54 protein-coding genes (1 of these 54 only partly in view) are annotated in these 55758 nt (G+C 60.4%); 24 read left to right on the forward strand and 30 right to left on the reverse strand.

Going from position 1 to position 55758, the window contains the following annotated elements; genetic code table 11:
• Positions 1-460: 460 nt before the first annotated feature.
• Together AC07XZ_RS26560 and AC07XZ_RS26565 are read left to right on the forward strand one after the other, a co-directional pair.
• Positions 461-904, forward strand: coding sequence for a hypothetical protein (locus tag AC07XZ_RS26560; protein ID WP_102688303.1), 444 nt, complete (start codon positions 461-463; stop codon positions 902-904).
• Between the two features lie 706 nt (positions 905-1610).
• Positions 1611-1919 (forward strand): hypothetical protein, encoded by a 309-nt coding sequence (locus AC07XZ_RS26565; RefSeq protein ID WP_102719560.1) that lies wholly within the window; start codon positions 1611-1613, stop codon positions 1917-1919.
• A gap of 102 nt (positions 1920-2021) precedes the next feature.
• Here the strand turns inward: AC07XZ_RS26565 and AC07XZ_RS26570 are convergent, their stop codons facing one another.
• Both AC07XZ_RS26570 and AC07XZ_RS26575 read right to left on the reverse strand, forming a co-directional pair.
• Positions 2022-3065: an LLM class flavin-dependent oxidoreductase gene (locus tag AC07XZ_RS26570; RefSeq protein WP_102688306.1), complete on the reverse strand. Its 1044-nt coding sequence runs from the start codon at positions 3063-3065 to the stop codon at positions 2022-2024.
• Between the two features lie 68 nt (positions 3066-3133).
• Positions 3134-3619: a flavin reductase family protein gene (locus AC07XZ_RS26575; RefSeq protein WP_007950450.1), complete on the reverse strand. Its 486-nt coding sequence runs from the start codon at positions 3617-3619 to the stop codon at positions 3134-3136.
• Between the two features lie 324 nt (positions 3620-3943).
• On the opposite strand from AC07XZ_RS26575, the gene AC07XZ_RS26580 reads away from it, so the two are divergent.
• The gene (locus tag AC07XZ_RS26580; RefSeq protein ID WP_102688307.1) at positions 3944-5350 is read left to right on the forward strand and encodes a purine-cytosine permease family protein; all 1407 of its coding nucleotides are present in this window, start codon (positions 3944-3946) and stop codon (positions 5348-5350) included.
• Between the two features lie 252 nt (positions 5351-5602).
• Entirely contained in the window at positions 5603-6703 is a 1101-nt protein-coding gene (locus AC07XZ_RS26585; RefSeq protein WP_102688308.1) for a polyamine ABC transporter substrate-binding protein, read from the forward strand.
• Between the two features lie 41 nt (positions 6704-6744).
• Here the strand turns inward: AC07XZ_RS26585 and AC07XZ_RS26590 are convergent, their stop codons facing one another.
• Positions 6745-7722 carry a TerC family protein gene (locus AC07XZ_RS26590; protein WP_085746219.1) on the reverse strand — a complete coding sequence of 326 codons (978 nt, stop codon included), beginning with the start codon at positions 7720-7722 and terminating at the stop codon, positions 6745-6747.
• Between the two features lie 192 nt (positions 7723-7914).
• Here AC07XZ_RS26590 and AC07XZ_RS26595 point away from each other — a divergent pair, with 192 nt between their 5' ends.
• Positions 7915-8865, forward strand: coding sequence for a Dyp-type peroxidase (locus AC07XZ_RS26595; RefSeq protein WP_219733706.1), 951 nt, complete (start codon positions 7915-7917; stop codon positions 8863-8865).
• A 37-nt stretch (positions 8866-8902) separates the two neighbouring features.
• Here AC07XZ_RS26595 and AC07XZ_RS26600 read toward each other — a convergent pair whose 3' ends face one another.
• Complete coding sequence (locus AC07XZ_RS26600; RefSeq protein ID WP_102688309.1) at positions 8903-10615, reverse strand: amidase; 1713 nt, start codon at positions 10613-10615, stop codon at positions 8903-8905.
• Positions 10616-10753: 138 nt separating this feature from the next.
• The gene (locus AC07XZ_RS26605) at positions 10754-11542 is read right to left on the reverse strand and encodes an AraC family transcriptional regulator (RefSeq protein ID WP_102688310.1); all 789 of its coding nucleotides are present in this window, start codon (positions 11540-11542) and stop codon (positions 10754-10756) included.
• 84 nt (positions 11543-11626) lie between these two features.
• On the opposite strand from AC07XZ_RS26605, the gene AC07XZ_RS26610 reads away from it, so the two are divergent.
• Positions 11627-12625, forward strand: coding sequence for a bile acid:sodium symporter family protein (locus AC07XZ_RS26610; protein WP_085603035.1), 999 nt, complete (start codon positions 11627-11629; stop codon positions 12623-12625).
• Between the two features lie 3 nt (positions 12626-12628).
• On the opposite strand, the gene AC07XZ_RS26615 is transcribed toward AC07XZ_RS26610, so the two are convergent.
• Positions 12629-13549 (reverse strand): LysR family transcriptional regulator, encoded by a 921-nt coding sequence (locus AC07XZ_RS26615; RefSeq protein ID WP_102688311.1) that lies wholly within the window; start codon positions 13547-13549, stop codon positions 12629-12631.
• A 130-nt stretch (positions 13550-13679) separates the two neighbouring features.
• Here AC07XZ_RS26615 and AC07XZ_RS26620 point away from each other — a divergent pair, with 130 nt between their 5' ends.
• Positions 13680-13955, forward strand: coding sequence for a DUF2798 domain-containing protein (locus AC07XZ_RS26620; RefSeq protein ID WP_102688312.1), 276 nt, complete (start codon positions 13680-13682; stop codon positions 13953-13955).
• Positions 13956-13967: 12 nt separating this feature from the next.
• On the opposite strand, the gene AC07XZ_RS26625 is transcribed toward AC07XZ_RS26620, so the two are convergent.
• Positions 13968-14573: a LuxR C-terminal-related transcriptional regulator gene (locus AC07XZ_RS26625; protein ID WP_102688313.1), complete on the reverse strand. Its 606-nt coding sequence runs from the start codon at positions 14571-14573 to the stop codon at positions 13968-13970.
• Between the two features lie 113 nt (positions 14574-14686).
• Here AC07XZ_RS26625 and AC07XZ_RS26630 point away from each other — a divergent pair, with 113 nt between their 5' ends.
• Entirely contained in the window at positions 14687-16324 is a 1638-nt protein-coding gene (locus tag AC07XZ_RS26630) for an ATP-binding response regulator (RefSeq protein ID WP_085746224.1), read from the forward strand.
• On the opposite strand, the gene yecR is transcribed toward AC07XZ_RS26630, so the two are convergent.
• The 6 genes from yecR to AC07XZ_RS26660 form a co-directional block, all read right to left on the reverse strand.
• Positions 16296-16604, reverse strand: coding sequence for a YecR family lipoprotein (gene yecR / locus AC07XZ_RS26635; RefSeq protein WP_007950440.1), 309 nt, complete (start codon positions 16602-16604; stop codon positions 16296-16298). The genes AC07XZ_RS26630 and yecR overlap by 29 nt on opposite strands.
• 60 nt (positions 16605-16664) lie before the next feature.
• Positions 16665-16979, reverse strand: coding sequence for a hypothetical protein (locus AC07XZ_RS26640; RefSeq protein WP_102688314.1), 315 nt, complete (start codon positions 16977-16979; stop codon positions 16665-16667).
• A 464-nt stretch (positions 16980-17443) separates the two neighbouring features.
• Positions 17444-17698: a hypothetical protein gene (locus AC07XZ_RS26645; protein ID WP_158247735.1), complete on the reverse strand. Its 255-nt coding sequence runs from the start codon at positions 17696-17698 to the stop codon at positions 17444-17446.
• Positions 17699-18394: 696 nt separating this feature from the next.
• Positions 18395-19573: a cystathionine gamma-synthase gene (locus tag AC07XZ_RS26650; RefSeq protein ID WP_085746225.1), complete on the reverse strand. Its 1179-nt coding sequence runs from the start codon at positions 19571-19573 to the stop codon at positions 18395-18397.
• On the reverse strand, positions 19570-20946 hold the full coding sequence (locus tag AC07XZ_RS26655) for a pyridoxal-phosphate dependent enzyme (protein WP_039766899.1): 1377 nt from the start codon (positions 20944-20946) through the stop codon (positions 19570-19572). The genes AC07XZ_RS26650 and AC07XZ_RS26655 overlap by 4 nt, the downstream gene beginning before the upstream one ends.
• 259 nt (positions 20947-21205) lie before the next feature.
• On the reverse strand, positions 21206-22141 hold the full coding sequence (locus AC07XZ_RS26660; protein ID WP_085746226.1) for a Ppx/GppA family phosphatase: 936 nt from the start codon (positions 22139-22141) through the stop codon (positions 21206-21208).
• Positions 22142-22436: 295 nt separating this feature from the next.
• Here AC07XZ_RS26660 and AC07XZ_RS26665 point away from each other — a divergent pair, with 295 nt between their 5' ends.
• Both AC07XZ_RS26665 and map read left to right on the forward strand, forming a co-directional pair.
• A complete protein-coding gene (locus tag AC07XZ_RS26665) occupies positions 22437-22697 on the forward strand; it encodes a ParD-like family protein (protein WP_102688315.1) in 261 nt (86 codons plus the stop codon).
• Positions 22694-23485, forward strand: a complete 792-nt coding sequence (gene map / locus AC07XZ_RS26670; protein WP_102688316.1) for a type I methionyl aminopeptidase — start codon at positions 22694-22696, stop codon at positions 23483-23485. Before AC07XZ_RS26665 ends, map begins: the two co-directional genes overlap by 4 nt.
• A gap of 212 nt (positions 23486-23697) precedes the next feature.
• Here the strand turns inward: map and AC07XZ_RS26675 are convergent, their stop codons facing one another.
• The 5 genes from AC07XZ_RS26675 to ribBA form a co-directional block, all read right to left on the reverse strand.
• The gene (locus AC07XZ_RS26675) at positions 23698-24852 is read right to left on the reverse strand and encodes an ABC transporter ATP-binding protein (RefSeq protein WP_102688317.1); all 1155 of its coding nucleotides are present in this window, start codon (positions 24850-24852) and stop codon (positions 23698-23700) included.
• A 16-nt stretch (positions 24853-24868) separates the two neighbouring features.
• Positions 24869-25678, reverse strand: a complete 810-nt coding sequence (locus tag AC07XZ_RS26680) for an ABC transporter permease (protein WP_007957396.1) — start codon at positions 25676-25678, stop codon at positions 24869-24871.
• Positions 25679-25684: 6 nt separating this feature from the next.
• The gene (locus AC07XZ_RS26685; RefSeq protein ID WP_173892829.1) at positions 25685-26629 is read right to left on the reverse strand and encodes an ABC transporter permease; all 945 of its coding nucleotides are present in this window, start codon (positions 26627-26629) and stop codon (positions 25685-25687) included.
• Positions 26626-27651 carry an ABC transporter substrate-binding protein gene (locus AC07XZ_RS26690; RefSeq protein ID WP_102688319.1) on the reverse strand — a complete coding sequence of 342 codons (1026 nt, stop codon included), beginning with the start codon at positions 27649-27651 and terminating at the stop codon, positions 26626-26628. Before AC07XZ_RS26690 ends, AC07XZ_RS26685 begins: the two co-directional genes overlap by 4 nt.
• Positions 27652-27817: 166 nt before the next feature.
• Positions 27818-28927: a bifunctional 3,4-dihydroxy-2-butanone-4-phosphate synthase/GTP cyclohydrolase II gene (ribBA, locus tag AC07XZ_RS26695; protein ID WP_085746230.1), complete on the reverse strand. Its 1110-nt coding sequence runs from the start codon at positions 28925-28927 to the stop codon at positions 27818-27820.
• Between the two features lie 65 nt (positions 28928-28992).
• Here ribBA and AC07XZ_RS26700 point away from each other — a divergent pair, with 65 nt between their 5' ends.
• Together AC07XZ_RS26700 and AC07XZ_RS26705 are read left to right on the forward strand one after the other, a co-directional pair.
• Positions 28993-29286 (forward strand): DUF1330 domain-containing protein, encoded by a 294-nt coding sequence (locus AC07XZ_RS26700; RefSeq protein ID WP_085746231.1) that lies wholly within the window; start codon positions 28993-28995, stop codon positions 29284-29286.
• 137 nt (positions 29287-29423) lie between these two features.
• The gene (locus AC07XZ_RS26705; RefSeq protein WP_240867055.1) at positions 29424-29906 is read left to right on the forward strand and encodes a hypothetical protein; all 483 of its coding nucleotides are present in this window, start codon (positions 29424-29426) and stop codon (positions 29904-29906) included.
• Positions 29907-29963: 57 nt separating this feature from the next.
• On the opposite strand, the gene AC07XZ_RS26710 is transcribed toward AC07XZ_RS26705, so the two are convergent.
• Genes AC07XZ_RS26710 through AC07XZ_RS26740 form a run of 7 tightly spaced genes read right to left on the reverse strand, consistent with a single transcriptional unit; the run spans position 29964 to position 35174 of the window.
• The gene (locus AC07XZ_RS26710) at positions 29964-30527 is read right to left on the reverse strand and encodes an NUDIX hydrolase (RefSeq protein WP_011334615.1); all 564 of its coding nucleotides are present in this window, start codon (positions 30525-30527) and stop codon (positions 29964-29966) included.
• Between the two features lies 1 nt (position 30528).
• On the reverse strand, positions 30529-31281 hold the full coding sequence (locus tag AC07XZ_RS26715; protein ID WP_085603063.1) for a GntR family transcriptional regulator: 753 nt from the start codon (positions 31279-31281) through the stop codon (positions 30529-30531).
• 58 nt (positions 31282-31339) lie between these two features.
• A complete protein-coding gene (locus AC07XZ_RS26720; protein ID WP_085746232.1) occupies positions 31340-31729 on the reverse strand; it encodes a carboxymuconolactone decarboxylase family protein in 390 nt (129 codons plus the stop codon).
• Positions 31730-31741: 12 nt separating this feature from the next.
• The gene (locus AC07XZ_RS26725) at positions 31742-32227 is read right to left on the reverse strand and encodes a flavin reductase family protein (protein ID WP_085746233.1); all 486 of its coding nucleotides are present in this window, start codon (positions 32225-32227) and stop codon (positions 31742-31744) included.
• A 12-nt stretch (positions 32228-32239) separates the two neighbouring features.
• The gene (locus AC07XZ_RS26730) at positions 32240-33721 is read right to left on the reverse strand and encodes an aldehyde dehydrogenase (RefSeq protein WP_102688320.1); all 1482 of its coding nucleotides are present in this window, start codon (positions 33719-33721) and stop codon (positions 32240-32242) included.
• On the reverse strand, positions 33718-34551 hold the full coding sequence (locus AC07XZ_RS26735; RefSeq protein ID WP_085746234.1) for an alpha/beta fold hydrolase: 834 nt from the start codon (positions 34549-34551) through the stop codon (positions 33718-33720). The genes AC07XZ_RS26730 and AC07XZ_RS26735 overlap by 4 nt, the downstream gene beginning before the upstream one ends.
• Before the next feature lie 32 nt (positions 34552-34583).
• Entirely contained in the window at positions 34584-35174 is a 591-nt protein-coding gene (locus AC07XZ_RS26740) for an amino acid synthesis family protein (RefSeq protein ID WP_007957412.1), read from the reverse strand.
• Between the two features lie 222 nt (positions 35175-35396).
• Between AC07XZ_RS26740 and AC07XZ_RS26745 the strand changes: the two genes are divergently transcribed.
• The 3 genes from AC07XZ_RS26745 (at position 35397) to AC07XZ_RS26755 (ending at position 40061) form a co-directional block, all read left to right on the forward strand.
• A complete protein-coding gene (locus AC07XZ_RS26745) occupies positions 35397-36365 on the forward strand; it encodes a hypothetical protein (protein WP_085746235.1) in 969 nt (322 codons plus the stop codon).
• A gap of 254 nt (positions 36366-36619) precedes the next feature.
• Entirely contained in the window at positions 36620-37648 is a 1029-nt protein-coding gene (locus AC07XZ_RS26750) for a WD40/YVTN/BNR-like repeat-containing protein (RefSeq protein WP_085746236.1), read from the forward strand.
• Between the two features lie 28 nt (positions 37649-37676).
• Positions 37677-40061 (forward strand): efflux RND transporter permease subunit, encoded by a 2385-nt coding sequence (locus AC07XZ_RS26755; RefSeq protein WP_007957414.1) that lies wholly within the window; start codon positions 37677-37679, stop codon positions 40059-40061.
• 265 nt (positions 40062-40326) lie between these two features.
• Here AC07XZ_RS26755 and AC07XZ_RS26760 read toward each other — a convergent pair whose 3' ends face one another.
• Positions 40327-41046: a FadR/GntR family transcriptional regulator gene (locus AC07XZ_RS26760; RefSeq protein ID WP_011334609.1), complete on the reverse strand. Its 720-nt coding sequence runs from the start codon at positions 41044-41046 to the stop codon at positions 40327-40329.
• Between the two features lie 208 nt (positions 41047-41254).
• On the reverse strand, positions 41255-42991 hold the full coding sequence (locus tag AC07XZ_RS26765; protein ID WP_011334608.1) for an IlvD/Edd family dehydratase: 1737 nt from the start codon (positions 42989-42991) through the stop codon (positions 41255-41257).
• Between the two features lie 193 nt (positions 42992-43184).
• Between AC07XZ_RS26765 and AC07XZ_RS26770 the strand changes: the two genes are divergently transcribed.
• The 8 genes from AC07XZ_RS26770 (at position 43185) to AC07XZ_RS26805 (ending at position 49868) form a co-directional block, all read left to right on the forward strand.
• Complete coding sequence (locus AC07XZ_RS26770) at positions 43185-44507, forward strand: MFS transporter (RefSeq protein WP_102688321.1); 1323 nt, start codon at positions 43185-43187, stop codon at positions 44505-44507.
• 34 nt (positions 44508-44541) lie between these two features.
• Positions 44542-45534: an AraD1 family protein gene (araD1, locus tag AC07XZ_RS26775; protein WP_102688322.1), complete on the forward strand. Its 993-nt coding sequence runs from the start codon at positions 44542-44544 to the stop codon at positions 45532-45534.
• A gap of 9 nt (positions 45535-45543) precedes the next feature.
• Positions 45544-47124 (forward strand): aldehyde dehydrogenase (NADP(+)), encoded by a 1581-nt coding sequence (locus tag AC07XZ_RS26780; protein WP_102688323.1) that lies wholly within the window; start codon positions 45544-45546, stop codon positions 47122-47124.
• A gap of 205 nt (positions 47125-47329) precedes the next feature.
• On the forward strand, positions 47330-47638 hold the full coding sequence (locus AC07XZ_RS26785) for a DUF5629 family protein (protein ID WP_085746274.1): 309 nt from the start codon (positions 47330-47332) through the stop codon (positions 47636-47638).
• Positions 47635-48810 carry a lactonase family protein gene (locus tag AC07XZ_RS26790; RefSeq protein ID WP_102688324.1) on the forward strand — a complete coding sequence of 392 codons (1176 nt, stop codon included), beginning with the start codon at positions 47635-47637 and terminating at the stop codon, positions 48808-48810. The genes AC07XZ_RS26785 and AC07XZ_RS26790 overlap by 4 nt, the downstream gene beginning before the upstream one ends.
• Before the next feature lie 156 nt (positions 48811-48966).
• Complete coding sequence (locus AC07XZ_RS26795) at positions 48967-49146, forward strand: hypothetical protein (protein WP_011334602.1); 180 nt, start codon at positions 48967-48969, stop codon at positions 49144-49146.
• A gap of 255 nt (positions 49147-49401) precedes the next feature.
• On the forward strand, positions 49402-49614 hold the full coding sequence (locus AC07XZ_RS26800; protein ID WP_085746241.1) for a hypothetical protein: 213 nt from the start codon (positions 49402-49404) through the stop codon (positions 49612-49614).
• A complete protein-coding gene (locus AC07XZ_RS26805; protein WP_085603086.1) occupies positions 49611-49868 on the forward strand; it encodes a hypothetical protein in 258 nt (85 codons plus the stop codon). Before AC07XZ_RS26800 ends, AC07XZ_RS26805 begins: the two co-directional genes overlap by 4 nt.
• A 5-nt stretch (positions 49869-49873) precedes the next feature.
• Here the strand turns inward: AC07XZ_RS26805 and AC07XZ_RS26810 are convergent, their stop codons facing one another.
• From AC07XZ_RS26810 to AC07XZ_RS26820, 3 genes are read right to left on the reverse strand one after another with little or no spacing between them, the layout of a single operon-like run.
• Positions 49874-50458, reverse strand: a complete 585-nt coding sequence (locus AC07XZ_RS26810) for a glutathione S-transferase (RefSeq protein WP_102688325.1) — start codon at positions 50456-50458, stop codon at positions 49874-49876.
• Positions 50455-54096 carry an AAA family ATPase gene (locus AC07XZ_RS26815; protein ID WP_102688326.1) on the reverse strand — a complete coding sequence of 1214 codons (3642 nt, stop codon included), beginning with the start codon at positions 54094-54096 and terminating at the stop codon, positions 50455-50457. The genes AC07XZ_RS26810 and AC07XZ_RS26815 overlap by 4 nt, the downstream gene beginning before the upstream one ends.
• A complete protein-coding gene (locus AC07XZ_RS26820) occupies positions 54093-55337 on the reverse strand; it encodes an exonuclease SbcCD subunit D C-terminal domain-containing protein (RefSeq protein ID WP_102688327.1) in 1245 nt (414 codons plus the stop codon). The genes AC07XZ_RS26815 and AC07XZ_RS26820 overlap by 4 nt, the downstream gene beginning before the upstream one ends.
• A 415-nt stretch (positions 55338-55752) precedes the next feature.
• Here AC07XZ_RS26820 and AC07XZ_RS26825 point away from each other — a divergent pair, with 415 nt between their 5' ends.
• On the forward strand, positions 55753-55758 hold the start of the coding sequence (locus AC07XZ_RS26825) for a two-partner secretion domain-containing protein (RefSeq protein WP_102688328.1). 11685 nt of this gene lie beyond the right edge of the window; only the first 6 of its 11691 coding nucleotides appear in the window; its start codon is at positions 55753-55755; the stop codon falls past the right edge of the window.

Below are 55758 nucleotides of genomic sequence, written 5' to 3' on the forward strand. Positions count from 1 at the left end.
AGTTGGAGAGCAAACCCTGCAGTTGAAAACTGCAGGGCGCGGTGGCTTTTAACCTTGACTTGAGACCGGCTAATGGGTGTCCCCTTTTGTTTTGTCCCCTTTTGTTTTTGTCGATAATTGATCATCCAGATGTGCATCGTTGGAGAATTTATGATGCTCTGGAGTTTTTTATGACTTTCGATTCGGAGTTTGTCGTGTCTTTATTGAAAGTAAAAATATGTCTATTGATGATTTTAGCCCTCTGAGTCAAAGCTAATGGCGGTCTAGGTCAATAAAGGGCAGAAAAGAGGGCAGAAAGTTGTCAGAACTATTTAATCAAATAAATCTGACCGCTTTTCGCTATGTATACGATCCGCGCCTGTCTTCAAATCCGATTCCAAAATGTGATTGGGAACAGCACATCAAGGGGATGAATCCTGAGGGTGTTAAGATTTCAGATAATTTAAAAGGTCTTTGAGTTATGAAGATTGAAAATGATGAAGGTCGCCTTTTGAATGTTATTGCTGATATCGGTGATTTGGAGTGGCGTAAGTATCGGCAGCGTTATCCGGATGTGATGGTGGGTAGTAAGATGCAGAGGGAGGACCATTCTGCTTTTCTTCCATTCATTGCTTTCAGATTCAGAGATATCAGAGAGAGTGATATTGAAAAGTTGCGGAGTACGGTGGAGGACTACAAGGGAAAGATATCGTGGTCGCTTGTTGGTAATGCACGCGAAGGTTTGCCTGGAACTAACTGGATGATAGCCCCCACCAGGCTCTGGGAAGTAAGTGATTTTGCTTCAAAATCAAATCTGACTGCTGCCGTCTATTTGTCGATTCATGAGCCTGCACTGGGTCCGGCCGCGTACGAGGATTTGGTCGGTCTCACTGAATATGTTCGTTCGGCGTTTGAGTTGTCTTAATAAAAACAAAAGAGGAAGAAATCAAAAGAGTGCTGATTTATTTGATTTAATAAACCTGTCCTCTTTTTATGTTAATACGTGGCGCCACTAAAGCAGTATGTTTTCTCGATAATTGATCATCCAGAGGTGCATCGTTGGAAAGTTTATGATGCTTTGGAATTCTTTATGGCTTCCGATTCGGGTTTTGTCGTGTCTTTATTGAAAAGTAAAAACATGTCAATTGATGATTTTAGACCCCTGAGCCAAAGCTGATGGCGGTCTAGCTTGGGAGGGAGTATTCTATTTAATAAATATGCTACTCTTGTTCTGAAAACATTTTGTTTCATGCTTTTAGCATTTGATGGGAATGCATATGTCACCCTCGGAAACTGCAAAATTTTTAATGGAAATTTTGGAGGGAAAACTGCCAAGCACGGTATTAAATAGGGTGCTAGAGGCTGATCCCGGTATGGATAAGTATGAATTAGCTAATGTTTTCCTGACGAGATTTGATCGCTTGGACAGTAAGGTTCTGCCTGCGATATGGCATTGGAAAAGCGTCAGATCAATTAGAGGAATGTCTGACAAACAATTTGATGTGACCGTGCTTGCTCTGATGAGGTCCGCGGGTTATAGGGTTTGAAAGGAAAGATGAAAAGAGGCGGTTCTTTTCTTCATCATTATTGGGAACGAGACCCCAGGCACGATCCTGCTAATGGAGCGGTTGATGTGTAAACCCCCAAATTCCGTATTTGCAGCGCTTTTCAAATATCGCCACGGTGTAGGTGTTGCCTTGTTGGCGGCGGCACTCATAAATGGTTATTTTCAGTTCAATGGCAGTTGGGGACGTTTTTTCACTGTGCTCGCGGTTCAGCTGTGGTTTGCGCAGGGGGTCTATTGCTACTTCTGCGGTGCGAGCATTTCCATTGCCCCGGGTGGGTTGGGAAGAGATGCAGATCCCGAGTGGCGTGCTGCGTTGGCAGCCTTTGCCTTCTTTCTATACGCCGTATTTTTCTTTCTGGATTACCAGTATTAGCGACTGATCCGGCAGAGTCATCGTTGTCTCCATCCCTGAGCTGAACCGCATACGAAAACGCCCCGAACATCTCGGGGCGTTTTTGTATGCCGGGCGGCAGGTCTATCTGAACGCCGGCACCACATGCTTGATAAACAACTCCAGCGACTTCTTCTTCTCCGCATGCGGCAAACTGTTGTCGCACCAGAAACTGAACTCATCCACTCCAAGTTCCTGGTAGTACTTGATCCGCGGAATTATCTCTTCCGGCGTGCCGATCATGGCGGTCTTGTGCAGGCTCTCCAGTTCAAACTCCGGCCGCCCGGCAAACTTCTCTTCCGGACTTGGTGCCAGGAAGCCGTTCACCGGCACTTCCTTGTTGCCGAACCACGCATCGAACGTGCGATAGAAACGTGAGATGGCTTTCGCGCCAACCTTCCAGCCTTCCGGGTCATCCACTGAATGCACGTGGGTATGACGCAGCACCATCAATTGCGGACGCGGTACATCCGGATTGTTGTCCAGCGCAGTCTGGAACTTGTTCTTCAGGTCTAGGACTTCTTCGTCGCCCTTCATCAACGGCGTGACCATGACGTTGCAGCCGTTGGCCACGGCGAAGTTGTGCGAGTCCGGGTCGCGGGCGGCGATCCACATCGGCGGGTTTGGCTTCTGGATCGGTTTCGGCACGCTGGTGGAGGTGGGGAATTTCCAGATCTCGCCGTTGTGGGCGTAGTCGCCTTGCCACAGCGCGCGCACCACCGGGACCATTTCCCGCAGCGCTTGACCACCGCTTGAGGCGGGCATGCCGCCGGCCATGCGATCGAATTCCACCTGATAGGCGCCACGCGCCAGGCCCACTTCCATCCGGCCATTGCTGATCACGTCGAGCAAGGCGCATTCACCGGCGACCCGCAGCGGGTGCCAGAACGGCGCGATGATGGTGCCGGCGCCCAGGTGAATGGTGGTGGTCTTGGCCGCGAGGTAGGCCAGCAGCGGCATCGGGCTCGGCGAGATGGTGTATTCCATCGCGTGGTGTTCGCCGATCCACACGGTGCTGAAACCGCCGGCCTCGGCCATCAACGTCAGTTCGGTCAGGTCTTCGAACAGTTGACGGTGGCTGACGCTTTCGTCCCAGCGCTCCATGTGTACGAACAGGGAAAATTTCATGACACTACCTCGAATCTCTTGGGAGTCGGCCGGTCGCTTGCCGGCCTGTTTAAGTGCAATCGTGCGGGTCAGGCGAAGGCGGGCAGGGCGCCCATCTTGCCGTGGCAATACACCAGCGGGCCGGCGTCTTGCTGAGGGACGATGAGGTTTTTCACCGCGCCGACCATGATCGCGTGGTCGCCGCCTTCGTATTCGCGCCACAGCTCACATTCGATGATAGCTGTCGCGTTGGCCAGGATCGGGTTGCCCAGTTCGCTCAGCGTCCATTCGATGCCCTGCGCCTTGTCCTTGCCTTTGCGGGCGAACGCGTAGGCTTCGCTTTGCTGACCGCCGGACAGGACGTGAATGGCAAAGCGTTTGTTCTTGATCAGGACAGGGTAGGAATCGGAACTGTAGTTGGGGCAGAACAGCACCAGGGCCGGGTCCATCGACAGCGAGCTGAAGGCGCTGGCGGTCAGACCGACGATCTGGCCGTCGTCATCCAGCGTGGTGATGACGGTAACGCCGGACGGGAACGAGCCCATGACTTGTTTGTAGACGGCAGCATCGATCATTGGTCAATCCTCGAGTGCGGTGAAGCGTGTTTTTATGTGTTTATGGGTCTGATGGTATACCGTAATACATCGATTGCAAGCGCTTTTTTGGTGAAACGATAAACGTGGTTCATCCGTCGGAAACTCAGCATTTACGGGGCTTTGCTGTAGCCGTGAACGCTGGGTATCAGGGAGGATGCCGGATCAGATGCCGTCGCAAACAGCGGATCAGTCTTGTGAAAATGTTGGAATACCATAATATGGTCTGCATCTGAGGGGCGGCCACGAAGCACCCCGGTTTGGCTTCATACAACGATAAGAACAGACCCAATCGAGTTCATTTATATGTCCCAGATGTCCCGGCAAGATCCGTTGATCGAGAATCACACGGTCGACTACGTCCCACTCGCGGAACGCCACGGGAAGGCCCGCGACCTGTTCACCCTTTGGTTCAGCACCAACATTGCGCCACTGCCCATCGTCACCGGCGCCATGGTGGTCCAGGTGTTTCATCTCGACCTGTTCTGGGGGCTGCTGGCGATTGCGCTGGGGCACATGATCGGCGGGGTGGTGATCGCCCTGGCGTCGGCGCAAGGCCCGCGCATGGGCATTCCGCAAATGGTCCAGAGCCGTGGCCAGTTCGGGCGTTACGGTGCGCTGTTGATCGTGTTCTTCGCGGCGATCATCTATATCGGCTTCTTCATTTCCAACATCGTGCTGGCCGGCAAATCCATCGTCGGTATTGCGCCGTCGGTGCCGGCGCCGTTGAGCATTCTGATCGGCGCCCTCAGCGCCACGGCCATTGGCGTGATTGGCTACAACTTCATCCACACGCTCAACCGCATCGGCACTTGGGTGATGGGCAGTGCGCTGCTGGCCGGGTTCATCTACATCTTTGCCCATGAGTTGCCGGCGGACTTCTTTACCCGTGGCAGCTTCAATCTCTCGGGATGGCTGGCGACGGTATCGCTGGGGATCATCTGGCAGATCAGCTTTTCGCCGTACGTCTCGGACTATTCCCGTTACCTGCCAGCGGACATCGGGATAGGCAGACCATTTATCGCGACTTATCTGGGCGCCACGCTGGGCACGATTCTGTCGTTCACCTTCGGCACGGTGGCGGTGTTGGCGACCCCGGAAGGCACCGAGGCGATGGCGGCGGTCAAGCAGTCCACCGGTTGGCTGGGGCCAATTCTGATGGTGCTGTTCCTGCTCAACATCATCAGCCATAACGCGCTGAATCTGTATGGCGCGGTACTGTCGATCATCACCTCGATCCAGACCTTCGCCAGCCAGTGGACGCCGAGCATCAAGGTGCGGGTGATCCTGTCGAGCGTGGTGCTGGCGGGATGCTGCGTTGTAGCGCTGGGCGCGTCGGCGGATTTCATTTCCGAATTCATCGGATTAATTCTGGCGTTGCTGCTGGTGCTGGTGCCGTGGGCGTCGATCAACCTGATCGACTTCTACCTGATCAAGCGCGGCAGCTATGACATCGCCTCGATCTTCCGCGCTGATGGCGGCATTTATGGGCGCTTCAACCTGCACGCGATCATTGCCTACTTCATCGGCATCATCGTGCAGCTGCCATTCGCCAACACGTCGCTGTACGTCGGGCCGTACGCCAATCTGGTGGACGGTGCTGACCTGTCGTGGCTGGTCGGCCTGATCGTGACATGCCCGCTGTATTACTGCCTGGCGACCCGTGGACAGACCCAGCAGAGCAGGGCGGCGCGGTTGGGTTTTACCGACTGATCCTTCGCAGGCTGCTCAAACAATGCCCGGCACTTCGTCGGGCATTGTTGTTTCCGCATCCCGGCGGTCATGCAAATTGGCCGTTTCGATCCCCTTTTGGCCAACGGGCTACTGTGCCGCGTCTACGCTGTCAGCAAGAATCGAAGCCACAACAAAATGCTGCACCTTCCTTGCCCTTGGCTGATTTGCAAGCCGCTGCCGTGTACAGAACATAAAAACCATCGACTCACGCTGCATTCGGGGAAACACAACATGGTCACGATGAAACGCATTCTGGGCGCTACTGTTTGCGGGCTGACGCTGCTGGTCAGCGCCGTACAGGCCGAACAGCGCGAACTGCGGGTGTACAACTGGGCGGATTACATCCTGCCGTCGGTGCCCAAGGATTTCGCCGCCAAAAGCAACATCAAAGTGACCTGGGACACCTTCGACACCAACGAATCCCTCGAAGCCAAACTGCTGACCGGCAACTCCGGCTATGACCTGGTGGTGCCGTCGAACCAGTTCCTCGATACCCAGATCAAGGCCGGCGTGTTCCAGAAACTCGACAAGTCCAAGTTGCCGAACTGGAGTCACCAGGACCCGGCGCTGCTCAAGCTGCTCGACGCCAACGACCCCGGCAACCAGTACGGCGTGCCCTACATGGTCGGCACGGTGCTGATCGGTTTCAACCCGGCCAAGGTCAAGGCGGCGCTCGGCGAGAATGCGCCAGTAGACAGTTGGGATCTGGTGTTTAAACCGGAGAACATGGAGAAGCTGAAATCATGTGGCGTGGCGATGCTCGATTCGCCATCGGAAATCCTGCCGCTGGCCCTGCATTACCTGGGCCTGGACCCGAACAGCCAGAACCCGGCCGACTATGAGAAAGCTAAGGACCTGATGCTCAAGGTTCGCCCTTACGTCACCTACTTCAACTCGGCCAAGTACATGACCGACATCGCCAACGGCGACATCTGCGTGGCCATCGGTTACTCCGGCAGCTTCTACCAGTTCGGCAACCGCGCCAAAGAGGCGGGCAACGGCGTGGTGGTCGACTGGCGCCTGCCGAAGGAAGGCGCGCCGATCTGGTTCGACACCTTCGCCATTCCGAAGAGCGCGAAGAACGTCGAAGAGGCCCACGAGTTCCTCAACACCCTGCTCGATCCGAAGGTCATCGCTTCGATCAGCGACTTCCTCGGCTACCCGAATGCCAACAAGGATTCGCTGCCGCTGATCAACAAGGAAATCACCGGCAATCCGAACCTGACACCGACCAGCGAAGCGCTGAAGAAACTTTACGTGGTGCAGCCGTTGCCGCAGAAACTGGAGCGGGTGCGGACCCGGGTGTGGACCAGTATCAAGTCGGATAAATAAGCTCAAAGCCGAGGGAGCGAATCCGTTCGCTCCCTCGGCCGTTATTTCGCCTGACTTTCTTCAGGCGACTTGTCCTTCGTCAGGATCAGACTCAGCACCACCGACGCCAGAATTAGCCCGCCAACAATCGCCAGCGACCACTCCACCGGCATGTGAAACCACGGCATCACCGTCATTTTCCCGCCGATGAACACCAGCACCAGCGCCAGCCCATACTTGAGCAGATGAAAACGGTCGGCCATGTCCGCCAGCAAAAAGTACAGTGCCCGCAGCCCCATGATTGCGAAGATGTTCGAGGTGAAAATGATGAAAGGATCGGTGGTCACCGCGAAAATCGCCGGGATGCTGTCGACCGCGAACATCAGGTCGCTGGCCTCGATCAGCACCAATACCAGAAACATCGGCGTGGCCCAGCGCACACCGTTCTGCAGCACGAAAAAACGCTCGCCGTGAAAGCCGTTGGTGATCCGCAGATGCCCGCGCACCCAGCGCAGGAGCGGGTTGTTATCGAGGTCCGGTTGCTGCTCGGCGAACACCAGCATCTTGATCCCGGTGATGATCAGGAACACGCCGAACACATACAGCAGCCAGGTGAACTGCGATACCAGCCATACGCCGGCAAAGATCATCGCTGCGCGCATCACGATCGCCCCGAGCACGCCGTACAGCAGCACCCGGCGCTGCAACTCCGGCGGCACGGCGAAGTAGCTGAAGATCATCACGAAGACGAACATGTTGTCGATCGAAAGCGACTGCTCGATCAGGTAACCGGTGAGGAATTCCAGGGTCTTGACCTTGGCGATTTCGGGCCCGAATTCGCCGTTGAGATACCACCAGAGCAACCCGGCGAAGGCCATCGCCAGCATGCACCAGGCGATCACCCAGGATGAGGCTTCCCGTACCGAAACCCGATGCGCCTTGCGCCCACCGAAGACGAACAGGTCGACGGCCAGCATGGCGAGGACAAAAACGATGAAGGCGACCCACATCCAGGGTTCGCCGATGTTGATGGGGTGCATGCCGTTCTCCCTGTCTTTATGTTTTTCGGGGTAGACGGGGCCATGCTAGTAGGAGCCTTCCGGCAAAGAAAAATCGTTTATTTCGTGGGTATTGTTCGTGAATAACGAAGTGTCGGTCGACACGGGCAGAGCGCGGGTAATACTTCATTCAGCACTTCTTTGCTAACCTCGCTGTCGAGTCAGTCCACCACTTTGGGAGCTACGATCATCGACACGCCAGATCCTCAAGCCGTCTGCAGCCCGATCACCAGCGCTGCCATATTCATCGTGGCGACCCTAAACGCCGAGGCCGAAGCCGCCGAAAAAGTCCGCGGCTGGTGCGCCGATATCGCAGGGCTGACGCGCTCGGTTGGCAAGCGCGTTCCTTCGGGCAACCTATCCTGCGTCTGTGGTTTTTCGTCCAGCGCCTGGGATCGCCTGTTCGGCAGTCCGCGCCCGGCGTCCTTGCATGACTTTCGCGAGTTCGGTGTGGAAGGGCGCCGCGCTGTTTCCACTCCTGGCGATCTGTTGCTGCACATTCGTGCCGATCAGATGGATCTGTGTTTCGAGCTGGCGACGCAGTTGCTGTCGGCGCTGGATGGCGCCGTGACGGTGACCGACGAGGTGCAGGGTTTCCGCTATTTCGACATGCGCAGCATCATCGGTTTTGTCGACGGCACGGAAAATCCGGTCGGCCGAAAGGCCGAGCATTTCACCCTCGTGGGCGATGAAGATCAGGTGTTTAGTGGTGGCAGTTACGTGCTGGTGCAGAAGTATCTGCACAACATGAAGGCATGGAATGAGTTGCCGGTCGAAGCTCAGGAACGGGTGATCGGGCGCACCAAACTGTCCGATATCGAACTGGATGATTCGGTCAAACCGAGCAATTCCCACAGCGCGCTGACGACCATCACCAAGGACGGCGAAGAGGTGAAAATCCTGCGCGACAATATGCCGTTCGGCCGGCCCGGTGCGGGGGAGTTCGGCACTTATTTCATTGGCTACGCGCGTTCGCCGGAGCCGCTGGAACAGATGCTGGAGAACATGTTTGTCGGCAAGCCGCCGGGCAACTACGACCGGTTGCTGGACTTCAGCACGGCGGTCACCGGCAGTCTGTTTTTCGTGCCTTCGGCGGATTTGCTGGAAGAGTTGGCAGAGCGATAAAAAAACGGCGGGATCAATCGATCCCGCCGTTTTGCATTTACTTGCCTGCCGCCAGCGCTGGCGTGCGTGGTGGCACCAGACGCCTGGAACCGGTCGCCTCAAACGCCGCTGCCAGACGCAGCAACGTCGAGTCGTCATAGGCGCGACCGGCAAACGTCAATCCCACCGGCATGCCGATGTCGGCCATCACGCCCATCGGCACGGTGACGGTCGGCACGCCGAGGTGGCGGATTGCGAGGTTGCCGTTGGCGACCCAGATGCCGTTGCTCCAGGCGATGTCCGCCGAAGCCGGGTTGACGTCAGCGTCGGCCGGACCCACGTCGGCGTTGGTTGGGAACAGCACAGCGTCGAGGCCGAGTTTATCCATCCAGTCTTCGAGGTCGAGCTTGCGGGTCTTCTCCAGACCGCGCAGGCCGTCCGGCAACGTCGGGATCTGATCCCACGGCGTGATGCCGCGTTCGGCCATGCGCACGTATTCGTCCATGCCGGCAGCGAGGTCGCCTTCACGGTTGGGCAGGGTGCCCGGGTCGTGCGGGAAGATTTTCGGCCCGTCGACGTCTGCCAGACGGTTGAGTTTCGGGTCGCCGTTGGCGCGCAGGAAATCATCGAAGGCCCAGGCCGACAGGTCCCACAGTTCGTGGTGCATGAACTCTTTGGAGACGATGCCGCGATTGAACACGGTCGGCGCACCCGGACGATCGCCTTCGCAGTTGGAGACCAGCGGGAAATCCACTTCAATCACTTCGGCGCCGGCGGCTTCGAGGGCCTGACGCGCCTGTTTCCACAAATCGATCACCGAAGCGCGGGTGTTGATGCGTTGCCCGGTCGGGCCGCCGATGCCCGGCTCGTCGCTGGTGCCGGCCTCCGGGTCGGCGTTGATGTACATGCGCGGCACGCCCAGGCGTTTGCCGGCCAGTGCATCACTTTTCACGGCGAGTTCAAGGTAGGAAGCAGGGCGCACCGAGGCGACGCTCGGGATCGGCACCCAGGGTTGCAGGCGCCACAGGTCGCCACGGGTGTCGGTGTCTTCGGCGACGACTACGTCGAGCACTTCCAGCAGGTCGGCCATGGTGCGGGCGTACGGCACCACCACGTCCATGGTCGGCGTCAGCGGCCAGTTGCCGCGTACCGAAATTACCCCGCGCGACGGGGTGTAGGCGCACAGGCCGTTGTTCGAGGCAGGGCCGCGACCGCTCGACCAGGTTTCTTCCGCCAGACCAAATGCCGAGAAGCTTGCAGCGGTGGCAGTGCCGGCACCGTTCGACGAGCCGGAAGCAAACGGCGCGGTCAGGTAGTCAGCGTTGTACGGGCTTTCGGCGCGGCCATAGACGCCACGCTGCATCCCGCCATTGGCCATCGGCGGCATGTTGGTCTTGCCCAGGCAGATCGCACCGCCCGCCCGCAGGCGCTCGATGGTGAACGCGTCGCGCTGGGCAACGAGATCGGCGAAGGCCGGGCTGCCGGACGCGGCGGTTAGGCCTTTGACCAGATAGCTGTCCTTGGCGGTGTAAGGGATGCCGTCCAGCGGGCCGAGGGTTTCGCCCTTGGCGCGACGGGCATCGGAAGCTTGCGCTTCTTTCAGTGCTTCAGGGTTGCGCACGATCACTGCGTTCAGGGCAGTGGCGGTGTCCGGGCCGTCAAAGGCGTCGATGCGCGCCAGGTAGGCCTGGACCAGTTCAACCGCGGTGGTCTGGCCGGATTCGAGCGCCGCGCGCAATTGGGCAATGGAAACTTCAGTGACTTCGATCATGCTGTTACCGCCGACAGGTTCGCTAAAGGGTGGTTGATCATTGTTATCGTCGAAAGATGTCAAAGATTCTTGATGGGCGAAACTCTACCCTGAAATTTGCTCAATGGCATGCATAAAGTCGATAAATATCGGTTAATTTCATCGGAAAAACTCTCCCGGTGTTTCACCGAACTGTTGGCGAAACGCCGCGATAAACGCCGAGGTCGAGTCATAACCACAGGCCAAAGCCACGTCGGTGACGCGTTCGCCGCGTTCCAGCGGTGTCAGCGCACCCAACAGACGCAGGCGCTGGCGCCAGGTGCGGAAGGTCAAACCGGTGTCGCGCAGGAACAGCCGAGTCAGCGTTTTCTCGGTTACGCCGAATTTTTCGCTCCAGTGCGCCAGGGTGGTCTGCTGTTCCGGATGTTGCTCCAGGCTCTGATAGATCTGGCGCAAGCGACTGTCCTGCGGCAGTGGCAGCATCAGATCGATGGGCGGCGCCTCGGCCAGTTGATCGAGGATCACCTGAGCCAGGCGCCCGTGCGGGCCGCTCTGGTCATATTCGACAGGTATCTGACTGAAGGCCCGGATCAGCTCACGCAAAAGATCACTGACGCCGAGCACATGACACCGCTCCGGTGCCCAACTGGCGACGCTGCAATCGATGTACAGGCTGCGCATTTCCGTGTGCGGCGAACTGAATACCCGATGCGGCATGCCCGCCGGAATCCACACCGCACGCTCCGGCGGCGCAACGAAACGACCGACGGCGGTCTGCACTTCGAGCACGCCCTGGATCGCGTAGGACAACTGCACCCACGGATGACTGTGACGGCGGGTCAGCGCGCGATTGGGCAGAGATTCGGTACGTCCGTACAGCGGACGCGGCAGGCTGGGCAGCCCGGGAATGCTGCGTCTGACGCTCTTGTCGTGTCCTTTTGGCGGCATCTGTGGGTTCTTCGGCGTTAGTCGGTAATTTCCAGTCACGTTAGAGTCGCTGCCACGTACTGGCAACCCCCGGATGAACAAACCATGACGCGCCCACGATTTTTGCCCGACAACTTCACCCTGACCCTGATCGGCGTGGTGCTGCTGGCCAGCTTCCTGCCCGCCAGCGGCCAGGTCGCGACCGGTTTCGGCTGGCTGACCAACATCGCCATCGCGCTGCTGTTTTTCCTGCACGGCGCCAAGCTGTCTCGCGAATCGATCATCGCTGGCGCCGGCCACTGGCGCCTGCATTTGCTGGTGTTCGGCCTGACTTTTGTCCTGTTCCCGCTACTGGGGCTGGCGCTCAAACCGCTGTTGTCGCCGCTGATCGGTGATCAGCTGTACATGGGCATGCTGTACCTGTGTGCGCTGCCGGCCACGGTGCAATCGGCGATTGCCTTCACGTCGCTGGCACGGGGCAATATTCCGGCGGCGATCTGCAGCGCGGCGGCGTCCAGCCTGTTCGGGATTTTCCTCACGCCGCTGCTGGTGACGCTGCTGCTGAACGTCCACGGCGACGGCGGCTCGACCCTCGACGCAATCGTGAAAATCAGTGTGCAACTGCTGCTGCCGTTCATTGCCGGTCAGATCGCCCGTCGCTGGATCGGCGCCTGGGTCGGTCGCAACAAGAACTGGCTGAAGTTCGTCGATCAGGGCTCGATTCTGCTGGTGGTCTACGGTGCGTTCAGCGAAGCGGTGAACGAGGGCATCTGGCACCAGATTCCGGTGATCGAACTGCTGGGGCTGGTCGTGGCGTGCTGCGTCCTGCTGGCGCTTGTGCTGCTGGCGTCCACAGTGCTGGGCAAACTGTTCGGTTTCAATCTGGAAGACCGCATCACCATTCTGTTCTGCGGCTCGAAAAAGAGCCTGGCCACCGGTGTGCCGATGGCGCAGGTGTTGTTCGCCGGCAGCACGATTGGCGTGCTGATTCTGCCGCTGATGCTGTTCCATCAGATTCAACTGATGGTCTGCGCAGTGCTGGCGCAGCGCTATGCGAAACGCCAGGAATCGGTGCCTGAACTGATGGCGCAGGTTGATCCTTGATCCTCATCGAGCGGGCCAGCGGGTATGCAGGAACTCCTGCAAAAATTCGGTGAAGGCCTTGACCTTGGAAGTCATGGCGGCGCGCTCCTGCACACAGGCATAGATCTCGAGCGGCGCGGCGCTGGCAAAGGTCGAGCCGCCCGGTTCGAATAAAGAGACCAGTTGACCACTCTCCAGATAGGGCGCGGCAACGAATTCCGCCAGTCGGGTGATCCCGGCACCATGAGCAGCCATTTGCGCCAGGGCGTCGATATCGTCGCTGATGGCGGTCGCATTGATCCCAGCCTCAAAGCGCTGACCCTGCTCAATGAACCACCAGCGCAGTAACCGTCCGTCCAGCGGATAGCGAAACGCCAGGCAGGCGTGTTGCTGAAGATCCGCCGGAGTCGACGGGCGACCGGCCTTTTGCAGATAGTCAGGGCTGGCGCAAATCACGAACGGTACCGTCGCAACCTTGCGCGCGATGATGCCGTCTTCCAGTTGCGGCTCAATGCGCAGACTCAAGTCGATACCTTCGTGGAGGTGATTGATTTTGCGGTCGGACGTCGAGAGCTCAAGCGTCAACTGCGGGTAGCGTTCGGCGAAACCGGCAATGACCGGGGCCAATACATGGCGCCCGAACCCGGCGGTGGAGGCGATACTCAAGTGTCCCTGGAGTTGCGTCTGCGCGTGGCTGATGGCGCTCTGCGCGGACTCCAGATCGAGCGCGATACGTTTTACTTTCTCGAAATACACCGAACCGCTCTCCGTCAACGCCATGCTGCGGGTGGTGCGTTGCAGCAGGCGTGTGTCGAGGTGATTCTCAAGACGACCAAGGGTCTGACTGACGGCGGCGGCACTCACCCCGAGGGTTTTGGCGGCCCCGACAATCGATCCCGCCTCAACGACTTTGATAAAACAATCGATTGCACCCAAGAGGTTCATGCGTGGATCCCGGCGAGGACGAATTAATAAGATTTTGTTTATAAAGTGCTCACGGCGATCAGTCTAGTTACGGCTTGGCAGACTTGTTAGGGTGCTCGGCGCCTATCCACTTCGGTCAACAAGGACTGACATGAATCAGAGACTATCCCCAAGAACCAAGGCGTTCAGCCCGCGCAAGCTGTCTGCCCGTTCCATGCCGTACGTATTTGCGTTGTACATGGCGACAATCATGGCGTTTCTGATGTCGCTGGTGATCACCGCCTCCAATTTCGGAATTGATGCCGATTACCTTAGCAATGCGCTGCACGCCTACAAACTGGCGATGCCTGTGGCATTTCTGTGCATTCTCGTGGTCCGGCCGATTGTGGTGAAACTGGTCGCACTGACCGTCCACCCGCACGCCTGATTTGGAGGCATGCTACAAAGCCCCGGAGTATTTCACCGCCGCCGCTGCCCGCGACGGCACGTTGAGCACCCGCAGCAACGACGACACATGAATCCGCACCGTGAACGGCGAAATATCCAGTTCACGGGCGATTTCCTTGTTGGTCTTGCCTTGGGCGATCAGCCGCAGCACCTCTTGCTGACGCGGGGTGAGGGCGGTGCCGGTGTCCAGCGGCAGCAGGCCGGACGGGGCGAATTTCACCAGTACCTCACCTTCACGAATCGCCCGGATCGCCTGACCCATCTCATCGGGTGCGATGTTCTTGCCGATAAAACCATCGATGCCGGCGGCCATGACGTCGCCGATCAGCGCTTCGTCATCGACCATCGACACCACGATCAGGGTGGTTCGCGGCAAACGCCGGCGCAGTTCCGCGAGCTGGCTGACACACGTCAGGCCGGGAAAACGCAGGTCGAGGATCAAGGTGTCGGGCTCATCACCGGCCGGCAGCAGGGCGAGCACGGCGTCGAGGTCGCCGGCCTCTTCGATCAGGGCTTCGGGCAGCAGACGCTGGACGGTGCGCAGCAACGCTTCGCGAAACAACGGGTGATCGTCGGCTATGATGATTCGGCACGCCATGGCGCAACCCTCCCTGGGTCTGCATTGCTCATGGCATGCACCTTAGCATCGGGCGAAGGCATTGCCTGTTGATTCGTGCGTTTATGACGACTGCTGCACAAGGACGTTTCCCCATGAAGTTCGAAAAGAACACCGAGCTTGACCAGGCCAATCTGCGCATCATCATCGCCAGCATCGCGCTGGTTTACATGGCCGTGCTCGGTTTCCTGCCGGGCCAGCGCTTCGATACCTATCTGCCGGTGGTCACTTACATTTCCCTGTTTTTGCTGGCCTCCGTCGTGCTGCGCCAGGCCATCGTGCGCTGGCCGGGACATTATCCGGCGCGGCGGATTTTCGGCATGCTTCACGATTACACCGGCACCAGTTTCGGGCTGGTGGTCGGCGGCGAGGCGGCGTTGCCCATTTATGCCGTCATGGTCTGGGTCAATCTCGGTAACGGCATGCGCTACGGCTCGCGCTACCTGGCGATCGCCACGGTGTTGGCATTGCTGGCGCTGCTGGCGGTCTATCGGTTGACGCCGTACTGGCAGGCGCAACCGTTCATGGTGTTGATGCTGATGATCACCAGCACGGTGATTCCGGTGTATGCGCACTTGCTGCTGGAACGCACGCGCAAGGCATCGGAAGAAGCGGTTGCCGCCAACCTTGAGAAGTCGCGTTTTCTGGCCCAGGCCAGCCATGACCTGCGTCAGCCGATCCACTCCATCGGGTTGTTTACCGCGTGCCTGCGCGAGTCGCGGCTGGGCGAAGAGGAACGGCGGCTGGTGGACAGCATCGACCGCTCGCTGCTCAACGTGTCGCAGTTGTTTCGTTCGATTCTCGATCTCTACACCCTCGACAACGGGCGGATTCTGCCCCGGTTGCAGACGCTTGAGCTGGGTGAATGGCTGGCGGATCTGATCCGCCAGAACGCCGAAGCAGCACGCTGGGCGGGTGTCGAACTGCGCTTGCGGCCTTGCGAACACTGGGTGCGCACCGATCCGGCGTTGCTCGCGACGATGGTGCAGAACGTGCTCTCCAACTGCTTCAAATACGGTGCGCACCGGCCGGTGCTGATCGGTGTGCGCAAGCGCGGCGCAGGGTTGGCCATCGCGATCTATGACCGCGGTAACGGCATCGCCGAAGAGCATTTGCCCAAGGTGTTCGAGGAGTTTTATCGGGTTCGCCAGTTGCGCGACAAGGACGTCGAAGGCGTGGGTCTGGGGCTGTCGATTGTCCGGCGTCTGGGGCAGTTGATCGGTGTTGATGTCGCGATCCGCTCACGGCTGGGGCATGGCACGGCGGTGACCTTGCATGGACTGCCGCTGGCGCCGCCGCAGGTGCCGGTCAATCGTGAAGAGGTTCGGCAAATCGGTTTGCTGACGGGGTTGAAGGTGTGTCTGGTGGAAGATGATCGCAACGTTCTGCTGGCGACTTCGGCGTTGCTCGAGCGCTGGGGCTGCGTTGTGCAGGCTGAGCTGAGCGGGCAGGGCCTGGTCACGGACTGCGACATCATCGTTGCCGACTATGACCTCGGCTCCCACAGCACCGGTATCGAGTGCATCGACGAGGTTCGCCGTCAGCGCGGTTATGCGGTCCCGGCCATGATCATCACCGGGCATGACATCGAAAAAATCCAGGCGGCCCTGCATGACCGACAGATCGCCATTCTGTCCAAGCCGGTACGCCCGGCCGAGCTGCGCGCGACCCTGCGTGCGCTGCGCGACCGGCAGACCGAAGCGGTCAGCGCTTACACAGATAGTCCTGCGTGATGGTGGTTTGCAGGCAGTTGTACTGACCCATGGTGCGGCAGATGTTTTTCTCCGAGCCCGATACTTCGGCGCTCTTGTAGCCCCAGACCTTGCAACGGCCTTCAGCCGTGGCCAACCCTTGAGCGGCGGAAGTTTGCCCGCTCTCGAACTGGCCCAGTTCATAGGAGACCTGGACAACGCCGTCGGTCTTGCTGCCGCCGGTGGCTTCCCATTGCTTGGGGGTGGCGCAGCCGGTGAGAACGACGGCCGCGAGGCTGAGGGTGGCGATGAGTGTTTTCATGATCGAGCGCAATCCTTTACCGGATGAGAAGAGGCATTTGAACGGTTTTTCTGCACCGGATTATTGGTACGGAATCGGCGACGCGCCTTTGGGCAGGCAAGACAGCGGAGGCGTCATGATGCCCATGCTGGCCACCGCGATGATCGCGCCGCTGGGCAACTCGCAGTTGTATTCGCCGGCGGCGGTGTAGGCGGTGTAATAGGTCAGCGTGCTGTCGTTGCGGACGTTGCCGATCTTGGTGACGGGTTGGCCAATGACCGTCTGCGCACGTTCTTTCATGCTGTCTTCGGTAGGTTTTACGGTCTGGCAACCGCTGGCGCCGAGAAGCAGGGCACCGAGAATCGTGATTTTGGCGAGGCTGAGGTGCAGTTTCATGGTGTTTCTTCCTTGGTGTTGTTGTTTTTCCAGGCACAACGATCCCGCGCACTGCACAGCGGCAATGTTGGGGAGCGTCGGGGGTTGCGAGGGAATATAACGCCAGGGATCGGGGTGGTCGATTAGCACAAATGTGCTAGTGCGGCGCAGCCAGCGGTGGGCTGGCTGCGCCGATAGCGGTTATTGAGGGCTGTTGAACTGGTCCGAATAGCTGCCGCTCATGAGGGCGGAAGCGACCTGGTCCGAACCGACGCCAGCGCGCGAGTAGGCGAGCCGGTTGGCACCAACCTTGTCTGCGCCATCGGCGGCGAGGGCGCCGGCGCCGACGTGGTCGGAGCCGTCAGAAGCTACTGCGCCGGCGCCGACATGGTCGGAACCGTCAGAGGCGACCGCTCCAGCGCCAACATGATCGGAACCGTCGGAGGCAACGGCCCCAGCACCAACGTGATCGGAACCGTCAGAAGCTACAGCTCCAGCGCCAACGTGATCCGCGCCATCAGAGGCGACAGCGCCAGCACCGACATGATCGGAACCGTCAGAAGCAACGGCCCCTGCGCCGACATGGTCTGAGCCGTCAGAGGCAACTGCTCCGGCGCCGACGTGATCCGCGCCATCAGAGGCGACAGCGCCTGCGCCGACATGATCGGAGCCGTCTGAAGCAACGGCGCCAGCACCGACATGATCTGCGCCATCAGATGCGACTGCACCAGCGCCAACATGATCGGCGCCGTCAGAAGCTACAGCCCCCGCACCCACATGATCCGCCCCATCCGACGCCAATGCCTGCGCCTGCGCTGCCCAGACATTGGGCATTGCCACCGTTGCCGCAACTGCCAGGACGAGGCCCGGCCAAAGCGTGTGCTTCATGATTTTCTCCACGCCCCATCAGCCACACAGCAACCGAGCGTTACCCGTCATTCGTTCATTGACGGAAGGCTCGTCGGCCCGGGGTCAACCAGATTGGTGAGTGGCACGGGGGCACCGGAAGGTGCACGGGTGTCGACGGTTTACAGGAAATCTGGACAGCGAACTGAAAAGTATAGTTCGCCCTCGGCGGAAGGCAGGCTGAAGGGTCGTGAAGGCGATAGTCGGTTCGCTTCCTTGAAGGCCTGCGCTAGAAAACAATCAGTCTAAAAACCGCGTAGCGCAATGTAGCGTGTTTGCTAGGCTCAAGGATGTAGGCGAAGACGCAGACTGATGCGCAAGCGGATAGCGAGGAAGCGTTGGGCGCGTTCCGAAGGGTACACGGTTAGAAAGAACCCCGCGCTGGGTTCCAGCCCTTATGCCGTGTGAAGCAGCAGAGCACATTGCCTGTACTGTGGGAGTCCTGAGAAACCTCGTAAGCCAGAGACCAGCACTGGCCGCCTACTCAAACACCAAAGCCCGCCTTGTGCGGGCTTTGACGTTTTCGGGCGTTAGATACTGGCCAGCGCCTGCGCCAGATCCGCACGCAGGTCTTCGATGTCCTCGACGCCCACCGACAGACGCACCAGGCTGTCACCGATGCCAAGCTTGGCACGGGTTTCGGCCGGAATGGTCGCGTGAGTCATGATCGCCGGGTGCTCGATCAGGCTTTCCACACCGCCAAGGCTTTCGGCCAGGGCGAAGATCTGCACGTTCTCCAGGAAGCGCCGAGCGCCTGCCAGATCACTGTTCAGATCCAGGGAAATCATCCCGCCGAAACCACGCATCTGACGCTTGGCCAGTTCGTGCTGCGGGTGCGATTCCAGACCCGGGTAGTAGACGCGTTTGACCTGCGGCTGCTGCTCCAGCCAGCGCGCCAGCTCCAGCGCGTTGCTGCAATGACGCTCCATACGCAACGCCAAAGTCTTCACGCCGCGCAGGGTGAGGAACGCGTCGAACGGGCCGGAGATGGCGCCGACGGCGTTCTGCAGGAAGCCCAGACGCTCGGCCAGCGCAGGATTGTCACCGACCACCGCGATCCCGCCGATCACGTCGGAGTGACCGTTCAGGTATTTGGTGGTCGAGTGCAGCACGATGTCGAAACCCAGTTCCAGCGGCCGCTGGATCCACGGGCTGGCGAAGGTGTTGTCGGCCACGCAGATGATTCCGCGGGCCTTGCAGATGCGCGCGATGGCGGTGAGGTCGGATAGGCTCAGCAACGGGTTGGTCGGCGTTTCCACCATGACCATACGTGTGTCGTCCTGCAACGATGCTTCGAACGCCGACAGGTCGGCCAGATCGACGTAGCTGAACCGATGCCCGGCACTGCGCTGGCGTACCTTGTCGAACAGGCGGAAAGTGCCGCCATAAAGGTCATTGCCGGAGACGATGTGTGACCCGGCGTCGATCAGCTCGAGCACGGTGGAAATGGTTGCCAGCCCGGACGCGAAGGCGAACGCCTGGGTGCCGCCCTCCAGATCCGCCACGCAACGCTCCAGGGCAAAACGCGTCGGGTTGTGCGAGCGGCCGTAGTCGAAACCCTTGTGCACGCCAGGGCTGTCTTGCAGGTACGTGGAGTTGGCGTAGATCGGCGGCATCAGTGCGCCGGTGGTCGGGTCCGGCGTTTGCCCGGCGTGGATCACGCGGGTGGCGAAGCCCTGTTGACGGGCGTTCTTGTCGTGCTGGCTCATGCCAGGGATCTCCGTAATTGATTGAGCATGTCGACGCGGGTGATCAGGCCGTGGAAGCCTGACGCGTCGGCGATGATGGCCACCAGGCCGCTGCTGAGCACGGCTTCCAGTTCAGCCAGCGTGGCGCCGGGGGCGAGGGTTTGCAACTTGTCGGTCATCGCGCTGGCGACGGGTTTGCTGAAGAGCGAGGCGTCTTCGTGTACCCGCACCAGAATGTCCGACTCGTCGATCACGCCGACCAGTTGCTTGCCATCCACCAGCACCGGCAGTTGCGAAACATCTGCCAGGCGCATGCGCTGGAAGGCGGTCATCAGCGTATCGTCCGGTCCGACGCTGACGACTTTGCCGTCTTCGAAACGTCGGGCAATCAGGTCGCGCAGGTCGCCGTAGCGTTTGCGCTGCAGCAGGCCCTGATCGGTCATCCACTGGTCGTTGTAGACCTTCGACAGGTAACGGGTGCCGGTGTCGCAGACGAAGCTGACCACGCGTTTCGGCTCGGTCTGTTCGCGGCAATAACGCAGCGCGGCGGCCAGCAGGGTGCCGGTGGACGAGCCACCCAGAATGCCTTCGGCTTTCAGCAACTGACGGGCGTGATCGAAGCTCTCTTCGTCGCTGATCGAGTAGGCGCTGCGCACGCTCGACAGGTCGGTGATCGACGGAATGAAGTCTTCGCCGATGCCTTCCACCGCCCAGGATCCGGCGGTGCCCAAGTGCTTGCTGCGGCTGTATTCAGCCATCACCGAACCGACCGGGTCGGCCAGGACCATTTCAAGGTCCGGTTGCACGCGTTTGAAGAAACGGGTCAGGCCGGTCAGCGTGCCGGCCGAGCCGACGCCGACCACGATCGCGTCCAGGTCATGCTCGGTCTGGGCCCAGATTTCCGGCCCGGTGCTGCACTCGTGGGCCAGCGGGTTGGCCGGGTTGTTGAACTGGTCGGCGAAGAACGCGCCGGGAATGTCCTTGGCCAGACGCGCGGCGACATCCTGGTAGTACTCGGGATGACCCTTGCCGACATCGGAGCGGGTGATGTGCACTTCGGCGCCCATGGCCTTGAGGTGCAGGACTTTTTCGGTGGACATTTTGTCCGGCACCACCAGCACGACGCGGTAGCCCTTGGCGCGGCCGACCAGGGCCAGGCCCAGACCGGTGTTGCCGGCGGTGGCCTCGACGATCGTACCGCCCGGTTGCAGTCGACCATCGCGTTCAGCGGCGTCGATCATGGCCAGACCGATGCGGTCCTTGATCGAACCGCCGGGGTTCTGTGATTCGAGTTTGAGAAACAGGGTGCAGGGACCGGTATCGAAGCGGGTGACTTGTACCAGCGGCGTATTGCCGATCAGCCCAAGTACGGCAGGGCGTGAATCCTTTGACATCTCTTCACCTCTTTGTGGTGTTGATCGCGTTCCATTCGCGGGGAAAAAGCTCGCGTGCAACATAGGCTCTGACCTGAGCTGTCGCAACCTTTAAACGGCCGGAAATAAAGCCATTTCGATCTAACGATAGAACGAAATCGGAGAGGGGAAGGAAGTGATTTGCAGAGGTTTATACGCAGGCGTCATCGAGTATTGAAAGGGCGCCTTCGGCGTCACGAAGCGCTTGATCCGGCAGTGAAAATCCTGCAGCGAAAACCGCTCAGTGGTTGCTCATCAGACCGTGCAGCACACCCAGCCGCAAGCCGGGTTCGGACGGCACCATTTGCGAGATCCCGAACACTTTGAACGCTGCCAGCATGACCACCAGGCCGCCGGGCAAAATGCTCTGGCGGTGGGGTTGCAGGCCGGCCAGTTTCAGCTGTTGAACATTGCTGACTTCCAGCAGGCGCAACGACAACCGCAACAGGCCGCCGTAGGTGATGCCGCTCTCGCCATGATCGTTCAGGCGATTGGCCTTGAGCACTTTGGCGAGCATCCGTGCGGTGCCCGAAGAGCCGATCGTCTGCTGCCAGCCCTGGGCGCGATAGCGACGGGCGACTTTTTCGAATTGCAGGATGGCCACCCGTTCGGCTTCTTGCAGCGCACCGGGGGAAATCTCACCGCTGCGAAAGTAACGGGTGCTCAAGGTGCCGCTGCCGAGGGCGATGCTTTCGGTCAGCAGCGGTTGCGCGCCCTGGCCGAGAATCAGTTCGGTGGAGCCGCCGCCAATGTCGACCACCAGACGCATGTCATCGGCGACCGGCAGAGTGTGGGCCACACCGGCGTACACCAGACGCGCTTCTTCATGGCCGGAAATCACATCGATGCGAAACCCCAGATGCCGTTCCGCGCTGGCCAGAAACAGCTGCGCATTGTCCGCCTCGCGCACCGCGCTGGTGGCCACCGCACGCACACGACCGGGCTCGAAACCGCGTAGCTTCTTGCCGAACCGCGCCAGCGCCTGCCAGCCGCGATCCAGCGCCATTTCATCCAGTGCCCGACCGTCGAAGCCTTCGGCCAGTCGCACCGGTTCGCGCAAGGTCTTGACCTCCTGAATCATGAAGCCCTTTCTGCTGCGCACCGACTGGCCGATCATCATGCGAAAGGCATTGGAACCGAGGTCGATGGCGGCAAACAGCGAGGTGTCTTCTTTCATGGGGATCCTTGCAAATCATCCGTCGGGAGGCGCGGGACGGTTTGCGAGGATTCTGCCGTGGGTTCGATGACAACCTGATGACGCGGGCGGGGCGGTTCAGTGAATTCATCGCTGTCATGACACTGTCATTATCGGCTGTCCATACTTTGCCCCAATACATCGCGTGCTTTTCATGATTCGGCTGCCTTCCGGGCAGCTTTTTTTTGCCCGGAATTTACCGGGCGTGCAAAATTTGCAATCCCGGACGATGCACGATTAATATACGATCCATATACACTTCGTATCGGATATTGCCATGGGCATCGTAAAGATTTCAGAGGACATGCACGAGAATCTGCGCATCTCCAGCAACGCACTCAGCCGCTCGATCAACGCGCAGGCCGAACACTGGATGCGCATCGGCATGCTCGCCGAGCTGTATCCCGACCTTGATCACCACGCCATTTGCCGGTTGCTGATTCGCGCCGAGCAGTCGGGCGGTCTGGATCTGCAGCAAGTCTGCGCACTGGCGGATGCTGCGCAGAACACCTCGGGCAAAGAGGCGATCAAGGCATGAGAAACCCGATCAAGATCAACACCCAGGCCGAAATCGCCCAGTCCCGCGAGGCCGGCAGACTGGCCGCCGAGGTGCTGGCGATGCTGGTGCCGCACGTCAAGGCTGGCGTCACCACCGATCAGCTCGATCAGTTGTGCAACGACTACATCGTCAATGTGCAGAAGGCGATTCCGGCCAACGTCGGTTATCACGGCTTCCCGAAAACTGTTTGCGCGTCGGTCAACGAAGTGGTCTGCCACGGCATTCCTTCGAAGCGTGTGCTGGAGGACGGCGATATCGTCAATCTCGACATCGCGGTGATCAAGGACGGCTGGTTCGGCGACACCAGCCGCATGTACGTGGTCGGCGAGCCGACGCCCGAGGCGCGGCACCTGATCAAGACCACTTACGACGCGATGTGCGCGGGCATCCGCGTCGTACGGCCGGGCGCTACGCTGGGCGATATTGGCCATGCGATTCAAAGTCTGGCGGAAAAAGAAGGGTTTAGCGTGGTGCGCGAGTACTGCGGGCACGGGATCGGCAAGGTTTATCACGATGAACCGCAGGTGCTGCATTACGGTTATCCGGAGCAGGGCTTGAAGCTGAAGGCGGGGATGATTTTCACCATTGAGCCGATGCTCAATGCTGGCAAGCGGCATGTGAAAAGTCTGGCGGATGGCTGGACGGTGGTGACCAAGGATCAGTCGTTGTCGGCGCAGTGGGAGCACATGATTGCGGTGACGGAAGACGGATTCGAAGTGTTGACCGCGTGGCCTGACGAAATTGAAGGTTTTGCGGCTATCAAGTGAGACCGAGTCGTCTGCTGGCCCTCACCCCAGCCCTCTCCCGGAGGGAGAGGGAGCCTACCGAGTTGTCTGGCGCACTACATCGACCTGAAAGACCGTGTTGATTGTGGATTCAAAGCAGCTCCTTCAGGTCGGCATATCTCTTCAATATCCCCCAATCGGCTCCCTCTCCCTCCGGGAGAGGGCTGGGGTGAGGGCGGGCAGGCGACTCGGTGTTAATGAGCCCCCGCCGCTTTGTTCAAATCGCTCTCAGCCCACTCGGTATAGACGCAAGCATCCGCCGTCGCCCACCGCACCCGAACCGGATCCCCAGCCTTCAGCGGCATCCCCGCCGCCGACAACGCCTTCACTGTCATCGAAGTCCCACCCGACGTGACCACACTGCAAGTCTGACTCTCACCCAGAAACAACACCTCGACCACCTTCGCCGAAACCTCATTCCAGCCCCCCGCCAATGGCTCACTCGCCGCCTGCTGCACACTCAACGCCAACGCCTTCTCCGGACGCACCATCAACAAAACATCCTGCCCGGTCTGCAATCCAGCGGTGAGACGGATCGACAGCGACTGCCCCTCAAAACTCGCCGCCGCATTGCCCTGCGCCTTGAGCTTGAGAAAGTTCGAGTTACCGAGAAACGACGCCACAAACGCATTCGGCGGATTCTGATAAAGGTCATACCCGCTGCCGAGCCCGACAATCTTGCCGTGACTGAAAATCGCGATGCGCTGGGACAGGCGCATGGCTTCTTCCTGGTCGTGGGTCACGTAGACGATGGTGATGCCGAGGCGGCGGTGCAGCTGGCGCAATTCATCCTGCAAGTCTTCACGCAGTTTCTTGTCCAGCGCGCCGAGCGGTTCGTCCATCAGCAGAATGCGCGGTTCGTAAACCAGCGCCCGGGCGATGGCGACTCGTTGCTGCTGGCCGCCAGACAGTTGCGAAGGGCGGCGATGGGCAAATTGTTCGAGCTGCACCAGTTTCAGCATCGCATCGACGCGTTTGTCACGCTCGGCTGCAGCGAGTTTGCGGATCGCCAGCGGGAACGCGATGTTGTCGCGTACCGACAGATGCGGGAACAGCGAATAACGCTGGAACACCATGCCGATGTCGCGCTTGTGCGGCGGCACGTTCACCAGCGACTGGCCGTTGACCAGGATCTCGCCGCTGCTCGGGGTTTCGAAGCCGGCGAGCATCGACAACGTGGTGCTTTTGCCCGAGCCGCTGGAGCCGAGAAAGGTGAGGAATTCGCCGTCCTTGATGTCCAGCGAGATGTTGTCCACGGCGGCGAAATCGCCGTAGTGCTTGTTCAGGTTGCGCAGGCTGACCAGGGGTTTGTCGCTCTGCTGGGATGCGTCTTTGATCACGGCACTCATGTCGTACTCCTGGCGCTCATGCGCTGATTTCGTTGCGCCGGCGCAGCGCGGCGGCGATCACCATGACCAATACCGACAGGCCGATCAGCAGCGTCGAAGCGACGGCGATCACTGGCGTCAGGTCCTGGCGCAAGGTGGTCCACATTTTCACGGGAAGGGTTTGCAGGGTCGGGCTGGCCATCATCACGCTGAGCACCACTTCGTCCCACGAAACGAGGAAGGCGAAGAGAGCGCCGGCAACCATGCCCGGACGAATCGCCGGGAACGTCACTTTGAACACCGCTTGCAGGCGCGAGGCGCCGCAGATCACCGCCGCATCTTCAATCGACTGATCGAACAGCTTCAGCGAATTGATGATCGAGATGATGGTGAACGGCAGCGCGACGATCACGTGGCTGACGACGAAGGCGAACATCGTCCCGGTGTAGCCGAGCTTGAGGAACAGCGCGTACACCGCCACGGCGATGATCACCAGCGGCACGATCATCGGCAGGGTGAACAGGCCGTAGAGCATTTCCCGGCCGGGGAAGCGTCCGCGCACCAGCGCAAAGGCCGTCGGCAAACCGAGGGCGACGGCGCAGATCGTGGTCAGCACCGCGACCTTGAGGCTGGCCAGCGCTGCGCTCATCCAGTCGGCGTTGGAGAAGAACTGCACGTACCATTTCAGCGTCCAGCCCGGTGGCGGGAACACCAGCCACTGGGACGAACCGAACGACAGCAGGACGATGAACACGATCGGCAACAGCAGGAACAGGCCGATCAGCCCGGTGGTGAAATACAGGCCGAAGCGCATCCGGCGACTCATGGCATTGGGCGTCAGGAGCATGTCGGCTTACCTCGCGTTACTGGCGCCAACCGGGGATTCCGGTTGCAGCTTCAGGTAGACGTAGAACAGCACCAGGGTGATGACGATCAGCAACGCGGCGCCGGCGCTGGCCAGGCCCCAATTGAGGAACGACTGCACCTGCTGAATGATGAATTCCGGCAGCATCATGTTCTGCGCCCCGCCCAGCAGCGCCGGGGTGACGTAGTAACCGAGCGACATCACGAACACCATCAAGCCGCCGGATGCCAGACCCGGCCGGCACAGCGGCAGGAACACCCGGAAGAAGTTGGTCCACGGGCTCGCGCCACAGATCGAACCGGCCTGCAGGATCATCGGGTCGATGGCCTGCATGGTCGCCTGCAACGGCAGCACGATGAACGGGATCATGATGTAGCTCATGCCGATCACCACGCCGGTCAGGTTGTGCACCATTTCCAGCGGCTGATCGATGATGCCCATGGCCATCAGGGCTTTATTGATGACGCCCGAAGCCTGCAACAGCACCAGCCACGAATAGGTGCGGGCGAGGAGGCTGGTCCACATCGACAACAGCACGATGTTGAGGATCCAACGGCCCCAGCCCCGTGGCACCAGGGTGATTGCCCAGGCCAGCGGGAAGCCCAGCAGCAGGCTGAACACGGTCACCAGTCCCGCCACCGAAAAGGTGTTGAACAGCACCCGCGCATACGCCGAGTTGGCGAACAGTTGCTCATAGTTACCAAGGCCCGGCACCGGTTCGAGCACGCCGCGCAGCAACAAGCCAATCAGCGGTGCGAGAAAGAACAGACCGAGAAACAATAGCGCCGGCGCGAGATTGCCGGCGCCGCGCCAGCGTTGCTTGAGGGACGGGGCTTGCGCCATTGCACTCGCCTTGCCGGATGCCAGGCCGGCAGCGCTCGGGGCGCTCCCGGTGGCAGTGGAGGGACGGGACGCGGTGGCCGCCATTTTCATTTGACCAGCCATTCGTTCCACCGTGTCGCGATGGCCGGACCGTTCTTGGCCCAGTACGCGAAATCAAGAGTGATCTGATCCTTAGCGTAGGCAGTCGGCAGGTTCGGGGCCAGCGTCGAGTCCAGACGCGCCACGCTGTCGACGTTGACCGGGGCGTAGGCGGTCAGGTTGGAGAAGTCCGCCTGGCCCTTGGCACTGCTGGCGCTGGCCAGGAGCTTCATCGCCGCGTCCTTGTTTTTCGAACCCTTTGGCACCACCAGAATGTCGGCCATGACCAGATTCTGTTTCCAGCTCACGCCGACCGGTGCGCCGTCTTCTTGCAGGGCATGGATCCGGCCATTCCAGAACTGGCCCATGCTCGCTTCACCGGAGGCCAGCAGTTGCTGCGACTGCGCGCCGCCGCCCCACCAGACGATGTCTTTCTTGATGGTGTCGAGTTTCTTGAAGGCGCGATCGAGGTCCAGCGGGTAGAGCTTGTCGGCTGCTACGCCGTCGGCGAGCAGGGCCAGTTCAAGTACGCCGGGGCTTGGCCATTTATAGAGGGCGCGTTTGCCGGGGAAGGTCTTGGTGTCGAACAGCGCGCTCCAGTCCTGCGGCTTGTTGGCGCCGAGCTTGCCCTCGTTGTAGCCGAGGACGAAGGAGAAGAAGAACGAGCCGACGCCGTAGTCGCTTACGAAACGCGGGTCGATCTTGTCGCGCTGGATCTGTTTGAAATCGAGGGGTTCGAGCAGGCCTTCGGCGGCGGCGCGCAGGGCGAAGTCGGCTTCGACGTCGACCACGTCCCATTGCACGTTGCCGCTCTCGACCATGGCCTTGAGTTTGCCGTAGTCGGTCGGGCCGTCCTGCACGACGGTGATGCCGCTGGCCTTGCTGAACGGATCGGCCCAGGCCTGTTTCTGCGCATCCTGGGTGCTACCGCCCCAGCTGACAAAGTTCACACTCTCGGCGGCCATCGCGGCCTGACCGGTCACGCTCAGCAGTCCCGCAAAAAAGATCGCGGTTGCAGCTTTGTTCAACACCATTTTTACGCCCTCATTGTTGTGTTTTTGAGCGGGCTTGCGTTGTTGCCCGCCTGTCGGGAGCAGTAGCTGGACGGTTTTTCAGGTCGTCCGGTCTATGGAATATCATATTATGGTATTCCAAACTTTGTGCAAGCACTTTGCCTTACCGGCTATCTGGCAAACAGGGTCATTCGGTGAATGGAATGCTCTCAACCACCTCAAGATCGTACCCAGTCAACCCGGCATATTTTAGCGGCGGGCCCAAGTGGCGCAGCTTGCCGACGCCCAGGTTCTGCAGAATCTGCGCCCCGGTGCCGACTTCCGAATAGATCCGCGATTGCGAGCGACTGAACTGTCGAGGCGGCTGAGTCAGTTGCGGAATGCGCTCCAGCAGCGACTGGGACGACTCATGATTGGCCAGCACCACCACAACGCCATGCCCTTCGGCCGCGACCCGTTGCAACGCCGCCCACAACGTCCAGTTCGTCGGCCCGCTGTACTCGGCACCCACCAGATCCCGCAGCGGATCGATCACGTGCACGCGCACCAGCGTCGGTTCCTCACGGCGCAATTCACCCATGACCATCGCCATGTGCACGCCACCTTCGATGCGATCTTCGAAGGTGATGAGACGGAACGTGCCATGCACCGTCGGCAACTCCCGTTCGCCGATGCGCTCTATGGTGTGTTCGGTGCTCAGGCGATAGTGGATCAGGTCGGCGATGGTGCCGATCTTGATCCCGTGCTTGTGCGCAAAGACTTCCAGATCCGGACGACGGGCCATGGTGCCGTCGTCGTTCATCACCTCGACAATCACCGAGGCGGGCGTGAAACCCGCCAACCGCGCCAGATCACAGCCGGCTTCGGTGTGACCGGCACGGGTCAACACGCCACCTTCCTTGGCGCGCAGCGGGAAGATATGGCCGGGCTGCACCAGGTCTTCAGCGCGGGCATTCGGCGCCACCGCAGCGGCCACCGTGCAAGCGCGGTCGGCGGCGGAAATGCCGGTAGTCACGCCGACCGCCGCTTCGATGGAAACCGTGAACGCGGTGCTGAACACGCTGCCATTGCTCGGCACCATCTGCTCCAGCCCCAGACGCTGGCAATGATCGTCAGTCAACGTCAGGCAGATCAGCCCCCGAGCCTCACGGGCCATGAAACTGATCGCCTCGGGTGTGCAACGATCGGCGGCCAGCAGCAGGTCGCCTTCGTTTTCCCGGTCTTCGTCATCGACCAGCAACACCATTTTGCCGAGGCGATAATCTTCGATGATTTCTTCGATGCTGTTGAAGGCCATGCTGGACTCTCGATGTGGATGAATTTCGTGGTATACCATAATACAAAATCAACCAAGAGGTCACTATGAAGGCGTACTGGATTGCACACGTGGACATCAACGATCCCGATCACTACAGCCAATACACCCAGCGCGCGCCGAAAGCGTTCGCCGAGTTCGGCGCGAAGTTTTTAGCCAGAGGCGGGCGCAGCGAAGCAATGGAAGGGCGGGCGACGCCACAGCGCAGCGTGGTGATTGAATTCGACAGTTATGAGCAGGCCGTGGCGTGCTACCGCTCGGCGGCGTATCAGGAAGCGAAGAGCTATCGCGAGGAATGGGCGCGGGCGGAGATTGTCATCGTTGAAGGGATGGCGCCGTAACGTCTTGCTTGTAAACCCGCAGGAACTACAGAATCGAACGTGGCCGCGATCTTTGATTTTTTTCTGGATCAGGAGATCGTCCGCCGGACGGAATTTAATGCCTGCGGGTTTGCACGGTGTGCTCTAAGGGAATATTGATGCGCATGACAAAAGGAATGTTTTCAGGTAGGCGAGTGGGCCTCTGGCTAGTGGCTGCACTATTTGTGAATGCAGTCTTTCTGGCTTTTCTGATTTTCGGGAACAGTGCGAAGGGACGCGATCTGGAGATGGTTAAAACCAAAGAACCCCTGCTGATCGAGGGGCAAGGTGGCGATGACAATTACTATGTCCTGCCGATGGGGACAACGCTATATCACGATAAAAGCTTTCCTGAAGGGCACGATCGTTATGTGGTGTATCTGAATCACAAAGGTGCCATTGCCCACGAAGAAGTCCCAATGAAGCCTGAATATGGCGGATCTTTTATCGATCCTCTTTGGCTCTCCAATATTGATGCCGATACCTTGAAGGACATTTTCAAGCGTTTCCCGCTCTCCAAGAAAGACATCTCCGCTGCTCTCAAAGCCAATGAAATCACCAAAGATGATTTGGCGGATATCATTCGTGCGATGCCGGATTGAGTGAGCAACTGCCGAGGACCCGGATCCAGCTCTGCATCTCTGGCAAGTGACGTTTAATCAACGCATGAAATGAATCTTGCCGCTGTCGTCATTGCCCATGTACATGCCATACACCCCGGCCTGGCGTTCCTCGATGTAGCGTTCGAGGATCTGCCGGATCGCCGGGTAGTAGATCTGCTCCCACGGGATGTCTTCGGGGGCGAAGAATTTGCAGGCGAGGGTTTCCGGACCGTACTCGCCAGTGATTTCCAGCGCGAGTGCGCGGAAGATGATGTAGACCTCGCTGATCTTCGGCACGCTGAAGATTGAGTACGGCGAGACGATCTCCGCGCGTACGCCGCTTTCTTCCCAGACTTCGCGCAGGGCGGCCTGTTCGGTGGTTTCGCCGCTTTCCATGAACCCGGCGGGCAGGGTCCAGGTGCCGGGACGCGGGGGAATTGCCCGTTGGCACAAGAGGTATTTGCCGTCCTGCTCGATGATGCAGCCGGCGATGATTTTCGGGTTTACATAGTGGATGTAGCCGCAACCGCGGCACATCAGGCGCTCGTGCGTATCGCCCGGCGGCACCTGCTGACCGAGGTCAGCGCCACCGCATTTCGGGCAAAAGCTCGGGCTGAACATGTCAGTGACCTATGCGCGGTTCTTTCAGCGCGATGGGCAGGGTGATCGGTGGAGTGGCGCCGGTCTCTTCCTGTTTGCGTTTCAGATAATCGAGGGCCACGGCAGCCGCAGCGCGCACGTGATCGACGCACGCCTGATGCGCCGCCAGCGGATCGCCGCTCTTGATCGCCTCGACCATTTTTTCCATCTCGTGATTACTGGCGCCGCGACGGTTTTCCTGGGACACCGATGTCGCGCGCAGGTAGCTGATGCGCGCCTGCAACTGCCGCAACTGAGTGGCCGCAACATGGTTGCCGGAGCCTTCCAGCAGCACGTCGTAGAAACCCTGCACCGAGTCGATCACCTGCTGCAACTCGCCGTCCTTGAGCGCCTTGCGGTTCTCGTCGAGGGCTTTTTCCAGGGCCTTGATGTCCTTGGCCTTGGCGCGCAGGGTGAACAGCTGGACGATCAGGCCTTCGAGCACGCAACGCAGTTCATAGATGTCGACGGCATCGGCGAGGGTGATGATCGCCACGCGCGGGCCCTTGGCGTCGGCGAATTCCACCAGACCTTCGGATTCGAGGTGACGCAAGGCTTCACGCACCGACGTACGGCTCACGCCCAGGCGATCGCACAGATCGCGCTCCACCAGGCGATCGCCCGGCAGCAGCTGGAAGTTCATGATGGCGCTTCGCAGTTTATCCAGCACGATTTCGCGCAGGGTGACGGGGTTGCGATTGACCTTGAAGCTGTCGTCGAGTGGCAGGCGTTTCATGGGGTCCGCTCTTTAAGGTGGCTGTCCATGCCAGAGGGGCATCAAAACAGCCGAGGGGTTAACTGGAGGCCTCGGCGTCGGCTTCGGCGAAGGCTTCACGGGCGAGCCGGAAACTGTCCACGGCTGCCGGGACGCCGCAATAAATACCGACCTGAAGCAGAATTTCGCGTATTTGCTCACGACTCAGGCCGTTACGCAAGGCGCCGCGCACATGCAGTTTCAGTTCATGCGGGCGGTTGAGCGCCGAGATCATCGCCAGGTTGATCATGCTGCGCTCCTTGAGCGACAGGCCTTCACGTCCCCAGACGTGGCCCCAGCAGTATTCGGTGACCATTTCCTGCAGCGGGCGGGTGAAGTCGTCGGCGTTCTCGATCGAGCGCTGCACATAGGCTTGGCCCAGCACCTGGGTGCGGATCTTCAGGCCTTGCTCGTACTTTTCGTTGCTCATGTGTTTCTCCGCTCAACCCAGTGTCGGCAAAGCGCCGAGCTTGCCCTTGTGATAAATCATCGGCGTCATCGGTTGCTCCGGCAGGATCAGATTCTTCACCGCGCCAACGATGATCGCGTGGTCGCCACCGTCGTATTCACGCCACAACTCGCACTCGATGATCGCCGTGGCCTTGGCGAGGATCGGGTTACCGAGCTCGCTCAAATGCCACTCGATGCCGTTGGCCTTGTCCTTGCCTTTGCCGGCGAAGGCGTAGGCCTCGGCGGTCTGGTCGGCGGACAGCAAATGGATCGCGAAACGCTTGCTGTCGCGCAGCACCGGATAGGTGTCGGAGGCGTAGTTGGGGCAGAACAGCACCAGCGCCGGATCAATCGACAGCGCACTGAAGGCGCTGGCGGTGATGCCGACGATGCCGCCGTCCGGGTCGAGGGTGGTGACCACCGTGACCCCGGACGGAAACGAGCTCATGACGTCTTTGTAAATGCCGGGTTCGATCATGTCGCAGGACTCCTAACGCATCACAAACGGATCAGGCATCGGCGCCTGGGAGAGGTTGATCCACACCGTTTTCAGTTCGGTGTAGGCCAGCACCGAATCGATGCCGCTTTCGCGTCCATAGCCACTGTTCTTGAAGCCGCCGATCGGTGCCATCGCTGACACCGCGCGGTAGGTGTTGACCCAGATGATCCCCGAACGCACGTCCCGGGCCAGACGATGGGCGCGGCCCAGATCGCGGGTCCAGATGCCGGCGGCGAGGCCGAACTGCGAGTCGTTGGCGATCGCCAGCGCTTCGGCTTCATCCTTGAACCGGATCACCGAAGCCACCGGGCCAAAGACTTCTTCCTGCATGATCTTCATCGAGTTGCGATCGCATTCGAACAGCGTCGGTTCGTAGAACCAGCCGTCACCCACGCCACTCGGACGCTTGCCACCCAGACGCAGGCGTGCACCTTCGGCAATGGCATCAGCCACCAGACCCTCCACCACCGCCAGTTGCTGCGCGGTAGCCATCGGGCCCATTTCGCTGTTGTCGTCTTGCGGATTGCCGATGCGGATGCGCTGGGCGCGCTCCACCAGTCGGCTGACGAATTCGTCGTAGATTTCATCCTGCAACAGCAGTCGCGAGCCGGATACGCAACTCTGGCCAGACGCCGCGTAGATCCCGGCGATGGCGCCGTTGATCGCGCTGTCGAGATCGGCGTCGGCGAAGATGATGTTCGGCGACTTGCCACCCAGTTCCAGCGACAGCTTGGCGAAGTTTTCGGCGCTGCTGCGCACCACGTGCCGGGCCGTGGCCGCGCCGCCGGTGAAGGCGATCTTGCGGATCAGCGGATGACGGGTGAGGGCGGCGCCAGTGCTCGGGCCGTAGCCGGTGACAACGTTGACCACGCCCGGCGGAATCCCGGCTTCGAGGGCCAGGCGCGCCAGTTCGAGGATGGTCGCCGAGGCATGCTCGGACGGTTTGATCACGATGGTGTTGCCCGCTGCCAATGCCGGCGCCAGTTTGATCGCGGTCAGGTAAAGCGGGCTGTTCCAGGGAATGATCGCGGCGACCACGCCCATGGCTTCGTGTACGGTGTAGGCGAACAGATCGGGTTTATCCAGCGGCAGAGTGCCGCCTTCGAGCTTGTCGGCCAGCCCTGCGGTGTAGTGGAAAAACTCCGGCAGATAACCGACCTGACCCCGGGTTTCGCGGATCAGTTTGCCGTTGTCGCGGCTTTCCAGCTGCGCCAGTTGTTCCTTGTTTTCAGCGATCAGGTCACCGAGACGACGCAGCAGTTTGCCGCGCGCGGTGGCGGTCAAGCCACGCCATGCCGGGCTGTCGAAGGCGGTCTGCGCGGCTTGCACGGCGCGTTCGACGTCGGCCTCGTCAGCGTCGGGCAGTTCGGCCCAAGGTTCGGCCAGCGCCGGGTTGAGGCTTTCGAAAGTCTTGCCGGAGAGGGCGTCGACCCATTCTCCGCCGATGCACATCTGGAAGCGTGCGAGTGTCATGCAACGATCCCCTTTATATGGTTTTGTCGGGCGTGTGCGGTGTCGAGAAATTCCAGCAGCGTCTGGTTCACCAGCCGTGGCGACTCTACCGGCATCATATGCCGTTGCTCCGGCAGCACGGCAACCTTCGCACCGGGAATGCGCGCGGCCAGCTGCTCGGCCATTTCCGGGGTCGATCCGGGGTCCAGCTCGCCGGTGGCGATCAGCGTCGGCGCCTGGATGCTGCCCAGGTCGTCGGCGCGGTACATGTCCTGGGTGGCGAACAATTCGTAGGTGGTCAGGTAACCCTGCGGATCATTGCCGGCCAGGGTCTGGCGGATCGCGGCGATCTGCGCCGGGTTGGCCGCTTGATATTCACGGCTGAACCAGCGCGACAGTGCCGCTTCGGCATTCGCGTCGGGCCCGTGTTCGGCAGCTTGAGCGGTGCGGGCGATGACGCCGGCGCGTTGCTCTTCGCTGCGGTTGAACACGCTGTTGAGCACCACCAGGCTTTTCAGGCGGTCCGGGTAATGCAGGGCAAACGCCCGCGCCACCAGACCGCCCATGGAAAAGCCGATCACCGATGCCTCGGGCAATTGCAGGTGGTCGAGCAACTCCAGCAACTGATCGGCATAGCCGAGCAGGGCGGTGCCGCTGGCCGGTCGCGGGCTGGCGCCATGGCCGAGCATGTCGTAGGCGATCACCCGGTATTGCGTGGCCAGGCCAACGATCTGGCCGCCCCACATTTCTTTGTTCAGGCCTACGCCGTGGATCAACACCACGGGTTGGCCAACGCCTGTCGCCAGATAACTGGTGCCGGCCGGGGTGAGTTCAGCGGTGAGCCGAATCATGGAGCGCTCCTGCAATGCCTTTTTTATTGTGATTACTGGGCTTTTTCGGCGGCCAGTTCTTCCAGATCGATGTAGCGGTTGCCGATGCGCGGATGCAGGCGACCACCGTCGGCGCAACCGAGCACCACGACGATTTCGTCGGCGCGGGGGGCGTCTTCGATCTGCATTTCCAGGGTTATGTAGTGCGAGCGCAGGCCTTCGTCGTCCTTGTGCATCATCGGGATCTGGATCGAAGTGCCCGGACCGCCGCGCTTGTTGGTGAAGCTCAGGTAGCTCTTGGCCTTGACCGCTTCGCGATAGTGATTGCCGAAGCGCAGGGTGTGGATCACCGCCGACGCGTGCTCGATTTCGCCGTCGGCGCCGACCACCGCGGCTTTGCCGTAAGCCTCGATCTTCTCGGCACCGCCGATGATGCCCACCAGACGCTCGACCATCATCGCGCCGAGGTCGGAGCAATTGGCGCGAATCTGCGGCTTGAGGTCTTCGACAAAGCCGTTGCCGACCCACGGGTTTTTCATCACGACGGCCAGGCCCACCATGGTCACCGGGGTGTCGGAAGCCTTGCCGCCTTCAATGAAGGTCTCTTCGACATAGCTGACGATCTTGCGAATTTCGAAACTCATGAGCTGCTCCGTAGGGGATAAAGAGTGTCTGTGCGTCTGATGGTATACCATAATACCGATCGTGCAAGCCTCCCATTCGAATTTGTACGAGATCAGATGGACGGCATGCGCAAGCGCCACGCCATTCAGGGGCGGCAGTTCAAATGTTTAGAGGCGTTGATCGGATAAGCGGAAGGCTTGGGATAACATTGTCCGATCTGAGAGAAAGGACGCTCGCGATCAATGCTCCCCTACATTGCTACCTATTTGATTTTCGCTTTCGTACTGGAAGTGGCCAGACGCTGCATGGATGGCCCGATGTTTGTCAGAACAGGTTCGAAACACTGGCCCTGGAAGCTCAACTACAGCATTCGATGGTGGGGGGGCGACGAGTATCTGGCGGCGCTGACCCTTGTGTCGCTGGCGCTGCTGCTGTTGCTCGCTTTATGGACCAGGCTGGGCAGCCCTGCGGATCTGAGTGTGGTCTTGCAGGTATGGGTCACCCTGTGCCTGAGTTCATTGGTCCTCTCGATCAGATATTTCAATCTGGTCGCCAAATTCAGGGAAAACTTCTGGTGGCTGGCCCTCACCGCGGCCTTGATAACGTTGGGTATCGGCCAGTTTGCGAGTGCCTGGGCTGACTATTTCATCGTTCACTACACGCGAGTCGAAGCCACCCAGTTTCCCGTCGCACAAAAGACGCTGACGTTGCTGATACTTGCATTCACTTGGCTATACGCCGCGACGATGCTGGGCAGTCTCATTGTCATCGTCACATATATGTTCATGAATGAAGTGAAGCCGACATTCCGCGAGTCGGCGAAGCGCGATCCTCTGTCAGCGCCGTTCTGGAAAAAATACAAATCCGGTCGAAGCCACATCAGGCGCGCGACCATGCGCTGGATTGTCCTCGGCGTGTCTCTTTTCACCGTCAGCAGTTCATGGAGTGTGTGGGTTTTTGTTCTCAAACATGTCGAAGAAGGTGTTCAGGAAGCTCTGGTATTCGCCTCGTTTCATCTTCATCCGCGCGAATGCGCCATCCCCGGGATGCCCCATGGCGCCAGAGCGGCATTGATCAGTGAAAAAAAAGCGGTTGTCGCAATTCCCGGGGCCAAGGGTTATGTCTTCGAGACTATGCCTTGCGACATGCAGTCGATCCGGGTTCTGAAAGATGACGCGGCTCAGAGGTTGAAGCTGGATGATTATTTTTGACGAGGGTCCAGATGCGGGTTCATCAACCCGGCGAATACCCCTCCATTCGCTCGCAACCCCGCTCCTTCGCGGTTAACAAAAGATAACGTTGCGCCGATTGTCAGACGTTTCGAATGCCCGATAGGATGAGCCAGCTTCCGAAGGGGCTCTGGATGGCGGGTTTCAGGACTATGCTTGTGACCAGGCAGTCACCGTGAGCACCCTTGCGGCGCCCTTAAGGTCCATGACCAACAATAATAAACAGGGGAAGGTCTATGAGTCGTTGCCGCCCGCCGGCGTTACGCAACACCGCGTTGCTGGCCACAGCACTCTCTCTGCTGGGCTTTGCCACATTGTCGGCGCCGGTTCTCGCCGCCGAAGCGCCAGCCGACGTGGTCTATTCCACCGAATCGGCCAAGGCCTCGAAAAGCCTGATGCTCGATGTCGTTCACGCCGGAACCCGGCTGGTGGCGGTTGGGGATCGCGGGCACATTCTCTATTCCGACGATCAGGGCAAGACCTGGACCCAGGCCAAAGTGCCGAGCCGCCAGTTGCTGACCGCCGTGTATTTCGTCGATGACAAGCACGGCTGGGCCGTCGGCCACGACGCACAGATCCTCGCCAGCGAAGACGGCGGCCTGACCTGGACCAAACAGTTCGAAGACCTCAAGCGTGAGTCGCCGCTGCTCGACGTCTGGTTCAAGGACGTCAACAGTGGCCTGGCCGTAGGTGCCTACGGCGCGCTGCTGGAAACCACCGACGGTGGCAAAAACTGGGAAGACGTCAGCGACCGCCTCGACAACGAAGACCAGTTCCACCTCAACGCCATCGCTTCCGTAAAAGACGCCGGCCTGTTCATCGTCGGTGAGTCGGGCAGCATGTTCCGCTCCGCCGACTGGGGCCAGACCTGGGAAAAACTCGAAGGCCCGTACGAAGGCTCGCTGTTCGGCGTGATCGGTACGGCGCAGCCGCAAACCCTGCTGGCCTACGGTCTGCGCGGCAACCTTTACCGCTCCACCGATTTCGGCAGCACCTGGGAGCAGGTCGAACTGAAAGCTGCGCGCGGTTCGCTGGAGTTCGGCCTGTCCGGTGCCACACTGCTCGAAGATGGCTCCATCGTCATCGTCGGCAACGGCGGCTCGGTGGTCAGCAGCAGCGACAACGGCGAAACCTTCAGCGTGTTCAACCGTCCGGATCGCATCTCGCTGTCGTCGGTCACCGCCGCCGGCAACGGCAATCTGATCCTGAGCGGGCAGGGTGGCGTTCGGGTGACTACTGCGAACGGCGCCGAGCTGGGCAAATGAGCCGAATCAATAATAAGAAGGCGGGGCTATGACTTCCTTGAGCACTCATCATCAGGACAAGGCGACGTTTCTCGAGCGCCTGATCTTCAACAACCGCCCGGCAGTGATCGTGATCTGCCTGCTGGTCAGCATTTTCCTGTTCTGGCAGGCCACGCTGATCCGCCCGTCCACCAGTTTCGAAAAGATGATCCCGCTCAAGCATCCGTTCATCGAGAAGATGATGGAGCATCGCAACGATCTGGCGAACCTGGGCAACACCGTGCGTATTTCGGTGGAAGCGAAGGATGGCGACATCTTCTCCAAGGAGTACATGGAGACCCTGCGTCAGATCAACGACGAGGTGTTCTACATCTCCGGCGTCGACCGTTCCGGCCTCAAGTCGCTGTGGAGCCCGAGCGTGCGCTGGACCGAAGTGACCGAGGAAGGTTTTGCCGGCGGCGAAGTGATCCCGCAGAGCTACAACGGCTCCCAGGACAGCCTCGATCTGCTGCGCAACAACGTGCTCAAGTCCGGTCAGGTCGGGCGTCTGGTGGCCAACGACTTCAAGTCGAGCATCGTCGACATCCCGCTGCTGGAGTCCTACCCGGACCCGCAGGACCAGGGCAAGCTGCTGGCGCTGGACTACCGCCAGTTCTCCCATGAGCTCGAAGACAAGATCCGCAACAAGTTCGAAGCGCAGAACCCCAACGTCAAGATCCACATCGTCGGCTTCGCCAAGAAGGTCGGTGACCTGATCGACGGCCTGGTGATGGTGGTGATGTTCTTCGGCATCGCCTTCGTCATCACCCTGATCCTGCTGCTGTGGTTCACCAACTGCCTGCGCAGCACTGTGGCGGTGTTGAGCACCACGCTGGTGGCGGTGGTCTGGCAACTCGGGTTGATGCACTTCTTCGGGTTCGGCCTTGATCCGTATTCGATGCTGGTGCCGTTCCTGATCTTCGCCATCGGCATTTCCCACGGCGTGCAGAAAATCAACGGTATCGCCCTGCAATCCGGTGAGGCGGACAACGCGTTGACGGCCGCACGGCGGACATTCCGTCAATTGTTCCTGCCGGGGATGATCGCGATTCTGGCAGACGCCGTCGGCTTCATCACGCTGCTGATCATCGACATCGGCGTGATCCGCGAGCTGGCCATCGGCGCTTCCATCGGCGTGGCAGTGATCGTGTTCACCAACCTGATCCTGCTGCCGGTGGCGATTTCCTATGTCGGCATCAGCAAGCGCGCCATCGCCAAGAGCAAGAAGGACGCGCATCGCGAGCATCCGTTCTGGCGTCTGCTGTCGAATTTCGCCAACCCGAAAGTCGCGCCGATTTCCATCGCCCTGGCGCTGGTCGCCTTCGGCGGCGGTCTCTGGTACAGCCAGAACCTGAAAATCGGTGACCTCGACCAGGGCGCGCCGGAACTGCGTCCGGACTCGCGCTACAACAAGGACAACAACTTCATCATCAGCAACTATTCGACCAGTTCCGACGTGCTGGTGGTGATGGTCAAGACCAAGTCCGAAGGCTGCTCGCGCTATGAAGCCATGGCGCCGATCGACGAGCTGATGTGGAAGATGCAGAACACCGAGGGCGTGCAGTCGGCGATCTCGCTGGTGACCGTGTCCAAGCAGATGATCAAGGGCATGAACGAGGGCAACCTGAAATGGGAAACCCTGTCGCGCAACCCGGATGTGCTGAACAACTCAATCGCCCGGGCCGACGGCCTGTACAACAACAGTTGCTCGCTGGCGCCGGTGCTGGTGTTCCTCAACGACCACAAGGCCGAAACCCTGGATCGCGCCGTGCATGCGGTGCAGGACTTCGCCAAGGAAAACAACAAGGAAGGCCTGGAGTTCATCCTCGCGGCTGGTAACGCCGGGATCGAGGCGGCCACCAACGAGGTGATCAAGAAGTCCGAGCTGACCATTCTGATCCTGGTGTACATCTGCGTGGCGGTGATGTGCATGATCACCTTCCGCTCGTGGGCGGCGACCCTGTGCATCGTGCTGCCGCTGGTGCTGACCTCGGTGCTGGGTAACGCGCTGATGGCGTTCATGGGTATCGGCGTGAAGGTAGCGACGCTGCCGGTAGTGGCGTTGGGCGTGGGCATCGGCGTGGACTACGGCATCTACATCTACAGCCGCCTGGAAAGTTTCCTGCGTGCCGGTTTGCCGCTGCAGGAAGCCTATTACCAGACCCTGAAATCCACCGGTAAAGCGGTGCTGTTCACCGGTCTGTGCCTGGCCATCGGCGTGTGCACCTGGATCTTCTCGGCGATCAAGTTCCAGGCCGACATGGGCCTGATGCTGACCTTCATGCTGCTGTGGAACATGTTCGGTGCGCTGTGGCTATTGCCGGCACTGGCGAAGTTCCTGATCAAGCCGGAGAAACTGGCGGGGCAGAAGGGCAATTCGTTGTTTGCTCACTGATCCGGTTGGCTGAAATGAAAAAGCCGCAACCTTGAAGGGTTGCGGCTTTTTTTATGGTGTGAGATCAAAAGCCCCCTCACCCTAGCCCTCTCCCAAAGGGAGAGGGGACTGACCGAGTTGTGCTTCGTCAACCATCGACCTGAAAAACCGAGTCGATTACGGATTCAAGGCAGATAGTTCAAGTCGGTGTATCTCTCCAATATCCCCGGATCGGTTCCCTCTCCCTCCGGGAGAGGGCTAGGGTGAGGGCAGGCGGACTAAAGGCTTACGAAAGATCCGCCCCCAGCACCACACTCAAGGCGCTGCGCGCATCATCCAGCTGCACCAACGTCGCATGCCTCGCCCCCAACGCATCCCGATTCTCGATCGCCGTCAAAATCGCCTTGTGCCGAGGCAACGCCAGTTCATGCAGATTCGGCCGCTGATTCGAATGCTTCAACGCCTCGGCAATCGCCACCGCAAGCATGTTGCACAGATTGGCCAGCAAATCGTTGTGGGTCGCATCGGCAATCCGGCTGTGAAAGTCCAGATCCGGTTGCAGCAAGGCTTCCGGCGTCGGGGCCGCTTCCATGCGCTGGTAAGCCTCGGCAATCGACGCAATGTCGGCATCGGTGGCGTGCTGGGCGGCGAGGGCGGCGGCGGCGGGTTCGATGATGCTGCGCACGCTGGTGAGGACGTTGAAGAACTCGTTCTGCGGGCTGCTTTGCATCAGCCAGTGCAGCACGTCCGGGTCGAGCATGTGCCATTCGCGGCGTGGCTTGACCACGGTGCCGACGCGCGGTTTCGAATACACCAGGCCCTTGGCGACCAGCACTCGGGTGGCTTCGCGCAACACCGGCCGGCTGACCGCGTATTCCTCGCAGAGCAAGGCTTCGGCGGGCAGCTTGTCGCAGGGCAGAAAGCGTCCGGAAACAATCTGCATGCCCAGTTCCTGGACGATGCGCGAGTGCATGCTTTTACGGTCGGAAGGTTTGCGGTAATCCATGGGGAGTGGCGCGATCCTGAGCGATGGAGATGCCGCGCATCATAGCAGGCACGGCGTAATCTGGAGCGAGGCAATGATCGTTCCCACGCTCCGCGTGGGAATGCCTGAAGGGACGCTCTGCGTTCCAGTTCTCGAATGGGACGCAGAGCGTCCCGGGCTGCATTCCCACGCAGAGCGTGGGAACGATCAGGGCAGGGGGACAGCGGTGTTAGTGGGAATGGCGGGGGACTTCAGCCCCTCGGCAACCTACCAGGAAGTCGAAATCACACCCCTGATCCGCCTGCAGCACATGGTCGATATACAGCTGACGATACCCACCCACCAACAATTGCTGCGGCGGTTGCAGATCCGCCATGCGCGCCGCCAGTTCAGCGTCCGGAATGTCCAGATGCAAACGCCCGCTGGCGCAGTCCAGCTCGATCCAGTCACCTTCCTTCACTGCCGCCAAAGGCCCGCCGGCCGCCGCTTCCGGCGCGACATGCAACACAACGGTGCCGTAAGCCGTGCCGCTCATGCGCGCATCGGAGATACGTACCATGTCGGTCACGCCCTGCGCCAGCAGCTTGGCCGGCAGCCCCATGTTGCCGACTTCGGCCATGCCCGGATAACCCTTCGGCCCGCAGTTCTTCATCACCAGAATCGAGTTGGCATCGACGTCCAGTTCCGGGTCGTTGATGCGCGCCTTGTACATGTCGAAGTTCTCGAACACCACCGCGCGGCCACGGTGCTGCATCAGTTCCGGTGTGGCGGCTGACGGTTTGAGCACCGCGCCCAGTGGCGCGAGGTTGCCGCGCAACACGCAGATGCCGCCGTCGGCGCGGATCGGATTGTCGAGGGTGCGGATCACTTCGTCTTCACCGTAGATCGGCGCGTCCTTGGTGTTCTCGCCGATGGATTTGCCGTTGACGGTCAATGCGTTCGGATTCGGAATCAGATTGGCTTCGCCGAGGCGGCGCAACACGGCCGGCAATCCCCCGGCGTAGTAGAACTCTTCCATCAGGAAACGCCCGGACGGTTGCAGGTCGACAATGGTCGGCATGCCGCGACCGATGCGGGTCCAGTCGTCCAGATCCAGCTCGACGCCAATACGCCCGGCGATGGCTTTGAGGTGGATTACCGCGTTGGTCGAACCGCCAATCGCTGCGTTGACCCGGATCGCATTTTCGAAGGCTTCCTTGGTCAGGATCTTCGACAGTTTCAGATCCTCACGAACCATCTCCACCGCACGCATGCCGGACATGTGCGCCAACACATAACGCCGCGCATCCACCGCCGGAATCGCCGCGTTGTGCGGCAGGGACGTGCCCAGTGCTTCGGCCATGCAAGCCATGGTCGACGCGGTGCCCATGGTGTTGCAGGTGCCGGCGGAGCGAGACATGCCGCCCTCGGCCGCGAGGAAATCATCAATCGTGATGGTGCCGGCCTTGACCTGTTCGCTGAGCTGCCAGACCACGGTGCCGGAGCCGATGTCCTTGCCTTTGTGCTTGCCGTTGAGCATCGGCCCGCCGGTGACGACGATCGCCGGCACGTCGCAACTGGCCGCGCCCATCAGCAGGGCCGGAGTGGTCTTGTCGCAACCGGTCAGCAGCACCACGCCGTCAATCGGATTGCCGCGAATCGCTTCCTCGACGTCCATGCTCGCCAGGTTTCGGGTGAGCATGGCGGTCGGGCGCAGGTTCGATTCACCGTTGGAGAACACCGGAAATTCCACCGGGAATCCGCCAGCCTCGATCACCCCGCGTTTGACGTGCTCCGCGATCTGGCGGAAGTGCGCGTTGCACGGGGTCAGTTCCGACCAGGTGTTGCAGATGCCGATGATCGGCTTGCCATGGAACTGATGGTCGGCGATGCCCTGATTCTTCATCCAGCTGCGGTACATGAAGCCGTTCTTGTCGGCCGTGCCAAACCATTGGGCGGAGCGCAGGGTGGGTTTCTTATCAGACATGATCGATTCTCTTATTGTAAGACTATTGTTTGCGAGCTTCGGCTAAACATAAGCGCAAAATCGACGGTTTGGAAGTGTTGTTGCGTAATTAGTATTACTATATAGTCGTTTTCGACGGAGGGATGGCCCTGGCGGTTTTCCGCGAGAGGCGTTCCCCGAGGTTCCATAAAAACAACAATCGGAGACCGATCTCATGAGCCAGGAACTGCGGCTTGTCCGGCGTATCACGCTGAAACTGATTCCCTTCCTGATCCTGCTGTACCTGATCGCCTATGTGGATCGCTCCGCCGTCGGCTTTGCCAAGCTGCACATGGGCGCCGACATCGGTATCGGCGATGCTGCCTATGGCCTCGGTGCCGGGCTGTTTTTCATCGGCTACTTTCTGTTTGAAATCCCCAGCAACCTGATGCTCGAACGCTTCGGCGCGCGGCGCTGGTTTGCGCGGATCATGATCACCTGGGGCGCGATCACCATCGGCATGGCCTTCGTCCAGGGCCCGCACAGTTTCTACGTGATGCGCTTTCTGCTCGGCGCGGCGGAGGCGGGGTTCTTCCCCGGCGTTCTTTACTACATCACTCAATGGTTCCCGGTGCGCCATCGCGGCAAGATCCTCGGGCTGTTCATCCTTTCCCAACCCATCGCGATGATGATCACCGGCCCCGTTTCGGGCGGTTTGCTGGGCATGGACGGCATCCTCGGCCTGCACGGCTGGCAGTGGCTGTTCATCGTCATCGGCACCCCGGCGATCCTGCTGACCTGGCCGGTATTGCGCTGGCTGCCGGACAGCCCGCAGCAAGTGAAATGGATGGATCAGGCCGAGAAGGACTGGCTGACCGGCGAGCTGAAAAAGGACTTGCAGGAATACGGCCAGACCCGTCACGGCAATCCACTGCATGCGCTGAAAGACAAACGCGTGCTGCTGCTGGCGCTGTTCTATCTGCCGGTGACCCTGAGCATTTATGGCCTGGGCCTGTGGCTGCCGACCCTGATCAAACAGTTCGGCGGCAGCGATCTGGTGACAGGTTTCGTGTCTTCGGTGCCGTACATTTTCGGGATCATCGGCCTGCTGATCATTCCGCGCAGTTCCGACCGTTTGAACGACCGCTACGGGCATCTGGCGGTGCTTTATGTGCTGGGTGCGATCGGTCTGTTCCTCAGCGCCTGGTTGTCGTTGCCGGTGGCGCAACTGGCGGCGTTGTGTCTGGTGGCGTTCGCGTTGTTTTCCTGCACGGCGGTGTTCTGGACTTTGCCGGGGCGCTTCTTCGCTGGTGCCAGTGCCGCCGCCGGGATTGCCTTGATCAACTCGGTGGGCAACCTCGGCGGCTACATCGGCCCGTTCGTGATCGGCGCCTTGAAGGAGTACACCGGCAACCTTGCTTCGGGCCTGTACTTCCTGTCCGGGGTGATGGTGTTCGGGTTGATTCTGACGGGTGTCGTCTATCGCTTGCTGGAGCGCAAGCATGTGTTGCCAGTCGAGCAATTTGCAGCGAGCGCACGCGGTGCGACACGCACCTGATTCGATCCAGGATTTGTTTTAACAGGAGAACATCATGCATCTGGTTCAATTCGAATTGAGTAGCGGCGAGCGCCGTGTCGGGGTGGTCGAGGACGGTCTGGTGCGTGAAGTGCAGGATGCGCGCACGGTTCGCGATCTGGCCCTGGCCGCGATCGAGGCCGGCAGCACCCTCGCGCAGCAAGTGCAAACCCTCGGCCTGGGCATCAGCCATGATTACGCCGAGTTGCTGGCCCAACTGCGGATCCTGCCGCCGTTGGATCACCCGGACCCGGCGCACTTGCTGGTCAGCGGCACCGGCCTTACGCACCTCGGCAGCGCGTCGGCCCGGGACAAGATGCACCAGCAGGCCGGCGACGAAGCGGCGATGACCGACACCATGCGCATCTTCAAGTGGGGCGTGGAGGGTGGCAAACCGGCGGCGGGGCAGGCGGGGGTGCAGCCGGAGTGGTTCTACAAGGGCGACGGCAGCATTGTCGTGCGTCCTGGCCAGCCGTTCCCGCTGCCGCCGTTCGCCGAAGACGCTGGCGAGGAGCCGGAGATGGCCGGCCTCTACATCATCGGCCACGACGGCAAGCCGTATCGCCTCGGTTTCGCGGTGGGCAACGAATTCTCCGATCACGTCATGGAGCGCAAGAATTACCTGTATCTGGCCCACTCGAAACTGCGCAGTTGCAGCTACGGCCCGGAACTTCGCACGGGTGAATTGCCTCAACACCTGGCGGGCACCAGCCGCATCCTGCGCGACGGTGAAGTGCTGTGGCAGAACGAGTTCCTCAGCGGTGAGGCCAACATGTGCCACAGCCTGGCGAACCTCGAATACCACCACTTCAAGTACAGCCAGTTCCTGCGTCCCGGTGACGTGCACATTCACTTCTTCGGCACCGCGACCCTGTCGTTCGCCGATGGCATTCGCACTCAGCCGGGCGACGTGTTCGAGATCAGCCAGGCCGAATTCGGCGCACCGCTGGTCAACGGCATCGCTCCGGTCGCAGCGGCATTCGAACCGGACAGCATCGGCACCCTTTAAGGAGATCCCATGACTCAGATTCTCGGTCACAACTACATCGGTGGTCGTCGCAGTGCGGCGGGCAACGTCAAGCTGCAGAGCGTGGACGCCACCACGGGCGAAGCACTGCCCCACGATTTCATTCAGGCCACGGAAGCGGAAGTGGACGCCGCCGCCAAAGCCGCTGCGGCGGCGTATCCGGCGTATCGCAGCCTCAGCGCCGAACGCCGCGCGCAGTTTCTCGATGCGATTGCCGATGAACTGGACGCGCTGGGCGATGATTTCGTCGCCGTGGTCTGTCGCGAAACCGCACTGCCGGCCGGGCGGATTCAAGGTGAAAGAGGGCGCACCAGCGGCCAGATGCGCTTGTTCGCCAAAGTCCTGCGGCGCGGCGATTTCTACGGTGCGCGGATCGATTTGCCGTTGCCGGATCGACAGCCGCTGCCGCGCCCGGATCTTCGCCAGTACCGCATCGGCCTGGGCCCGGTGGCGGTATTCGGTGCGAGCAACTTTCCGTTGGCATTCTCCACCGCCGGCGGCGATACCGCATCGGCGCTGGCGGCCGGTTGCCCGGTGGTGTTCAAGGCCCACAGCGGTCACATGGCGACGGCCGAGCTGGTCGCCGATGCGCTGATTCGTGCAGCAGAGAAAACCGCAATGCCGGCCGGTGTGTTCAACATGATCTACGGTGGTGGCGTCGGCGAATGGCTGGTCAAGCATCCGGCCATTCAGGCGGTTGGTTTTACTGGTTCGCTGCGGGGCGGACGGGCGCTGTGTGACATGGCCGCCGCGCGCCCTCAGCCGATCCCGGTGTTCGCCGAGATGTCGAGCATCAACCCGGTTATCGTGTTGCCCGAGGCGCTGGCCGTACGTTCGGAAACCGTCGCCCGCGATCTGACCGCGTCGGTGGTGCAGGGCTGCGGTCAGTTCTGTACCAACCCGGGTCTGGTGATCGGCATTCGCTCGCCACAGTTCACCGCATTCGTTGAGCAAGTCGCGGCGCTGATCGGTGATCAACCGGCGCAAACCATGCTCAATGCCGGCACCCTCGGCAGCTACGGCAAGGGCCTGGAAAAACTATTGGCACATACCGGCGTCGAGCATCTGGCGGGCAATCCGCAACAGGGCAATCAGGCGCAGCCGCAGTTGTTCAAAGCGGATGTTCGCCTGCTGATCGATGGCGATGAAGTGCTGCAGGAAGAGGTGTTCGGCCCGACCACAGTGATTGTCGAAGTGGCCGACAAGGCGCAGTTGAGCGCGGCGTTGCAGGGCCTGCACGGGCAACTGACGGCGACCATCATCGGCGAGCAGACGGATTTCGAGCGCTTCACGGAGCTGACGCCGTTGCTGGAACAGAAGGTCGGGCGGATCCTGCTCAATGGTTATCCGACCGGTGTCGAAGTGTGCGATTCGATGGTTCACGGCGGTCCGTATCCGGCGACGTCCGATGCCCGCGGCACTTCGGTGGGGACGCTGGCGATTGATCGTTTCCTGCGCCCGGTGTGCTTCCAGAACTACCCCGACAGCCTGCTGCCGGAACCGCTGAAAAACGCCAACCCGTTGCGCATCCAGCGGCTGGTCGACGGCAAGCCATCGCGCGAAGCCCTCTAAGCCCCATGCCATGATCGTTCCCACGCTGCGTTTCGTTGATCGTTCCCACGCTCCGCGTGGGAATGCAGCCCGGGACGCTCTGCGTCCCATTCGAGAGCTGGAACGCGGAGCGTCCCTTGAGGCATTCCCACGCAGAGCGTGGGAACGATCAAGAGCGGGGCTTTGAGCTATCATTGGCCCTTTCCCCCTGAAAGACATGATTGCCATGACTGCCGTAACCGACACCCTTCTCAACGCCCTCGAACACTGCGGTATGGTCGAAATCGACGGCCTGCACGCTTTCGAATTCGCCCTCGACGAAGACGACAACCTGCACATCGAATGCATCGATGGCCGAACAGCCAAGCACTGGGAATTCACCCCGGCTCAGGTGGCGGCGGCGACGTTTGATGAAGACCTGCAGAGCTGGTTGATCGTCGGTTTTTCCAGCGACACCAAAACCGTTGGCGAACACCGTCTGGTGTGCCTCGGTGACGTACTGAGCAGTGCCGACGACGAGGATGAAACTGAATGAACATGCGTAAATTCTGGCCATTGCTGATGGCCGGCAGTGTCGGCGCGATGGGCCTTTCCAGTGCCTCGGCCGAGAGCTTCCAGTTTTTGGTGGGCTCCTACACCGCCGGCACCAGCGAAGGCATCTACCGGATGAACTTCGACAGCGCCACCGGCCAGATCGCCGCCAAACCGCTGCAAGTGATCAAGAGCGAAAACCCGTCGTGGCTGACCCTTTCGAAGGATCAGCACCGGGTGTTCGTGGTCAACGAAAACGGCCCTGGCCAGAAGGATCCGGTCGGCCGCGTCAGCAGTTATTCCATCGATCCGAAGACCCACGCGCTGACCCTGATCAATCAAGTGCAGAGCCTGGGCAACGAGCCGACCCATTCGAGCCTCAGCGGCGACGCCAGCCATTTGTTCGTCAGCAACTACTCGGTGGTTGAAGATCCGGGCGGCACCCTCGCGGTGTTGCCGGTCGGCAGCGACGGCAAGCTCAAACCGGTGGTGCAGATGAGCGCGCACCCGGCAAGCCGGGTCAATCCCGAGCGTCAGGCCTCGAACCACGTGCACTCGACGGTGTCCTCGCCGGACGGTCGTTACGTGTTCTCCAATGACCTGGGTGCGGACAAGGTCTTCATCTACCAATTCGACCCGAAAGCCAACCCGGAACTGCCGCTGACCCCGGCGAAAACCGCGTCGGTGCAACTGCCAGCCGGCAGCGGCCCGCGTCATCTGCTGTTCAGCGCTGACGGCAAACATGCCTGGCTGACCATGGAAATGAGTGCTCAGGTCGCAGTGTTCGATTACAAGGACGGCGTCCTGACCCAGACGCAACTGGTCGATCTGGCTGCCGGCCAGCCGACGTCGGACAAAGCCGCCGCCGCGCTGCACGCGTCCGCCGACGGCAAATTCCTTTACGTCAGCAACCGTGGCACCGCCAATCAGCTGCTGGTGTTCGCCATCGACCCGGCCAATGGCCAGCTCAAGGAACTGCAACGACGTTCGGTGGAAGGCGATCACCCGCGTGAGTTCAGCCTCGATCCAAGCGGCAAATTCCTGCTGATCGCCAATCAGAAGAGCAACCAGATTGTCGTGGTCGAGCGCGACGGCAAGACCGGTCTGCTGGGAAAAACCGTGCAAAAACTGCCGATGGACGCCCCGAGCGACCTCAAGTTTCTCGTGCGTCAATAAGCCGCAGGCCCCGGTCTGCGGGGCCTGAAGCTATGTATTAATCCTGCTGATAACAGGTAATGTTGCAAAGCATTTCAAGCGATCAACCCTCGAGCGTTAAGTTTGCTTCACGGCCCAACCGGGCAAGCAAGCCAACTGAACACGAGGGTTACCGCCATGAACTTCAATCTCTTCTCGATCATCGCCGCTTCCGCCATCTCCGCCACCGTGGCTCTGCCAGCCAGTGCCAACGTTGAAATCAGCGACAAAAAATCCCACACCCAGAGCTACACCCAGAAATACCTGCAACAAAGCGCCAACTTCTACGCCGCGCTGGATCACAAAGCTCAACACTGAAATTTCCGTCACGCCCTGGAACTGCCCAAGGCTGCGATCCTTTGATCTTGTTTCCCAAAAAGCAAAATCAAAAGATCGCAGCCTTGGGCAGTTTTTTGCCTGCGCAACGACCGGCGATAGCCATTTTCAAACGGTGAGATAGACCGGCTAAATAATCAACGAAGCTGATGGTTACTATGGAAAACCCTGAGTGGTTACCCCGGCTTTTTTGATCGATTCTGTGGACCTCGAAACATTGTCCACGGAGCACACATCATGGCCAGTTCAATCATCACTTCCGCCAAGCGCGGCGCCTACGTGGCCATCGGTCTGTACCTGGTCATGGTGCTGTTTGTCAGTCTGGCGTCGCAGTCGCAACACAGCTTCGAAGCACCGATCGACGTCGCCCATCCCGGCATCCAGTTCGAACTCCGCTCCCAGAACGCGACGGTGGATTCAGCTGAACTCGCGGGAGTCGGCGGAGCATGAAAGGCTACAGACTCTGGGTCATTGCCGGACTGGCGTTCATGACCAACGGCGCTTCGCTTTTGGGATTCGGTCAGGGCTCGGTCGGTGGACTGGCCCGGGCCATAGAGGCCAACCACAGCATCGCTCACAACATCGAACGGGCCAATGCGCTGGGGCTGCTGGCCGGCAATCCGCCAGTGAAAACTCCCAGCGGTTTTCTCGGCCCGTTTGAAGTGGATTGCTCGGCCATCGGCATGTGTGAAGTGCTGGCGTAACGTGCCTACTTTTTCATGATGCCGGTGAACAGCTCCGACTCCAGAAACCGCTGCAACCAGGCCTGCAACCGCACGTAAGGCGTCTGCGCAAACCAGTCACGATCCACGTGAGCGAACTGGCGAACGAACGGCAACAGCGCAATATCGGCCAGGCTCGGATGCCCGGCCAGCAAGTAATCGCGACCTTCGAGCAACTCATCCAGTTTCTGCAAGAACAGAGCACCTTCGGCGCGATAAACCTCCATCGGCTGTTCCGGATAACGCTCGGCGTACTTGTAGCGATTCAGGTGCACCTTGAACACTTGATCGTTGGCCTCGATCAACTCGGCGATCCTTGAATCGCCACCCAGCAACCAGTTATCCGGATCATTCTGCGCCAGCGCCCAGCGCATGATCTCCAGGCTTTCATCGATCACCTGACCGCCCGCATCCAGCACTGGTACCGTGCCCTTGGGCGAAATCGCCAGCATCTCCGCCGGTTTAGCCTTGAGGCTGACTTCAACGATCTCCACCGGCACACCCGAATAACGCAGGGCCATCCGCGCCCGCATCGCGTACGGGCAGCGGCGGAAGGAATACAGCGTGTTCATTTCACCTCCAGTGTGCTCAGACCGTTGCCCTGGCGCTGTACCTGAATCTGCACCGGAATCCGCTCGTGCATTTCCTGCACGTGGGAAATCACCGCGACCTTGCGGCCCTGCGCTTGCAAGCCGTCGAGGGCGTCCATGGCCAGTTGCAGGGATTCCGGATCGAGGCTGCCGAAACCTTCGTCGATGAACAGCGATTCGATCTTCAACGTGCTCGACGCCATCGAGGCCAGGCCCAGGGCGAGCGCCAGCGACACCAGGAAAGTTTCGCCGCCGGACAACGAATGCACCGAGCGCAGTTCGTCGCCCATTTCGGTGTCCATCACCAGCAGGCCGAGCATGCTGCCGCCACGCTTGAGGCGATAGCGCTTGACCAGTTGCCGCAGCTGCACGTTGGCGTGATGCACCAGCAGGTCAAGGTTGTAGGCCTGGGCGATCTTGCGGAAGGTGTCGCCGGTGGCCGAGCCGATCAGCGCATTGAGCCGCGCCCAGCGCTGATACTCGGCATAGGCGTCGGCGATCTGCTGCGCCAGCGCCTGATTGGCGTTCTGGCGGCGCTGGTCTTCGGCCTGCTCGGCGCGCAGTTCGGCGCATTGCTGTTCGCTGGCCGTGCACTGGTTTTGCAGGTCGGCGAGGGCGCTGGCGAGTTGTTCGGCATCCAAGTTGCCGTTGTGTTGGGCCTGATGATCGAGCAGACGTTGCTCGCGCTCCTGCAACAACACCTTGGCCTGCTCAACGGCTTTTTCGTTGCGCTGCAAACGCTGGCGCAGTTCGTCGACTTGCGCGTCATCAATCCGCAGCAGGTCTTCGAGGCCGCCGTCATCCAGCTCCGGATGACGGCCGCGCCAGTCGGCAATCTTGCCGGCCAGATCGCGGTCTTCACTTTCCAGCGCTTGCAGACGTTCCTGCTGCGCTTTGAGTTCAGCGCCGATTTGCACCAGCTGCGTACGCGCTTCCTGTAGCGCCTGAGTCGTCGTGGATTCGGCGTTGCGCGCCTGCTCCACGGCCTGTTCCAGTTGCTGCTGCCAATGTTCGGCGCAGCTGTGATCGCCCAACAAGTGCGCCAGTTTTTCCTGGCTGGCCTGTTGTTGCCCGGTCAGCGCGTTGAGCTGCTGCTCAGCGTTTTGCAGCTGCTGCACACGGCCCTGTTGGCGATCCTGTTCTTTCTCAAGCGTCTGCTGGCGTTGTTGCTGCTCGGCCATTTCTTCCTTTTGCTGATCGACTTGCGCCAGACGTTCGGCAATCTGCCGGTCAAGCTGCATGAAGGTCGCGGCCGGTTCGGCGCGCAGGGCTTCGAGGGTGTCGCTCGGCAGCAGTGTGGCGAAGGCCGCCAGTTCTTCATCCAGACGCTGGCGATCAGCACTCAGCTCGCGCTGCTGATTGCTCAGGTGCTGCGACGCTTGCTGGTGCGCCGTCTCGGCCTGACGCAATTGCTGGGTCAGCCGCGCCGCATCCCGTTGCAACGTGAGCAGGGCGGTCTGGCGCTGTTCGTCCTGGGTGATGCTCTGGTTCAGTTGATCGTTCTGGCGAGTCAGCCACGCGGCGCGCTTGTCACTGTCCTGATTCAGCAACGACGCAGCCAGCGGATGCGCCTCGATGCTCGGCGTCAGCGATTGTTGCTGAGCAGCCAGTTGTTCCTGCTGTTGCAGCAACTCTTTCTGTTGGGCAATCACGCCACCGACGCTGGCACGTAGCTCGGTCAGTTTTTCTTTCAACTGATCGACCACTTGCTGCGCGCTGGCCTGCTCGCTTTCGTCGTGACGACCCAGGCTTTGGAGCAGGGTTTCCGGCTGGTGATACGGATGCTCGTTGCTGCCACAAACCGGGCACGGCTGGTCGTCTTGCAACTGCGCGCGCAACTCTTCGACACTGGCACTGCGGGCCAGACGCTGACGTTCGAGCAATTCACGGGTAACACTGAGAGTCTGTTCGGCGACGGTCAGCTCGGACTTGGTTTTCACCCCGTCCTGGGTCAGGCGCTCGCGCTCCTGTTGCGCATCGAGCTGACGCTGTTGCAGCTCGGCACTGCGCTTGTCCAGCTCCTGCTGACTGGCCCACAGGCGCGTCAGGTCTTCAATGGCGCGCAGTTGCTTGCGGTTGTCCTGCAACAGAGTGCCGAGGATGCCGATCTGTTCGGCGACCGCGTCCGGTTCGGCACCAGCCTCCTTGAACAATACTTCCAGCTGTTGCTTCTGCGTGGCGAGCGCTTCGCTGGCGCGAGTGGCGTTTTCTTCGAGAGAGGCCAGTTCACCTTGGCCCTTGTTCAACCGATTGCCGATCAGCATCAGTTGCTGCAAGCGGTCGCGATAGGCATTCCACGCTTCGCTCAATGGTGCCAAGTGAGCGCTTTGCTCAAGATCAGCGGCAATGCGCTGCAAGCGTTCGGCGACCTGTTTTTGCTGATCGAGCAGGGACTGGATCGTGCTTTGGCCCTGAGTGCAGGCTTGCTCTGCGGCGTGCTTCGTTTCGGTGCCGGACGCAACGTCCTTGGCAAGGCGGGCGAGGGTGCTTTGCTCCTCGAAAGCCTGGCGCAACAGCGGCGCGCTTTCGCTCAGCTGCGTTTGCGCCTGGGTCAGGGCGATCTGCGCTGCGGCGAGATCCTGTTCCAGTCGCGTCTGGCGCTCGGTCAGCTCGCTATGTTGCTGGGTATGCGCGTGGATCTGTGCAGCGAGTGGCGTCAGCTGGGTATCAAGTTCGGTTTTGCGGGCGAACTGGTGCCGTTGCGGGGCAAGTTGTTCGAGGCGGGTGAGCTTCAGACGCTCACCGGCCAGCGACTCCCTTTCGTGCTCGGCGCTGCGCAGTTGTTCGGCGGCAGCCTGTTGCGAGTCTTGCAGCCGCAGCAGTTCCTTGAGCCAGTCGTGCTGCTGCTCGATTTGTTTGAGCTGCGCCTGCTGCAACTTGAGTTGTTGCTGGGCGGCATTGAAGCGCTCGTCGAGTTCTGCGCGAGCCTCGGGGGCCAGCGGGGTCACGCCGGTAGCCTGATCCTGCAACTGCTTGTGGGCTTCGCGGGCCTCCTTGGTCTTGTCGAATGCGCGGCGGCCGAGGCGGGTGTAGAGCGCGGTATCGGTGAGTTTTTCCAGCAGTTCGCTGCGGTCGTTGTCGTCGGCTTTGAGGAACGCACTGAATTCGCTCTGGGCCAGCAGCACGGCGCGGGTGAATTGTTCGAAGTTCAGGCCCAGCGCGGCTTCAAGCTGAGTCTTGTACTCGCCTTTCTGGCTGGCGAGCAGTTGATCCTGATCGATGTCGCGCAGGCTCTGACGGCTGGCCTGCAACTTGCCGCCGGCCTTTTCCCGAGCGCGGTTGGCTTCCCAGCGCGCGCGATAGCGACGGCCATCGACGCCGACAAAATCCACCTCGGCAAAACCTTCACCCGTGCCGCGACGCAGCAGGGTGCGCGGGTCGCCAGTGGCGATTTCGCCGTCGGCGTCCGGCACCTTGGCGTCACGCCCGGTGTTGTTCAGACGCGGCACGGCGCCGAATAGCGCCAGACACAGCGCATCGAGCAAGGTACTTTTGCCGGCGCCGGTCGGGCCGGTGATCGCAAACAGTCCGGCGCTGGCCAGCGGTTCGGCGGTGAAGTCGATCTCGAACGGGCCGGCCAGCGAAGCGAGGTTCTTCAAACGAATGGCGAGAATCTTCATGGCTGCTCGCCCTCCATCTGGACGTCTTGCAGCAGCTCGGCGAAGTCCTTGAGGGTTTGCTCATCGACCTCGCTGCCGTAGTTGTCGAGCCAGGCGCGGCTGAACAATTCCTGCGGCGTGAGCTGGTCCAGTTCGATCAGCGCGCTGCCGTCCTCGGCGCCGTCAGCGCCCCGGTTGCCGGCGTATTCGGCGGCAATTCGCACCAGTCGCACAGCCTTGCCTTGCAGGGCGCTTTCGACCTGATGGCGCAGATCCGGCTGCGGTTCGTCGAGGCGTACCCGCACTTCCAGCCACGGCTGGCGCTGGGTTTCGGCCAGCAGGTCGATATTCGGCAGGTCCGCCAGTTGCAGCAGAATTTCGGCCAGCGGCGCAGGGCCGAGGCGTTGCAGATTGACCGCGCGAGGGATCAGTTTTGGCTCGACGCTGACCAGGGTTTCGCCGTCGAGCACGATGTCGAGAATCTGATGTTGATAGGCGATTTCCGAGAACGACAACGGGATCGGCGAGCCGCTGTAGCGAATCCGTTCTTCTCCGTTGACCTTCTGCGGCTTGTGCAAATGGCCGAGTGCGACATAGCTGATGCTCGGCCCGAACAGGCTGGCGGGCAGGGCTTCGGCGTTGCCGATGATCAGGCTGCGCTCGGAGTCTTCCGATACCGAACCACCGGCCATGTGCGCGTGGCTGATGGCGACCAGTGCCTGGCCCGGTTGGCGCTTGGCATTCGCTGCTTCGATCAGCCATTCATGCACCTGACCTATGCCGCGCAGGTAGTTGTCGCCCAGATGCGCGCCGGTCACTTCGGCAGGCCGCAGGAACGGCAGCGCCAGGCACCACGCGGCAATCTCGCCGGACGCATTCGGCAGCGGCAACAACAGACGCTCCGCATCCAGTTGTCCGTCATCCAGCCACAACACCCGGCCCAGCGCATGGGTGCGCAAACGCCGCATCAACGGCGCGGGCAGTTCGATCCGCGAACCGGAATCGTGGTTGCCGGCGATCATCACGATGGTCAGCAACGGCTGCTGTTCATGGGCGCTGACGATGAAGTCGTAGAGGCGTTCCTGGGCTTTGACCGGTGGATTGACCGTGTCGAAGATGTCGCCGGCAATCAGCAGCACGTCCGGCTGCGCCAGCTTCAATTGGCGCAGCAGCCACTCGAGAAAACAGGCGTGCTCGAAATCGCGTTCCTGGCCGTGCAGGTTCTGCCCAAGGTGCCAGTCGGAGGTGTGAAACAGACGCAAGGCTGACTCCGCAATATAAAGAGGTGATGTCCACCGGGATGAGAGGGGCGGCGAAAGAGGGGAGAGTTTACAGATTATTGCGCCAGGAGGCGCTGACCCTGCCCGGGGACGTCAGTTGAAGGGTATTTGACGGCATGATGACCGTTCGTCGGCAACGCCGGGTCGTCGCATTCAATAATTGACGCCAAAATAGTGGCCATCTAATATCGCGCCATTAATTTGATATCAGTGTGCCGCTACGAGGGAACGAACAGGCGTTCATGGCTTTTGCCGTGATCGTCCGGGCAACGCTTGATCGCCTTGCGCAACTTTCTCCCTATCCGATTTTGCTCTGACGGGCGCCATCCGCAACCCCGTCGGGATCGTCGCGCCTGCCTTCAAATCGCCCATCCTGCCTGTGCATTGAGACCTTTACATGGAC

Source organism: Pseudomonas sp. GW458-11-26-14-LB4 (genome assembly GCF_059423925.1).

Coding starts and splice junctions, on each gene's coding strand:
- AC07XZ_RS26560 (WP_102688303.1), top strand. CDS start 461: ATGAAGATTGAAAATGATGAAGGTCGCCTTTTGAATGTTATTGCTGAT.
- AC07XZ_RS26565 (WP_102719560.1), top strand. CDS start 1,611: ATGTGTAAACCCCCAAATTCCGTATTTGCAGCGCTTTTCAAATATCGC.
- AC07XZ_RS26570 (WP_102688306.1), bottom strand. CDS start 3,065: ATGAAATTTTCCCTGTTCGTACACATGGAGCGCTGGGACGAAAGCGTC.
- AC07XZ_RS26575 (WP_007950450.1), bottom strand. CDS start 3,619: ATGATCGATGCTGCCGTCTACAAACAAGTCATGGGCTCGTTCCCGTCC.
- AC07XZ_RS26580 (WP_102688307.1), top strand. CDS start 3,944: ATGTCCCAGATGTCCCGGCAAGATCCGTTGATCGAGAATCACACGGTC.
- AC07XZ_RS26585 (WP_102688308.1), top strand. CDS start 5,603: ATGGTCACGATGAAACGCATTCTGGGCGCTACTGTTTGCGGGCTGACG.
- AC07XZ_RS26590 (WP_085746219.1), bottom strand. CDS start 7,722: ATGCACCCCATCAACATCGGCGAACCCTGGATGTGGGTCGCCTTCATC.
- AC07XZ_RS26600 (WP_102688309.1), bottom strand. CDS start 10,615: ATGATCGAAGTCACTGAAGTTTCCATTGCCCAATTGCGCGCGGCGCTC.
- AC07XZ_RS26605 (WP_102688310.1), bottom strand. CDS start 11,542: ATGCCGCCAAAAGGACACGACAAGAGCGTCAGACGCAGCATTCCCGGG.
- AC07XZ_RS26610 (WP_085603035.1), top strand. CDS start 11,627: ATGACGCGCCCACGATTTTTGCCCGACAACTTCACCCTGACCCTGATC.
- AC07XZ_RS26615 (WP_102688311.1), bottom strand. CDS start 13,549: ATGAACCTCTTGGGTGCAATCGATTGTTTTATCAAAGTCGTTGAGGCG.
- AC07XZ_RS26620 (WP_102688312.1), top strand. CDS start 13,680: ATGAATCAGAGACTATCCCCAAGAACCAAGGCGTTCAGCCCGCGCAAG.
- AC07XZ_RS26625 (WP_102688313.1), bottom strand. CDS start 14,573: ATGGCGTGCCGAATCATCATAGCCGACGATCACCCGTTGTTTCGCGAA.
- AC07XZ_RS26630 (WP_085746224.1), top strand. CDS start 14,687: ATGAAGTTCGAAAAGAACACCGAGCTTGACCAGGCCAATCTGCGCATC.
- yecR (WP_007950440.1), bottom strand. CDS start 16,604: ATGAAAACACTCATCGCCACCCTCAGCCTCGCGGCCGTCGTTCTCACC.
- AC07XZ_RS26640 (WP_102688314.1), bottom strand. CDS start 16,979: ATGAAACTGCACCTCAGCCTCGCCAAAATCACGATTCTCGGTGCCCTG.
- AC07XZ_RS26645 (WP_158247735.1), bottom strand. CDS start 17,698: ATGTTGGCGCTGGTGCAGTCGCATCTGATGGCGCAGATCATGTCGGTG.
- AC07XZ_RS26650 (WP_085746225.1), bottom strand. CDS start 19,573: ATGAGCCAGCACGACAAGAACGCCCGTCAACAGGGCTTCGCCACCCGC.
- AC07XZ_RS26655 (WP_039766899.1), bottom strand. CDS start 20,946: ATGTCAAAGGATTCACGCCCTGCCGTACTTGGGCTGATCGGCAATACG.
- AC07XZ_RS26660 (WP_085746226.1), bottom strand. CDS start 22,141: ATGAAAGAAGACACCTCGCTGTTTGCCGCCATCGACCTCGGTTCCAAT.
- AC07XZ_RS26665 (WP_102688315.1), top strand. CDS start 22,437: ATGGGCATCGTAAAGATTTCAGAGGACATGCACGAGAATCTGCGCATC.
- map (WP_102688316.1), top strand. CDS start 22,694: ATGAGAAACCCGATCAAGATCAACACCCAGGCCGAAATCGCCCAGTCC.
- AC07XZ_RS26675 (WP_102688317.1), bottom strand. CDS start 24,852: ATGAGTGCCGTGATCAAAGACGCATCCCAGCAGAGCGACAAACCCCTG.
- AC07XZ_RS26680 (WP_007957396.1), bottom strand. CDS start 25,678: ATGCTCCTGACGCCCAATGCCATGAGTCGCCGGATGCGCTTCGGCCTG.
- AC07XZ_RS26685 (WP_173892829.1), bottom strand. CDS start 26,629: ATGAAAATGGCGGCCACCGCGTCCCGTCCCTCCACTGCCACCGGGAGC.
- AC07XZ_RS26690 (WP_102688319.1), bottom strand. CDS start 27,651: ATGGTGTTGAACAAAGCTGCAACCGCGATCTTTTTTGCGGGACTGCTG.
- ribBA (WP_085746230.1), bottom strand. CDS start 28,927: ATGGCCTTCAACAGCATCGAAGAAATCATCGAAGATTATCGCCTCGGC.
- AC07XZ_RS26700 (WP_085746231.1), top strand. CDS start 28,993: ATGAAGGCGTACTGGATTGCACACGTGGACATCAACGATCCCGATCAC.
- AC07XZ_RS26705 (WP_240867055.1), top strand. CDS start 29,424: ATGCGCATGACAAAAGGAATGTTTTCAGGTAGGCGAGTGGGCCTCTGG.
- AC07XZ_RS26710 (WP_011334615.1), bottom strand. CDS start 30,527: ATGTTCAGCCCGAGCTTTTGCCCGAAATGCGGTGGCGCTGACCTCGGT.
- AC07XZ_RS26715 (WP_085603063.1), bottom strand. CDS start 31,281: ATGAAACGCCTGCCACTCGACGACAGCTTCAAGGTCAATCGCAACCCC.
- AC07XZ_RS26720 (WP_085746232.1), bottom strand. CDS start 31,729: ATGAGCAACGAAAAGTACGAGCAAGGCCTGAAGATCCGCACCCAGGTG.
- AC07XZ_RS26725 (WP_085746233.1), bottom strand. CDS start 32,227: ATGATCGAACCCGGCATTTACAAAGACGTCATGAGCTCGTTTCCGTCC.
- AC07XZ_RS26730 (WP_102688320.1), bottom strand. CDS start 33,721: ATGACACTCGCACGCTTCCAGATGTGCATCGGCGGAGAATGGGTCGAC.
- AC07XZ_RS26735 (WP_085746234.1), bottom strand. CDS start 34,551: ATGATTCGGCTCACCGCTGAACTCACCCCGGCCGGCACCAGTTATCTG.
- AC07XZ_RS26740 (WP_007957412.1), bottom strand. CDS start 35,174: ATGAGTTTCGAAATTCGCAAGATCGTCAGCTATGTCGAAGAGACCTTC.
- AC07XZ_RS26745 (WP_085746235.1), top strand. CDS start 35,397: ATGCTCCCCTACATTGCTACCTATTTGATTTTCGCTTTCGTACTGGAA.
- AC07XZ_RS26750 (WP_085746236.1), top strand. CDS start 36,620: ATGAGTCGTTGCCGCCCGCCGGCGTTACGCAACACCGCGTTGCTGGCC.
- AC07XZ_RS26755 (WP_007957414.1), top strand. CDS start 37,677: ATGACTTCCTTGAGCACTCATCATCAGGACAAGGCGACGTTTCTCGAG.
- AC07XZ_RS26760 (WP_011334609.1), bottom strand. CDS start 41,046: ATGGATTACCGCAAACCTTCCGACCGTAAAAGCATGCACTCGCGCATC.
- AC07XZ_RS26765 (WP_011334608.1), bottom strand. CDS start 42,991: ATGTCTGATAAGAAACCCACCCTGCGCTCCGCCCAATGGTTTGGCACG.
- AC07XZ_RS26770 (WP_102688321.1), top strand. CDS start 43,185: ATGAGCCAGGAACTGCGGCTTGTCCGGCGTATCACGCTGAAACTGATT.
- araD1 (WP_102688322.1), top strand. CDS start 44,542: ATGCATCTGGTTCAATTCGAATTGAGTAGCGGCGAGCGCCGTGTCGGG.
- AC07XZ_RS26780 (WP_102688323.1), top strand. CDS start 45,544: ATGACTCAGATTCTCGGTCACAACTACATCGGTGGTCGTCGCAGTGCG.
- AC07XZ_RS26785 (WP_085746274.1), top strand. CDS start 47,330: ATGACTGCCGTAACCGACACCCTTCTCAACGCCCTCGAACACTGCGGT.
- AC07XZ_RS26790 (WP_102688324.1), top strand. CDS start 47,635: ATGAACATGCGTAAATTCTGGCCATTGCTGATGGCCGGCAGTGTCGGC.
- AC07XZ_RS26795 (WP_011334602.1), top strand. CDS start 48,967: ATGAACTTCAATCTCTTCTCGATCATCGCCGCTTCCGCCATCTCCGCC.
- AC07XZ_RS26800 (WP_085746241.1), top strand. CDS start 49,402: ATGGCCAGTTCAATCATCACTTCCGCCAAGCGCGGCGCCTACGTGGCC.
- AC07XZ_RS26805 (WP_085603086.1), top strand. CDS start 49,611: ATGAAAGGCTACAGACTCTGGGTCATTGCCGGACTGGCGTTCATGACC.
- AC07XZ_RS26810 (WP_102688325.1), bottom strand. CDS start 50,458: ATGAACACGCTGTATTCCTTCCGCCGCTGCCCGTACGCGATGCGGGCG.
- AC07XZ_RS26815 (WP_102688326.1), bottom strand. CDS start 54,096: ATGAAGATTCTCGCCATTCGTTTGAAGAACCTCGCTTCGCTGGCCGGC.